The sequence below is a fragment of the Saccharicrinis sp. 156 genome (assembly GCF_050589685.1).
Classification (GTDB): Bacteria; Bacteroidota; Bacteroidia; order Bacteroidales; family Marinilabiliaceae; genus Saccharicrinis.
Window position 1 is genome coordinate 1 of sequence record NZ_JBNGOS010000041.1, and the last position, 57,671, is coordinate 57,671.

Annotated in this window: 41 protein-coding genes; 18 read left to right on the plus strand and 23 right to left on the minus strand. The window is 40.1% G+C overall.

From position 1 onward, the window contains the following. Positions 1 to 137 precede the first annotated feature (137 nt). The gene (locus tag ACRD64_RS20800; protein WP_430935673.1) at positions 138 to 2,042 is read right to left on the minus strand and encodes a RecQ family ATP-dependent DNA helicase; all 1,905 of its coding nucleotides are present in this window, start codon (positions 2,040 to 2,042) and stop codon (positions 138 to 140) included. A 495-nt stretch (positions 2,043 to 2,537) separates the two neighbouring features. Between ACRD64_RS20800 and ACRD64_RS20805 the strand changes: the two genes are divergently transcribed. Then, the gene (locus ACRD64_RS20805) at positions 2,538 to 3,452 is read left to right on the plus strand and encodes a glutaminase (RefSeq protein WP_430935675.1); all 915 of its coding nucleotides are present in this window, start codon (positions 2,538 to 2,540) and stop codon (positions 3,450 to 3,452) included. 63 nt (positions 3,453 to 3,515) lie between these two features. Here the strand turns inward: ACRD64_RS20805 and ACRD64_RS20810 are convergent, their stop codons facing one another. The 5 genes from ACRD64_RS20810 to ACRD64_RS20830 all read right to left on the minus strand — a co-directional run bounded on the left by ACRD64_RS20810 (position 3,516) and on the right by ACRD64_RS20830 (position 7,476). Beyond that, complete coding sequence (locus ACRD64_RS20810) at positions 3,516 to 3,737, minus strand: DUF2795 domain-containing protein (RefSeq protein WP_430935677.1); 222 nt, start codon at positions 3,735 to 3,737, stop codon at positions 3,516 to 3,518. A 73-nt stretch (positions 3,738 to 3,810) separates the two neighbouring features. Continuing rightward, positions 3,811 to 4,371, minus strand: a complete 561-nt coding sequence (locus ACRD64_RS20815) for a cob(I)yrinic acid a,c-diamide adenosyltransferase (RefSeq protein ID WP_430935679.1) — start codon at positions 4,369 to 4,371, stop codon at positions 3,811 to 3,813. A 219-nt stretch (positions 4,372 to 4,590) separates the two neighbouring features. Then, entirely contained in the window at positions 4,591 to 5,304 is a 714-nt protein-coding gene (locus ACRD64_RS20820; protein WP_430935681.1) for an ABC transporter ATP-binding protein, read from the minus strand. A gap of 229 nt (positions 5,305 to 5,533) precedes the next feature. Beyond that, complete coding sequence (locus ACRD64_RS20825) at positions 5,534 to 6,325, minus strand: O-methyltransferase (RefSeq protein WP_430935683.1); 792 nt, start codon at positions 6,323 to 6,325, stop codon at positions 5,534 to 5,536. A gap of 203 nt (positions 6,326 to 6,528) precedes the next feature. Next, a complete protein-coding gene (locus tag ACRD64_RS20830) occupies positions 6,529 to 7,476 on the minus strand; it encodes a hydrogen peroxide-inducible genes activator (RefSeq protein WP_430935685.1) in 948 nt (315 codons plus the stop codon). A gap of 178 nt (positions 7,477 to 7,654) precedes the next feature. On the opposite strand from ACRD64_RS20830, the gene ACRD64_RS20835 reads away from it, so the two are divergent. Beyond that, complete coding sequence (locus ACRD64_RS20835) at positions 7,655 to 8,122, plus strand: Dps family protein (RefSeq protein WP_430935687.1); 468 nt, start codon at positions 7,655 to 7,657, stop codon at positions 8,120 to 8,122. Between the two features lie 389 nt (positions 8,123 to 8,511). Here ACRD64_RS20835 and sprA read toward each other — a convergent pair whose 3' ends face one another. The 5 genes from sprA to ACRD64_RS20860 all read right to left on the minus strand — a co-directional run bounded on the left by sprA (position 8,512) and on the right by ACRD64_RS20860 (position 19,257). Further along, positions 8,512 to 15,948 (minus strand): cell surface protein SprA, encoded by a 7,437-nt coding sequence (gene sprA, locus ACRD64_RS20840; protein WP_430935689.1) that lies wholly within the window; start codon positions 15,946 to 15,948, stop codon positions 8,512 to 8,514. Between the two features lie 47 nt (positions 15,949 to 15,995). After that, positions 15,996 to 16,577, minus strand: a complete 582-nt coding sequence (ruvA, locus tag ACRD64_RS20845; RefSeq protein ID WP_430935691.1) for a Holliday junction branch migration protein RuvA — start codon at positions 16,575 to 16,577, stop codon at positions 15,996 to 15,998. 100 nt (positions 16,578 to 16,677) lie between these two features. Beyond that, positions 16,678 to 17,721 carry a thiamine-phosphate kinase gene (thiL, locus tag ACRD64_RS20850; protein WP_430935693.1) on the minus strand — a complete coding sequence of 348 codons (1,044 nt, stop codon included), beginning with the start codon at positions 17,719 to 17,721 and terminating at the stop codon, positions 16,678 to 16,680. A 435-nt stretch (positions 17,722 to 18,156) separates the two neighbouring features. Further along, a complete protein-coding gene (locus ACRD64_RS20855) occupies positions 18,157 to 18,465 on the minus strand; it encodes a thiamine-binding protein (RefSeq protein WP_430935695.1) in 309 nt (102 codons plus the stop codon). Positions 18,466 to 18,471: 6 nt separating this feature from the next. Then, on the minus strand, positions 18,472 to 19,257 hold the full coding sequence (locus ACRD64_RS20860; RefSeq protein WP_430935697.1) for a hypothetical protein: 786 nt from the start codon (positions 19,255 to 19,257) through the stop codon (positions 18,472 to 18,474). Positions 19,258 to 19,568: 311 nt separating this feature from the next. On the opposite strand from ACRD64_RS20860, the gene feoB reads away from it, so the two are divergent. The 5 genes from feoB (at position 19,569) to ACRD64_RS20885 (ending at position 25,446) form a co-directional block, all read left to right on the plus strand. After that, positions 19,569 to 22,073 (plus strand): ferrous iron transport protein B, encoded by a 2,505-nt coding sequence (gene feoB / locus ACRD64_RS20865; protein ID WP_430935699.1) that lies wholly within the window; start codon positions 19,569 to 19,571, stop codon positions 22,071 to 22,073. Between the two features lie 6 nt (positions 22,074 to 22,079). Continuing rightward, positions 22,080 to 22,289, plus strand: a complete 210-nt coding sequence (locus ACRD64_RS20870) for a FeoB-associated Cys-rich membrane protein (RefSeq protein WP_430935701.1) — start codon at positions 22,080 to 22,082, stop codon at positions 22,287 to 22,289. A gap of 47 nt (positions 22,290 to 22,336) precedes the next feature. Continuing rightward, positions 22,337 to 22,828 carry a hypothetical protein gene (locus ACRD64_RS20875; protein ID WP_430935703.1) on the plus strand — a complete coding sequence of 164 codons (492 nt, stop codon included), beginning with the start codon at positions 22,337 to 22,339 and terminating at the stop codon, positions 22,826 to 22,828. Between the two features lie 68 nt (positions 22,829 to 22,896). Then, a complete protein-coding gene (locus tag ACRD64_RS20880) occupies positions 22,897 to 25,113 on the plus strand; it encodes a TonB-dependent receptor (RefSeq protein WP_430935705.1) in 2,217 nt (738 codons plus the stop codon). 30 nt (positions 25,114 to 25,143) lie between these two features. After that, positions 25,144 to 25,446, plus strand: a complete 303-nt coding sequence (locus ACRD64_RS20885) for a heavy-metal-associated domain-containing protein (RefSeq protein ID WP_430935707.1) — start codon at positions 25,144 to 25,146, stop codon at positions 25,444 to 25,446. A 104-nt stretch (positions 25,447 to 25,550) separates the two neighbouring features. Here ACRD64_RS20885 and glyA read toward each other — a convergent pair whose 3' ends face one another. Further along, positions 25,551 to 26,831: a serine hydroxymethyltransferase gene (glyA, locus tag ACRD64_RS20890; RefSeq protein ID WP_430935709.1), complete on the minus strand. Its 1,281-nt coding sequence runs from the start codon at positions 26,829 to 26,831 to the stop codon at positions 25,551 to 25,553. A 127-nt stretch (positions 26,832 to 26,958) separates the two neighbouring features. Next, positions 26,959 to 28,737, minus strand: coding sequence for a chloride channel protein (locus ACRD64_RS20895; RefSeq protein WP_430935711.1), 1,779 nt, complete (start codon positions 28,735 to 28,737; stop codon positions 26,959 to 26,961). Positions 28,738 to 29,150: 413 nt separating this feature from the next. Between ACRD64_RS20895 and ACRD64_RS20900 the strand changes: the two genes are divergently transcribed. Then, positions 29,151 to 30,878 (plus strand): DEAD/DEAH box helicase, encoded by a 1,728-nt coding sequence (locus ACRD64_RS20900; protein ID WP_430935713.1) that lies wholly within the window; start codon positions 29,151 to 29,153, stop codon positions 30,876 to 30,878. A 177-nt stretch (positions 30,879 to 31,055) separates the two neighbouring features. Here the strand turns inward: ACRD64_RS20900 and ACRD64_RS20905 are convergent, their stop codons facing one another. Beyond that, the gene (locus tag ACRD64_RS20905) at positions 31,056 to 31,616 is read right to left on the minus strand and encodes an NUMOD4 domain-containing protein (RefSeq protein WP_430935715.1); all 561 of its coding nucleotides are present in this window, start codon (positions 31,614 to 31,616) and stop codon (positions 31,056 to 31,058) included. 384 nt (positions 31,617 to 32,000) lie between these two features. On the opposite strand from ACRD64_RS20905, the gene ACRD64_RS20910 reads away from it, so the two are divergent. After that, entirely contained in the window at positions 32,001 to 33,011 is a 1,011-nt protein-coding gene (locus tag ACRD64_RS20910; protein ID WP_430935717.1) for a tRNA dihydrouridine synthase, read from the plus strand. On the opposite strand, the gene ACRD64_RS20915 is transcribed toward ACRD64_RS20910, so the two are convergent. Continuing rightward, on the minus strand, positions 33,012 to 34,073 hold the full coding sequence (locus tag ACRD64_RS20915) for a hypothetical protein (protein ID WP_430935719.1): 1,062 nt from the start codon (positions 34,071 to 34,073) through the stop codon (positions 33,012 to 33,014). Positions 34,074 to 34,077: 4 nt separating this feature from the next. Beyond that, positions 34,078 to 35,856: a chloride channel protein gene (locus ACRD64_RS20920; RefSeq protein WP_430935721.1), complete on the minus strand. Its 1,779-nt coding sequence runs from the start codon at positions 35,854 to 35,856 to the stop codon at positions 34,078 to 34,080. A 161-nt stretch (positions 35,857 to 36,017) separates the two neighbouring features. Between ACRD64_RS20920 and ACRD64_RS20925 the strand changes: the two genes are divergently transcribed. Next, positions 36,018 to 38,411, plus strand: coding sequence for a TonB-dependent receptor (locus ACRD64_RS20925; RefSeq protein WP_430935723.1), 2,394 nt, complete (start codon positions 36,018 to 36,020; stop codon positions 38,409 to 38,411). Positions 38,412 to 38,459: 48 nt separating this feature from the next. Here ACRD64_RS20925 and ACRD64_RS20930 read toward each other — a convergent pair whose 3' ends face one another. Beyond that, on the minus strand, positions 38,460 to 38,663 hold the full coding sequence (locus ACRD64_RS20930) for a hypothetical protein (RefSeq protein WP_430935725.1): 204 nt from the start codon (positions 38,661 to 38,663) through the stop codon (positions 38,460 to 38,462). A gap of 343 nt (positions 38,664 to 39,006) precedes the next feature. On the opposite strand from ACRD64_RS20930, the gene ACRD64_RS20935 reads away from it, so the two are divergent. The 6 genes from ACRD64_RS20935 (at position 39,007) to ACRD64_RS20960 (ending at position 47,010) form a co-directional block, all read left to right on the plus strand. Beyond that, positions 39,007 to 39,960 (plus strand): NAD(P)H-dependent flavin oxidoreductase, encoded by a 954-nt coding sequence (locus ACRD64_RS20935; protein WP_430935727.1) that lies wholly within the window; start codon positions 39,007 to 39,009, stop codon positions 39,958 to 39,960. A 3-nt stretch (positions 39,961 to 39,963) separates the two neighbouring features. Continuing rightward, positions 39,964 to 41,220 (plus strand): M16 family metallopeptidase, encoded by a 1,257-nt coding sequence (locus ACRD64_RS20940; RefSeq protein ID WP_430935729.1) that lies wholly within the window; start codon positions 39,964 to 39,966, stop codon positions 41,218 to 41,220. Then, the gene (locus ACRD64_RS20945; RefSeq protein WP_430935731.1) at positions 41,214 to 42,491 is read left to right on the plus strand and encodes a M16 family metallopeptidase; all 1,278 of its coding nucleotides are present in this window, start codon (positions 41,214 to 41,216) and stop codon (positions 42,489 to 42,491) included. The genes ACRD64_RS20940 and ACRD64_RS20945 overlap by 7 nt, the downstream gene beginning before the upstream one ends. A gap of 67 nt (positions 42,492 to 42,558) precedes the next feature. After that, entirely contained in the window at positions 42,559 to 44,778 is a 2,220-nt protein-coding gene (locus ACRD64_RS20950; RefSeq protein ID WP_430935733.1) for a RelA/SpoT family protein, read from the plus strand. Between the two features lie 142 nt (positions 44,779 to 44,920). Then, positions 44,921 to 45,370 (plus strand): Fur family transcriptional regulator, encoded by a 450-nt coding sequence (locus ACRD64_RS20955; RefSeq protein ID WP_430935735.1) that lies wholly within the window; start codon positions 44,921 to 44,923, stop codon positions 45,368 to 45,370. 371 nt (positions 45,371 to 45,741) lie between these two features. After that, positions 45,742 to 47,010 carry an adenylosuccinate synthase gene (locus tag ACRD64_RS20960; RefSeq protein WP_430935737.1) on the plus strand — a complete coding sequence of 423 codons (1,269 nt, stop codon included), beginning with the start codon at positions 45,742 to 45,744 and terminating at the stop codon, positions 47,008 to 47,010. Positions 47,011 to 47,773: 763 nt separating this feature from the next. On the opposite strand, the gene ACRD64_RS20965 is transcribed toward ACRD64_RS20960, so the two are convergent. The 4 genes from ACRD64_RS20965 to ACRD64_RS20980 form a co-directional block, all read right to left on the minus strand. Further along, a complete protein-coding gene (locus tag ACRD64_RS20965; RefSeq protein ID WP_430935739.1) occupies positions 47,774 to 49,093 on the minus strand; it encodes a cysteate synthase in 1,320 nt (439 codons plus the stop codon). A 905-nt stretch (positions 49,094 to 49,998) separates the two neighbouring features. Beyond that, positions 49,999 to 51,705, minus strand: coding sequence for an acyl-CoA dehydrogenase family protein (locus ACRD64_RS20970; protein WP_430935741.1), 1,707 nt, complete (start codon positions 51,703 to 51,705; stop codon positions 49,999 to 50,001). 95 nt (positions 51,706 to 51,800) lie between these two features. Beyond that, the gene (locus ACRD64_RS20975) at positions 51,801 to 52,820 is read right to left on the minus strand and encodes an electron transfer flavoprotein subunit alpha/FixB family protein (RefSeq protein WP_430935743.1); all 1,020 of its coding nucleotides are present in this window, start codon (positions 52,818 to 52,820) and stop codon (positions 51,801 to 51,803) included. 108 nt (positions 52,821 to 52,928) lie between these two features. Continuing rightward, positions 52,929 to 53,801 carry an electron transfer flavoprotein subunit beta/FixA family protein gene (locus ACRD64_RS20980; protein ID WP_430935745.1) on the minus strand — a complete coding sequence of 291 codons (873 nt, stop codon included), beginning with the start codon at positions 53,799 to 53,801 and terminating at the stop codon, positions 52,929 to 52,931. 311 nt (positions 53,802 to 54,112) lie between these two features. Here ACRD64_RS20980 and ACRD64_RS20985 point away from each other — a divergent pair, with 311 nt between their 5' ends. Together ACRD64_RS20985 and ACRD64_RS20990 are read left to right on the plus strand one after the other, a co-directional pair. Next, on the plus strand, positions 54,113 to 54,565 hold the full coding sequence (locus ACRD64_RS20985) for a methionine-R-sulfoxide reductase (RefSeq protein ID WP_430935747.1): 453 nt from the start codon (positions 54,113 to 54,115) through the stop codon (positions 54,563 to 54,565). Positions 54,566 to 54,716: 151 nt separating this feature from the next. Then, positions 54,717 to 56,123 (plus strand): DUF3078 domain-containing protein, encoded by a 1,407-nt coding sequence (locus tag ACRD64_RS20990; protein ID WP_430935749.1) that lies wholly within the window; start codon positions 54,717 to 54,719, stop codon positions 56,121 to 56,123. Between the two features lie 226 nt (positions 56,124 to 56,349). Here the strand turns inward: ACRD64_RS20990 and ACRD64_RS20995 are convergent, their stop codons facing one another. Then, positions 56,350 to 56,703, minus strand: coding sequence for an SDR family NAD(P)-dependent oxidoreductase (locus tag ACRD64_RS20995; RefSeq protein ID WP_430935751.1), 354 nt, complete (start codon positions 56,701 to 56,703; stop codon positions 56,350 to 56,352). A gap of 70 nt (positions 56,704 to 56,773) precedes the next feature. Then, complete coding sequence (locus tag ACRD64_RS21000) at positions 56,774 to 57,472, minus strand: aspartate/glutamate racemase family protein (protein ID WP_430935753.1); 699 nt, start codon at positions 57,470 to 57,472, stop codon at positions 56,774 to 56,776. Positions 57,473 to 57,671: the final 199 nt, after the last annotated feature.

A 57,671-nucleotide genomic window follows, 5' to 3' on the forward strand; every position in this document is an offset into this window, starting at 1 on the left:
GAAGTCCGTCTGTGTATGTGTTTTTGTACCAATAGGTTCCCTTAAGTTAACGGCTATGGAAAGTAATCGGGACAAGTTATGCCTTGTTTCATTGTTCTTGCAATGCTCATGACGAACCTCCAATACATAATCCGGGTTTAACTTTTCTTCAGTTGCCATTTTTCATGATCATCGGGATATATTATCTCATTATCTGCTAACCAATTAAAAATATCCAGCCATTTTTTTTCGGGGATCTTAATTATATTCTCAATTTCATGATAGGATTTTGGGCTGGATAAAATTTCTTTTAGTTTGGTTTCAATTTCGTCGGCCTGCTTGCTATCCAATCCTCTTTTCTTCTTTTCGATGCACACGTCACATTGGCCACAGTCCCTGGTGTTTATCTGGCCAAAATAATGAAGCAAAAAGCGACTTCGGCATATATGGGAAAATTCAGAATAGTCGATAACAGCTTTCACCCGTTCCTCATATTGTTTTTTACGGTCACGATACACTTCATGGGGCAACTTCAGATATCGGATTTCCTCGCGGGGGCGAATATATTGAATCAGTGGTGTCTTTTTTTGGGGGATATAATGAATAATTTTAAGGTGATTTAACTTGTTTAAATACTGATAAACCAAATCGACGGAAACGTTGGCACGCTGAGCCAGCAACTGTTCGTTAATGACCACGTACTCTGTAAAGAATCCTGTATAAGAGCGCAACAGCAGTTTAATAAAGGAATTAAACTGTTCATTTTTCACCTGAAAATTATACAATTCCATCTTCTGAACCAAAAAATGCGCCCGCGATGGCAGGTTTACCTCTTCGCTATATTCAATATAACCGGCACGTTGCAATATTTTAAGGCTATTAAAAACGGTGAGCAAATTAAAATGGTAGGCTTTACAAAACTGTACCATATCAAAGTCGTACACCATCTCCTCACCATGTCCGGTCGCCAGTTGAAAAAAATTACCCAAGGCATTGTACACCCTAAAAACAACATCTTTCTCAGGGAACGACACGGTAACATTTTTCTTTAACCTGGTTTTATCCCCCGCTGACCATAGCTGAACCGCATAAGCTTTTTGACCATCCCTTCCTGCCCTTCCTGCTTCCTGAAAGTAAGCCTCTATAGAATCCGGTGCATCCATATGAACTACCAGACGAACATCCGGTTTGTCAATCCCCATTCCAAAAGCATTGGTACAAACCATCACCTGCACCTCATCGTTCATCCATTCTTTCTGCCGCCTGTCCTTTGATTCATGCGTTAATCCTGCATGAAAGTTATGGGCTCTGATACCATTCTCCCTTAACCACAAGGCATATTCCTTGGTCTTTTTTCTGTTACGAACAAAAACAATCGTACATCCGTCAATAGACTTTACTATTTTGACTAATTGATTTAATTTATCATCTGTTTGACGGACAATGTAGGCCAGATTCTCCCGCTCAAAGCTTTTCTGAACAACATTCTTCTTAGCGAACAATAGGCGTTCCTGAATATCTTCAACTATTTGAGGTGTTGCGGTAGCTGTCAATGCCAATACCGGAACACCGGGGACTTCCTTTCGTAGTTCTGCTATTTTAAGATAAGAAGGTCTAAAGTCGTATCCCCACTGACTGATACAATGAGCCTCATCCACCACAATCATGCTCACATTAAAATGCACCAACTTTTCCAGGAACAAAGGAGTTAACAAGCGCTCGGGTGATAGGTATAAAAATTTATAATCCCCAAAGATACAATTATCATAGGCAATATTAATTTCACGCCTGCTTAAACCCGAATAAACAGCCACTGCCTTAATATTCTTTTTTCGCAAATTAGTTACCTGGTCTTTCATCAGTGCCACCAACGGAGTCACCACCAAACAAATACCTTCTTTGGTCATTGCCGGAACCTGAAAAGTGATAGACTTTCCACCTCCTGTTGGCAATAATCCCAAGGTATCTTTACCATCACCTATAGCCTGCACTATCTGATCCTGCATGGCTCTAAAACCATCGTAGCCCCAGTATTTTTTTAATATTTGAAGGTATTTTTCCAATGCGAATAGTTTGAAAAAACGAAGATACAGAAATATCAGGAATCCATAGTTACATAACATATACTCATATGTTACAATTAGAAAAGCGCGCTATTTTCAAAATTATTTAACTGACGATAAGAAGCAACCAATTCTGACTTATTGCATTTGGTAAGAGACTGTCCAAACTCTATTAGACAAAGCGAAGCTTTTTGATGAAGCCTTAACTAACCAGATCCATTTTACCCGCAATATGCATTAGAAATCCTGTTACGCAATTAAACTACTTCCAAACAAGGCGTTTCACGGAGTTGCTTCAACTCACCAGAGCGGTGCTATGCCTCGTTTCAGCAACTCCTTGTTTTATCGTATTTTAAATACTCATTACGTACCTTTAATACATAATCCAGGTTTTAATGCATGGAAACAAAATCCATCTTTCATGCTTTTTTCCCACATTCGTCATTTTTTTTATTGCTGATATTGGTGTAATTAGTCCATACATATTTATTCGCTATGCCCTATCAGCAAATCATTAACGATACCTACCACCAAATTAAGTCTGGAAAAGACGAGGGAGAGGCAGCTTCCTATATTCCTGAACTGGCCAAGGTAGATCCGGAAAACTTTGGAATTCACCTTATTACCATCGACCAACAGGAATTTGGCATTGGCGACCGGTATACCCAATTTTCTATCCAGAGTATTGCCAAGGTACTTTCCTTAAGTTTGGCCTTTAAACTCTGGGGGTCAAAAATATGGGAGCGGGTAGGTGTCGAACCCTCAGGAACGGCCTTCAATTCCCTGGTACAACTGGAGCTGAACAAAGGTATACCACGTAATCCCTTTAACAACGGGGGCGCCCTGGTTATTGCCGATATGCTCGTGGGTGAGTTTAAAAATCCTGAAGCAGAATTCCTGCGCTTTATACGAGAGATTAACAACGATAACAAAATCGACTATAACCTCTCCATTGCCAAATCGGAAAAATCGGTGGGTTACAGAAACATAGCTATCTGCAACTTTATAAAATCGTTTGGCAACGTGCTAAACGAACCCGAAAGAGTGCTGGATTTTTACTTTACCATGTGCTCTTTAGAAATGACCTGCCAAGAGCTGGCACAAACGTTTTTATTTTTGGCGGATGACCATTTCCGTAATACAAAAGGCGAACGAATCCTAAATATGAGCAAAGCAAAAAGAGTGAATGCCTTGTTGCAAACTTGCGGTTTTTATGACGAATCGGGTGAGTTTTCCTTCACGGTAGGACTTCCGGGCAAGAGTGGCGTAGGAGGAGGAATTATCGCTGTCTTTCCTGATAAATACAGCATAGCCGTGTGGAGTCCTAAGTTAAATGCCAAAGGCAATTCGTACCGAGGCATGAAATTTCTGGAAGCGTATACCACAAAAACAGAGTCTTCTATCTTTTAAAAAACAAAAAACGCCTTAGATAATTAATCCAAGACGTTTTTAATCTCATAAGTCCCTGATGTGTTAATACTCATCTTCGTTAAAGAAAAAATCATCCTTGCTAGGATAGTCAGGCCAAATATCTTCAATAGTTTCGTATAGATCACCTTCATCCTCTATCTCCTGAAGATTTTCAATAACTTCTAATGGTGCCCCCGAACGAATTGCGAAATCGATTAACTCGTCCTTAGATGCCGGCCAGGGTGCATCCTCTAATTTTGATGCTAATTCTAGTGTCCAATACATACCCTGAATTTTTATTTATTATTTGTTAAATATATTTTTATATTTTCTGCGAATATAAAAAAAAAGTAATAACCTACAACTCGGGAACCCAAGGAATTTCATTTACACCGCAATGTTTTGACAAATGACGCGATAAAACAAACAAATAGTCCGAAAGTCTATTTACGTACCTAATTACCCAAGGGTTCACTTCGGATTGATCTGCCATGTCAAGAATTCTTCTTTCAGCCCTTCGGCAAATCGTTCTTGAAATATGGCAATAACTGACGCCGGGATGACCTCCCGGCAGAACAAAGTACTTCATAGGAGGTAAATCACTTTCCATCCTGTCCATTTCCTTCTCCAGGGCTTCAATAATGCTCTCGTCGTAATTCAACTTGTCCCTCAAGTCTGTAACATTGGAATCTGTTGCCAAATAGGCCCCTATCACAAACAATTTTTTCTGAATATCGATAATTTGATTTTCTGTCGCCTTATCCACTTCATAGGAACGAATCATCCCAATAAAAGTATTCAACTCATCAACCGTTCCATAAGCTTCGAGCCTGTAGTGATTTTTTGCAACTCGCGTGCCACCTATCAAACTGGTTTTTCCTTTGTCACCTGTTTTTGTATAAACTAAACTTTTACTCATGTCATATATATTATCCATTACCGGAACCTACCACCTATTAACGACGGAAAGCAAGATCAATTATTATATCTCGAACATTAAATGGATCATTGGGCTTTAGATCAAAAACAATAAACTTATTTACAAGGCACCTGCAATCAATTTATTTGCAAATCGCGCCCTGTTGCACAAATAGCTCCAACTGACACCACTATAATTTAATGGTTTATTTCAAGATTTCTATAACATTTCGGATACCGAAATGTTTTCATTTTTAGTATCTGATTCAATTACACCGTCACGTAATCGAATAACCCTGTGTGCATATTGGGCTATTTCCTCTTCGTGCGTTACTAAAATGATGGTGTTACCCATGGAATGGATATCCCCAAACAAGCGCATAATATCAACCGATGTTTTCGAATCCAGGTTACCGGTTGGCTCATCGGCCAATATGATGGAGGGATTGTTTATCAATGCTCTGGCAACGGCAACCCTCTGGCGCTGCCCGCCCGAAAGCTCATTGGGTTTGTGAGCGGCTCGGTCTTCCAATCCAACTTTCCTGACAACATCCTCTCCTTTTTTTAATCGCTCTTGTTTTGAGATGCCTGCATAAATCAGCGGAAGCATCACATTTTCAAGCGCAGAATATCTTGGCAACAAATTAAACGTTTGAAACACAAAACCTATTTCTTTGTTCCTGATTTCGGCCAATTTATCGTCGTTCAAATGGCTCACATCGGTTCCGTTTAACACGTATGTCCCTCCCGTAGGTGTATCCAAAGCACCAATAACGTTCATTAACGTGGATTTACCGGAACCTGACGGCCCCATAATAGCGACGTATTCACCTTTTTTAATCTCCAGGTCGATACCCTGTAAAGCCTTAACAACTTGTGTTCCTACCTGGTAATGTTTGGTGATTCTACTGATTTCGATGATATTCTCATTCATAGGTAATATGCTCCTTTTGGTTATAACAAAGATAATTTTTTATGGTTGATGTGGAGAATGATTTGAATATTTATTGTTCGGGTTGAACCATACATATACATCAGGAAATACCAGCTTGCCTGCTGGCTGGTATCACATATCGAAATAACCACAAAACAAGACACTTCGTTGCTTCAGCCGAATGATAATCCGGGTTAAAAGATTATAACCAATAGGCACAAATGACCGCTCAAATACTTTTTATTACACAATGCTCTTCGACGTGAGGTACGTTCAATACCAGAACACCAAACCTGAAAAAATCAAAAGAGAGTGAAACTGAAGGATGAGCACTGATTTCATTCCATGCCTTGGCCATTTCCCTGGACCAATATATATCGTCGAAAATAAATACTGACGCTTCTGTTGCTTTGGGCAAGCATAAATGAAAATAATCCAGGGTAGGCTGATAAGCGTGGTGCCCATCGAAGTACACCATTCCTACCTGATCAACCGAGGCTAACACCTTAGGCAATTCCTCCCGGAAGGGGCCTACATGTTGAATTACATTATTGGCCCCAGCGCAGCCCAAAAGCCGATTAGCTATATTGGAAACTTTAGGACAGCCTTCAATGGTATATACTTTGGTTTGAGAATTAGGCAAGGCAAGGTACATTGTTCCCAATCCCAGCGAGGTTCCTAACTCAATTATATTATTGGGCTTGAAATAACTTGCAAAGCGAAAAATAAGTTCTCCTTGTTTTTGTGGCGATGCATTATATTTAACCAAATGACGAAGGGCGCGGTGGTTACTCCTGAACTTTTTTGAACCAGCTCCAAAATCCCTTACTTCAACCTTTTGCTTCGATTGCAGTACATCATTTCTAATGTCGTTGATATCCTCAAAACGGTAAAAAGGGTAATTGTTGTAGATAATGAAATGAGCAATATCCCTGGCAACAGAGGATATAAAATCGCCTTCTCTCCAATGTTTTTTCTTAAAAATATATTTTAAGTATGCTTTAGCTTGAAACCAGTTCACAGGATAAAATTTGGATGCGAAGATAGTTGAAATGACATGGGCACAAAGTATTAAACATTAAAAAAACATAAGTACCTGTCGGGTACTTCGTCATAGGTTGAATTTTTCGGAGAAAGCCAATGATCCCTAAAATAATATTTAAACCCCTAAATCTTCACTATCTGTTAAATATCTTTATGTAGCGGTAGGTGTCCTGAAACGGCTTAATTTCGCCATTCCACTATATGACCGTCGGTTTGGTTGAGCAGATGCTCCGGGATAGACATTTTGATGTGTTCGTACAATAAGTTCAACAGTTTTTGCTTGGCAAAAGTACGCGAATATACCATACTCACTTCACGCAACGGATCACTCTCCCCAATATTTTTCACCTGCGCATATCGGTTGTTTAATACGTTATCATCAATAGACAATTCAGGCAGCAAGGTATATCCTCCCTCTTTCTCCACCAGTTTTTTGATGGTTTCCAACGAACCGCTTTCGTAATTAATAGATATTTCATTTTTTATTTTGTCGTGAAAAGAACAAAGATTTACCACCTGGCTCCTGAAACAGTGTCCTTGACTCAGCAACCACAAGCCCTCTCCTGCTATTTCGGCCGGCTCTACCTTTGACTTTGGGGCCAACTGATGCTTATTATTAACATATAAAAACATACGCTCATAAAAAATGGTTTTTTCTTGGATTCCATTTTCATGTAGTGGAGTTACCAGCAACCCTACATCCAACAAATCCTTATTTAACTGGCCGATAATATCTTCCGAGAGCAATTCCATTATCTTAAGCTTGACATTCGGGTATTCCCGGGAGAAAGACCCCGCAAACAACGGCAATAGATAAGGTGCCAGCGAAGGAATAATGCCAATCACCAACTCACCTTCCACCACATCTTTATGCTCCTTGACCAATTCATAAATTCGCTTGTTTTCGGCAAGCGACTTTCTGGCCTGCTCAATAATTACCTCACCAATCTGAGTAGGGACAACCGGTTGTTTGGAACGGTCAAAAATCATCACATCCAATTCATCTTCCAGCTTTTTTATCTGCATGCTTAGCGTGGGTTGCGAAACAAAACATTTTTCACTGGCTTTAACAAAGTGCCGGTAGGTATCCACTGCTACAACGTATTCTAACTGCGTAATCGTAATCATACTTTTTTTGATCTCTTAAGGTTATGTATGTCAATCATAATCAATACATATAAACTTTATCTATAAATACATACATACAATCAATTTGATTGATATATGTATTTGTTTCATCTTTGAGGTGTAATATAAAGAGAATTCAAAATAACAATCAATATTAATAACTAAAATTTATAATATCATGAAAAATTTAATTGGTTTAGACAAAGTAAAAGCAGCAGTTTTAGCAGACAGATTAAACGAGTTATTAGCCAACTATCAGATATTTTACCAAAACCTAAGAGGGTTTCATTGGAACATTAAAGGAAAAGCATTTTTTGAGTTACATGCCAAGTTTGAAGAGTACTATAATGATGCCGTAGAAAAGATAGATGAGATTGCAGAACGAATACTAACTCTTGAAGGAGAACCGCTACATACATTCAGCACCTATATTCAAACTTCAACGCTGGAAGAGGCCAAAGGGATAAGCGAAGGAGTTCAGGCCGTTCAGGTGGTGGTTCGAAACTTCTCAACATTGGTAGGACTAGAGCGTGAGATACTGGCACTTGCCGGCGATGCTGATGACGAAGGAACAATTTCGTTGATGAGCGATTATATTTCGGAAACGGAAAAAACGCTTTGGATGCTTAACTCTTATTTGAAATAATAACTTCCTGCTAAAGGAAGTAAAAACCAATATTAAACCTGATACCTGTCGACCTAAACCAGTCAATCGCTAATGGACAGAAGTCATTGTCAATTAAGGACTAAGTTTCTATGAGTTGACTTTTCTGATCAAAACATTATTAAACCCGGATTATGCATTAGAACTTCGTCGTGAACATTGAAAGTGCAATAAAACCAGGCTTTACTGAAACGAGGCAAAGCATCGTTATGGTGAGTTGAAGTGAAGCAGCGGAGTGTCTTGTTTTGAAACAATTTCAATGTGTAATAGATTTTCTAATGCATAGTGCGGGTTAAAAGTCTACTCGTATCGACAAAAACTAGCGTAAACAAAAACACGTTGTTCTTGTGACAAGAACAACGTGTTTTTGTTTATTGAGTTAATGAGAATCTAAAACTAACTCCGAAGTTACTGTTAGTTGTAGGGTAAGAGCTCGAAATATAAGGTGAGGTAACTGCTCTATCGTAAAACACCTGCATATTAAATCGGTCGCTAAGCACATAATCCGCAGTCAATTTTAAGGTATTAATTTTTCTTCCCGAAGTAAGCTGGTTTACCCCATCCTCTATTCTTCTGAAAATTGCAATATTGTCCTTAATGGAGAAATCCAATCTTAAATCCAGGTCGCTCGACAACTTTTTGGCGCCCCTCCTGCTTCCCAGAATCATGTCCATCTTGTCGAAACGATAACCTACTCCAATAATTAAATCGTTGTTGTGATTTTCGATAATTTGATTGTTACTTAAGCTAAGGTTTATGGTACGCGTACGCTTACTCTCAAATTTGGTTGTGATATTGTTTTTCCACGTGATATTAAAACCAATAAGCGGAGTAAACATCTCGCTAAGCGATACTGAATTCACCTGGTACTGCGAAACAAAATCATCCTGAATATTCCTAACCCAACTAATGCCCGAAGCATCCTCGCTATAGTCGCTATTGGTAACATACGATCCAACATTATAGGTAGATCGGTAACTGTGTGATATATCAAACGATTTAACATATTTTTTGAGGACCTTTATTTTTGACAAACCATTATAAGACACCCTCCAATTGGGGTGCATTTTCAATAGATTAGGGAATAAATCGGTGAACATGTTGTTCGCATCCTTTCCACTGTAGGCAGCTAAAAAAGCAGGAATCAAAACATCCTGTGAATTTAAATCATAACCGTTGACCCCACTTCTGTCTTCCTCTTCCCAAGCTGCGGAATATGTATCATTTTGCCCCACATATTTAAACGAACCATCTTCAAACGTGGCTCCCTGAATATCCGTTGCTCCTACACGTGTGCTTGCCAACCTTTCTGCAATAATTTGTCGGTTCTCCAAAAACTTATTGTACGTCTCCGATTCGTAGGTTCCTGTTTTACTTACTTTTTCAAAAGCAGTATTAATGATATTAAAAGTCATGGTAAAACTACCATTCTCGCGCATGTTGGACGCATTAAACCCTCCACCATCCGCCATATAATACTCGTTCATATTGTTGGAGTACCTGCGGTTGGCACTAAGATCTATCCTCAAACCGGGAATGGGTTCAATGGTGGACTTAACGGTAAAATCCTCTTGATGCGTCATCACATAGGCTTGATTAATGGTGTCGGTGGTAAGCCAACCCTTTTCCGCCGCATCCTTTGCAAAGTCTCTATCTTGCCATCCTGCTATAAAGCCATACCCTGGTGCACTATACCCATTGAAAGAAGAGGTACCCATAAATTTAGATGATGGCAGGTAACCTGGCAATATAGTACCATTGGTTTCGGTATAATTCAAATTTATATTTTTAATACCTGTGGCAAGCAGTGCCGAATAATCAACTATGGTTCCCAATACCGTTGATTTATCCTCTTTTGTTCCCGTAACCATTACCCTGGCATTCTTATAATCCGCATCAGGAATAAATTCGGTTTTGTTTTGGTCGATTTTATTGGATTTCCCCCTGGCTGTTCTTCCGTTGGCATCGTACACTCTAAGCCTCGTTTCCTCTGTCTTCAACTTGTGGTTAACGATATAAGGCACTCCTTTTTTGAGGTCGATTCTGTCATTGTTGTACCTAACCGTTTTCTTGCTAGTCTTTTTCTGATTCCTGCTGCTGCCCCCATATTTTCTGGAGAGATCTTTTAAATACTTTGACCGGTTATAAAGTGTTTTTAAATTCAACTGCACCGATCCCTGAACATTGTTGGAGTTGCTAATTGTGTTACCCCACTCAATAGATCCATCGGTGGTTTGTGGTTCCGTTTCCCAACGATACATGCCGCTATATCGAATAGTTGAACTAGTCCAATTTAAATATGGTAGTTTATTGACCGGCAATTTGTAGCTTACATTAAAATTGTGCTGGTAATTCGTCACCCGTCCCCCATTCATAATATTGGACATCACCGAGTCTTTCCAATGTTCATATTCATCCTTTAAATCCTTATCAACTACCAACACACTCAGCGGTTCATCTATTCGGGCATTGGTCGTTGAATTAAAATCGAATTTCAACGACTTGGTCAGGTTGTACCTCAGGTCGAAATACCGGTTCCAGTTAAAGTCCCTGCTGATTGATATTGGGATTTTAAAAGTTGGGTTATTCACATTTCGGAGTTGTTGCTGTGTATAATTCCTAATTATTTCGTTACGGTACGAAATCTGCGTAGGCATCAAATAAAAGTTAAAGTCCTTTATGATTTTTAATGCTTCTCCATTTAAGGCCTTACTCTTTTTAAAGGGTTCGAACACCTTAGGTCGATTGTTAAAATTATACGATAGCACGCCCCTGTAATCCTTGTCAATTTTTTCTTCGGTATTAACATCGCGCGACGTGGTAATATTATAGGCGTATGTAGCCGTTAAGTTGGACACATCGTATATTTTTGATTTGTTGCCCTTGGGTTTGAGGCGTACATTGGTGAAGTTGATACTCTTCCGCGTCACCACATCCTGCGACAGCCTTTTAATACTGTCCCTTTCCGCTTCATCTTCGGCATTGTCTAGAACATCATCTAACTTAATATCCGGATCCAGCGGATAATATTCGGGAGTGGCTACTTCCTTGGAGTGCCCGTAATAGAAAGGAATTGACAAACGCGACTTGGCTCCAGTAAACTTACCCAGCTCAAGGTTAGTGGCTATATCGTATTGATAGAAATCTTCCTGGCTTCGTTCCGACACCGTTTTATCGATACTTCCAAAACCCGTGGTATAAGTATTACCAGCCAACGACAGGTTACCCAGGTCCGATAATTTAATATTCATCCGCGCATTGGCTGCCCATCCTCCTTCTTCGTTAAAATCGGTTAGGCGCAATTCGTTAAACCAGGTTTCAAAGGAAACCAGTTTATCGTCCTCCACGCTTCTTACTCCGATCATAATGGTGCGGATATTGCTTAGGTTAGGATTACCTTTCACCTTAACCCAGTTTCTGTTGTTATCTTGGTCTTTTGTTATATATACTTCGTTCACACTTGTTACCGTTTGGCTGTTACGTTTTATCTTGGCGTCTGTAAGTTCACTGAGCGCAAAATCGAAACGGTTGTTCTCTGGCCAGACCTCCTCATCATCTGTAGCTCCGTGAGCCGTCATTTCCAAGGGCACCTCATACTCATAGTAGTTGTTTTTACTATCGGTACCCATCCGGATAAACGCCCTTACGTTATTGTCGCCCACGCTTCCCTCTTCTCCTTCAAACTCCTCGGCATGTACCTCCATTTTTAATCGACCATACTGCAGCATATCCAAATTCAGGGTTTTATATACGGCACGTCGATCATTCTTGGCAATATCAGTCACCTTTAAAGTGATTGACTGCTCGTTTAACTCCCTTAACTGGGGGTTTGCAGGATCTATGATTCTATCTATCCCCGGCGGCAAAACATAGTTGACAGGTGACCTGCTTGCATTTTCCTCTATGTTAACCGCTCCCGTTTCAAACGTCGTCAGATCACTTGCTAAAACCGTTTCATTTGTTTCAGCCAAATCATTAGAGTATTTGCGCCATTCGCTCCTCACTAAATCCAAAGTTGCAAACCGAAGAATTGTGGTATCCTGGAAACCATGCAAGAACATTCTCATAAATCTGACCGAACGTAAATCTTCTATGCTACCCACCGTTGTATCCGGTATGGATATCGGAATTCTAAACTGATACCATTTAACGGTTTCGGTGGTGCTGTTTGCTAATTCAACGTCTGCCTCTCTAATATCTGCAATATAGTTATTGCCCACGGTCATATCATTTGGGTCGAGGTGTACCTTATACTGAAAATAGCTTTCGTTTTCGCTCAGCGTGTTATCGCTGTTGATATCTTCCTGGTTAGGTGATGAGATGGCAGCTGTAGAATACGACTCGGGAGAATATTCAGAAGGTACAGAGTTACCCTCAGGGCCATTAAAGTTTTTATATCTATCGAGGATATTTACTTCATCAGTATCAAAATCGCTACCTCTGTAATAATGGTAGTTATCCGCCGATGGGTCATTTATAATGTTGTTGTACGCTTCTTCGGTAATAGAACCTGTGGCCCTCAGGTTCTCAATCTCATTGATATAACTTTCGTAAAAAGTCCTTTCTTGTTCACTGGTCAAACCGTCCAAACCAATATCTTGTTTTATCCTGGAATCCGCCTCATTACTAAATGCGCTGATCAAACTTTGTACCGTAGGAACAAGTCCCCAGGCCGTGGTATCAACGTCTGTGCCTCCATCCACTCCCGGCATACCTTGTTCAAAGAACTTCCTGGAATCGCTCAATACGTCCTCCGAAATATTACCCAGGTTAAAATATAAATCACCGGCCTTTTCCGGATTTTGATTATATACAAATGGGTCCATCATCCAGAATTCGATAAACTCAATGTTCGCCGCTTCAAAGTCACTTGTTTCTACCCTGCGCTGAATGCCTCCCCAACGCGTTTCCGGCTCGGCCAAATCGCCATTTTCCTCTAAATTAGTATCGAAATTATATGGCCCTCTTTCTTTTGGATAGTAGGCCAGGTTCAAAACCGAGATATTTGTGGGAGTCCCATAGGCCACATCCTGATCGGGAAACAATTCCTCAATATACACCTCTCTGGAGAAATGATTCGATTGCAGTTCCAGATCGTTTCGGATATGACTTGGTGTGTATGTGTTTTCCCGTGAAAAAAGAGGGTCGATTATATACCAAGCTGTTTTGGCCCGATGATAACCTGCACTTAAATCATTTATTAGTCCGGCATTCGGGAACACATCTTGTCCTTGCGGGGTACTCGCCAAACTCCAGGCTGTCCAGTTGCGCATATCAATGGAAATCTTGGTTCCCTCGAAATCATCGATGTATGCCTCCCCTTCATCTTCAATCACATCGGGATGGCCAGGTATTAACTGCGCAAACTCGCCTTCAAACGAAATACTGGAAGGTTCTTTAACCTGCAGTAAAGGTATGGCATTTAACACGTTGGTCAGCCATTGTGACTCGCTAAAATAAGAGGTATTAAATCCGTAAATGGTATTGGCGATAGGTTCGTCGCCGATACTTACTTTTTGGGTCAGAGGCCTTTCTCTTAGATGCATGATAGTACCTCCCACGTTGAAATCCTCGTTGAACTGATAGTTCATGTGGGTTCCCATCAGGGTTTTGGTCTGAAGGTTAAACAAACTCTGGCTTTCCAAGGATACCTGAATAGGCGAGCCACTACTTAACAATCCCTGGTTAATGATTTTAACCGTACCAAAGGAGTAATCAACCGTATAATCTACATTTTCGACCAGTTTAATACCTCCTGAAGTTACAATAACCGAACCTTGCGGAATATTTTGTGCGTTCAAAGAAATCTCACTTCCGCTACTTGATTTGTACGAACCCGCTAATCGGAATTTATTTTTTTCGGCTTCCTGGGTGGCCAGTGTTTGTGTAGAATCGTAGAGTGACTGATACACATATTTCTCCTGTAGGTCGGGATACCCCTGTAACAGATCGTTCAAATGCGTACCAAACGGCTCCAAAACCGGGAATATTACCCTACCGTTTTGAGCATATATGGTTTGGCTTTCAATATAATCAAAGGTACCATCGGCAATAGGGTCGTAAACGGAGTTTAACTTATCCAATTCCATGATATCCAAAAACAGTTTTAGCTCATCCCCAGTTCCAAAAGGCCCTTCTTCAGGAAAATAATTAATGTATGCACCAGTTGAATCATCTACATAAACCACATCAAAAAGGAAGTCCTCCTTATTCACCTGATAAGCTCCAATGGCATAAATATTTTTCATCATCAAATCCCAGGTTGGCTTAACAGATGGTGTAAGGTTGGTACTTTTCAGCATCTTTAAGAACAGCGTTTGGTCAGATTCGACACCATCACCGGCAAATTCACCTACCTGGAAAGTTTCCCCGTTAAAATCGAACTCATAAGCCACGGCTAACACTTCATCCGCATTTAGTGACATATTCAGCGAGATAAATCCTAATTTACTGTTAATCGTATATTCCGAGGAAGAAAGCAATCTCGCATTCTCTATTTTTTCGTAGTCTCTTCCGCTGACCAGGTTTGCACTGTTGAACACCTGGGTAACCTGATTCACATCCCTAACCGCACTGTACGTACTTGTTACTTTACTGTACAATCCGTTGGCATCATTATCCGGGGCGTTAGAAGCTGCAGTTCCCCATTCTGTGGTGTTATATAAATTTCCTCCTGTTTCCCCAATATCCATGAAAGCAAGAATATCCCTTGCTTCATCATAATCTCCTGCACGATTTGTAATCCATACTTCCACACGGCTCACGTTTATTTTTGAAACCATAGGGTAGTACTTTTGGGCATCGTTATACAAATCCCTAAAATAGTTAGATAGGAAGAAGTGCCTGTTTTTGTCGTACTCATTAATGGCAAGTTCAAACTCCTGCTGCTGGGCACCTCCCTCAATATCCATGACCGAAGTTTCCCCTTTTTGTTGCGAAAAAATGGAGGTTACGTTCAGTTTGCCAAATTGCAAGTCTGTTTTCACTCCAAACAGACTTTGGCTACCCGTAATAAGCGTACCAGGCAAAGGCAAGGAAACATTACCGGCCTCGATAGATTGAATGATATCATCTTCCTTACCCTCATACTCCAGTTTCATCTCGTTTTCGAACTCAAAGGTAGCCTCGGTATTATAATTGATTCCAAGCTTAAGCTTGTCGCCAATACTACCTTGAATATTCATCTGAATTTTCTCCTGAAAATCAAAAGTCGTTGTGTTCCTGAGGTTTTCTTGTAATGTTGGGTTTTCGGTTTTATTATTGGATATACCAATTGTTAGTTCGGCTGTACCTTGTGGCTTAATGTTTATCAGGTTACTACCAAAAAGATTATCCAGTTCAGCACCAAGGACTGCATCAGGATTAAAAATACTAAACTTACCATTTTCGTCCACTGCGCTTGCCCTGGTCTCCCAATACGATATCATAGACTTCCGTGTTTCCTCGTCCAAATATTCTTCCAGAGTCATGGAGTATGGCAACCTAACGTTCATATTACCAATCCTTCGGTACAAATAAACCTTACCTGTATTGGGATCATACTCCGTAATATATTGCAGATTTTCGGGATCGGGGAGATCTATGGCTTTTTGTTGGGACAGATCCAAAAAGGGATTGTTGCTTTCTTTTTGGATGGGTTCAAAACGGGTACCTTTTTTTAGCGTGTCCGGCTGTTGAATGAAAGCATTGACACCTTCCCCGTTCAAATCATTGGTACGGGCATCAGTAAAACCTGTGCCAACCATTAATATGAGTGCTAATACACCGGCTAAAATATATGGAAAAACTTTGTTAAAGTTTTTTTGCATCGTACTGGTTACTATTGGTTTGAGCAGCTTTTTCGCCTAGGCTAATCCTATAACATTTTTAGTGATTTTTTAATCACGTCCTCCACTTTACTATTAGGTTGTGCCGCTAATATTTTATCAATTACTTTTTGTGCGCTTCCTTTCACAAAACCTAACATCACTAAAGCAGATAACGCCTCATCTTTTATTGTATTGTTTGCTTCGGTAAATATTTTTTGGTCAACAGGTTCTTTGCCTAACTTGTCGGTCAAGTCCACAATAATCCTTTGTGCTGTTTTGGCTCCGATTCCCTTGATACCTTTTAGCACATTTACATTACCGGTAAGAATGGCTTCCTGAATTTCTCCCGGAGACATGGACGAAAGCATCATGCGGGCTGTATTAGCACCAATACCACTTACCGAAATCAAATGGATGAAAATGTTACGCTCAGAAGTTTCGTAGAACCCATAAAGATTATGTGCATCTTCTCGAATCTGCTCGTACACGTATAGTTGAATCTCCTTTTGGTTCTGAAGCTTGGTATATGTATTGACAGAGATATTAATGAAATATCCCAATCCATTATTTTCCACCACACAATGTGCCGGACTTGATTCTACAATATGGCCTTTTATGTATTCGTACATTTCAGTTATCGGTTAACGGTTATTGGTTAGTTATGGCTTAGCACTCTTGCAGCGATCAATGATGAGCATATCGGATATCATATATACTGAATACTGTTGACTAGTGTCTGCCCATGTTCCACCCTTGTGCCTGCAATTCCACTTCCTGGTCTCCATTGGTTACCAAAAATCTCCCTTTGCTTTCTTCGGTGATATGGCCGACAGTATATATTTTCAAGTCGGTTTCTTTCGAGAATTTTTCGTAATCCTCCATGGAGATAGTAAACAACAATTCATAATCCTCACCACCGTTTAATGCAGCAACTGTCGGATTCATATTTATTTCCTCAGCCATTAAAGATGTCGCATGGTCGATAGGAATTTTATTTTCGTAAATACGGCATCCGGTATTTGATTGCTTGCAAATATGCAGGATCTCAGACGACAGTCCGTCCGAAATATCTATCATAGCTGTCGGTTTAACCCCTATGGCTCTTAAAAACTCAACCGCATCTTTACGTGCCTCCGGCTTCAGCTGACGTTCCAGTATATAATCGTACCCCGACAAATCGGGTTGAACCGCTGCATTTCCTTCGTGCACCCGCTTCTCTCTTTCCAGTAACTGCAAGCCCATATAGGCGCCACCCAGATCGCCAGTAACACAAATCAAGTCGTTGGGTTTTGCTCCGCTACGGTATACAATATCGTCTTTATCAGCTTCTCCAACCGCTGTTACACTGATAGTTAAACCTGTTAGCGAAGTAGAAGTGTCCCCTCCTACCAAGTCGACATGGTGTTTTTCGCAAGCCAATTTAATGCCTTCGTACAACTGTTCTAAAAAGGGTAATGTAACCTTTGAGCTTACACCTATTGAAACTGTAATCTGCTTTGGGGTGGCGTTCATGGCGTATACATCGCTCAGGTTCACCATTACCGCCTTGTAACCAAGATGTTTTAACGGAGTATACACTAAATCAAAATGAATTCCCTGAAGCAGCAGATCCGTGGTGACCACCGTTTGTTTACCCTGATAATCCAAGACAGCGGCATCATCACCCACACCTTTTACGGTACTCTCATTTTTGATTTCTATCTGACTGGTCAGGTGGTCTATCAAACCAAATTCGCCCAAACTCGCCAGGCTCAGCTCTTTATTGTCGCTCATATAATAATGTCGTTAACTAATAGTTATGGGAACGTATAAGCATTCTACTACCTTATTGTTCTTGAGCGTGCAAAATTAATAAAAAAAGTGGGCGACAAAGAATTTTGTTAATAGGTATTACAATGAGGATTATGGAGACTGAGCTTTTTTAGGCGGTGTTATTTTTTGGATGAGTCATGCAAAAACACATTTAACCCGCAATATGCATTAGAAATTCTATGACACATTGAAATTACTTTAAAACAAGACACTTCGTTGCATCATTTCAACTCACCAGAACGATACTCCCGAAAGTAATCAGGACAAGTGATGCCTCGTTTCAGTAATGCCTTGTTTTATTGTACTTGCCATGCTCATGACGAACCTACAATACATCATCCGGGTTAAAAACTATTTATCCCTCCAAGGCCCCCTAATCAGTGAGGGTCGCGCATACTAATCCGAATATTTACCTATTTTATCATCAATGGTGACATCCGTTTGGGCCACCGATTGAATTTTAACGTAACACATCACTTTTTCCGCACCTGCCGAATAGCAAATATTCTGCACATCTTTAACCACCTTCATCAAATCATCATATTGACCTTCCATTACCGTTTCAAAAGGGGTTACCACATACTTAGCGCCTGACTTTTGAATTACCTCTATGGCGCTATCCACTATATCGTACGATTCCTTATTTTTGGAAACAGGCAATACCTGCACCGCCACATTTACCTTATTTTGATTTAAATAATCCATTGTTTATTATATGTTTTCCAGTTCGTCATCATTGACATTTCCAATACCCTCTTCTTCAATTGGTTTAGATTCGGCAATCATAACTCTGATTTCATCGAGTTCCAACTTTTTAACATTCGTAACTATAAACGAGTCCCTTAAGAAATTCCCTATCTCATTGCACTCCTTTACAACCACAGACAGAATATCCTTAATGTTTTTTTCGATTGGCAGTAGCGCTGAAATTACAAACAAATCGGGTTCGGTTTGAACTTCCTCAACAAGTCCATGATTCTTTCCAACAGTAAAGTCGAGTTCTTTTTTCACCAACTCCATCTGCCAATCCTTCAATACGACCCCTTCGTTGGCCACCAGGACTATAAAATAACGTAAGTTACTTCCTTGACCACCCAATCCTGTTGATATAAAAATAGGCGCTTCCCCCAACAAGGATGTTTCCAATACCATCTTTGATTCCTGATAAGCAAGCTTCGACCATTGCACCAACCCCTCGTCAGGATTCGCTTTGTAAGCTTCCAGAACCCTATATGCCTCCGGGTTATCTAATTTGGCTAATGACGACAACAATTCCTTTTTCCGTTCTATACTTACATTCTCATCAAGCAAGTCATCCTTTTCAACAATAACCGATTCTTTGTCTAAGTCTTTATACAACCTTTTGGATATTTCAAAATATTCCATTTGCAGCTCTACGTCTACCTGCTCTTCCAGCACTGAAATATTGTTTTTACCACTTTTTATCAGTTCCTGGATTTTGTTATAAACCTGATTGAATTCTATATCCTGTCCCATCCTTTTAGTATTAGAAATCCCTAACTTGGAAAAGTCAAAACCAATTCGGATTTTGCCTTCCTTTAATTCTTGCAATCTAGGGGTATTGCTTTTAATATTTGCTTTTTTAAATGGCCTATCAACATACTATGTTCATACCGGCTTCCTGCTTTTTGGAATTACGAAGCTACAAAAATAGTAAACGAATCCTAATTCTCTTTGTTATTCTTAACACGTATTAATAAAAATCCCTAATTATAGGGATTGGGCATACTATATATTACCTATACATTTGCTAACATCAAATTCACGAAGTTTGAGTTAAACATTACATGAATTTATCGGAACTACATACAAGCCAGGAAGCAGTCATTGTAAAAGTTAAGGGTTTTGGCGCTTTTAGAAAACGCATTATTGAAATGGGTTTTGTGAAGGGCAAAAAAGTTAAAGTGGTAAAAAACGCTCCTTTAAAAGACCCTATTGAATATGAGATAATGGACTATAAGGTTTCGCTGCGCAGAAGCGAAGCGTCACTGGTGGAAGTAATCTCGAAAGAGGAAGCCAAAAAAATTACTGCTACACCATTCGAAGGCACCATCAGCGACGAGGTTCTTAGAGAATCGGCTATGAAGCGCAGAAAATCAATTAACGTTGCGCTTGTCGGTAATCCTAACTGCGGAAAGACAACCTTATTCAACTATGTAAGCGGTGGCAAAGAGCACGTTGGCAATTACAGCGGCGTTACCATTGATTCAAAGGAAGGCAAGTTCGAGCACAATGGATACACCTTTAACATTGTGGATTTACCGGGAACCTATTCCCTTTCGGCCTATTCGCCCGAGGAACTGTTTGTTCGAAAACATATTATGGAACAAACGCCCGACATTATAATCAATGTAATTGATTCTTCCAATCTTGAGCGAAATCTTCTTTTGACCACCCAATTAATAGATATGGATGTAAAGGTGGTGGCTGCTTTAAACATGTATGATGAGCTCAATAAGAAAGGCGACACCTTTAAACATGATGAATTAGGCGAGATGCTGGGTATCCAATTCATACCAACCGTCAGTTCCAAACGCCAGGGAATAGAAGATTTGTTTGATAAGGCTATTGAAATTTATGAAGATACCCGCGTTAGCCAGCGAAGGGTTTCTATCCATTATGGCCAGACGTTGGAAAAAGCCTTATGGAAACTTCAGTCTGAAGTTTTCCCAGACTTTGATCTGCCCAAAAACATCTCGCCTAGATACATAGCCCTCAAGATGCTCGAGCAGGACAAGTATTTTTGCTCTAATCTATTGAGCAATGGCGAGTTCGAGAAACTGAAAACTAAAAACAAAGCCATCATAAATAAAGTTGAAACAGAACTTGGCGACGACTGCGAAACGCTGATTACGGACGCTAAATATGGTTTTATTGCTGGTGCATTAAGGGAGACGTACCAAGAATCACCGAAAGTAAGGGTTCGTAAATCGGAAGTTGTAGATACCTTTATCACGCATAAATTGTTCGGGTTTCCAATCTTTTTCTTTTTTATGTGGCTGATGTTCCAAAGCACATTTTCTTTGGGACAATACCCAATGGATTGGATTGAGAAAGGCGTTGGGGCACTGATGGAGCTATTGGATAAAACTATAGCCGCAGGGCCATTCAAAGACCTGCTTATTGATGGAATCATCAGTGGCATGGGAGGTGTGGTTGTTTTTTTGCCAAACATTCTTATCCTTTTCTTTTTTATTTCCTTTATGGAAGATACAGGCTATATGGCCCGTGCCGCTTTTATTATGGACAAGCTAATGCACAAAATGGGACTGCACGGTAAATCATTTATCCCGTTAATCATGGGATTTGGCTGTAATGTCCCTGCTATAATGGCCACCCGAACCATCGAGGACAAGAATAACCGGCTAATTACCATGCTGGTTAACCCGTTTATGTCGTGCAGTGCCCGACTTCCAGTGTATATATTATTTATTGGCGCATTCTTCCCCGAGCATTCAGGAACCATATTATTTGGCATTTACGGTTTGGGTATCGTACTAGCCATTATTGTTGCCAAACTTTTCCGTAAGTTTTTGTTTCGCGAGAAGGATGTGCCGTTTGTCATGGAACTTCCACCTTACCGGATGCCGACCTTACGTTCTACCATAAGACATATGTGGAACAAGGGAGTCCAATATTTAAAAAAGGTAGGCGGTATCATAATGATGGCGTCCATCATTATATGGTTTTTACAGAATTTCCCCAGAGACGTGGAATATTCGCAAAACTACGATCAAAAAATTAGCGAACTACAGCTTAAACAAGAACAACTTCCATCCCAAGCAGAACTTAACGCCACTCAATTACGTTTACATAAAGAGATAACAACTAATATCAACAACCTGCAAACCCTGAAGCATAAGGAAAAGCAAAAGGCTTCGTATATAGGAAGGATAGGCAAGTTTATTGAACCTACAATTGAACCGTTGGGTTTTGACTGGAAAATGGGTGTAAGCATATTAAGTGGCGTTGCCGCCAAGGAAGTAGTTGTTAGCACCATGGCGGTAATATATCATTCCGGATCTTATTCCCCGGAAGGAGAACAATCGGGATTAATAAAAAACATTCAAAACGCCTCCGATGAAGAGGGGAATGCTTCGTTTACACCTTTGGTTGTATTTAGCTTCTTGATATTTATTTTGGTGTATTTCCCATGTATTGGAGTTATAGCCACCATACGACGTGAATCAGGTTCGTGGAAATGGGCGGTATTTACCATATTTTACACCACCGGTTTAGCGTGGCTCTTATCGTTTATAGTTTATCAGGGAGGGTCATTATTATTTAATTAAAAAATTATGGTACAGGAAATATTAATGTGGATAAGTGTTGCAGGAGCTTTTGGCTATACCGCCTTTTCTCTTGGAAAATCCATTTGGAGTGCATACCAGGATAAACCATCTGATTGCGCCGGGACATGCGGGGGATGTAGTGCTAAAACAGATTTACTTAAACAAGTTCAACAAAATAAAATTAAACCCATACACTTGTATCGTCCAAACCATTAACAGCTTATTAACACAATTGCTCATAGGAAAGCACTTACTTTGTATTCATGATATTAAAAGAGACAAATACACGGATTGTTGCCATTATCACACTGTGCCTTTTTCTGTTAAGCACAAGTGGAATGGTTCTCTTTTATCACTATTGTCAGTATGCTAACAAGGTAGTATACTCCATGTACCTGGATTCAACGCAAGAGCTCTGCGCAGAAAATGCACAAGCCCTAAACCATACCCATCAGCATACAGACAGCTGTTGTAACCATTCGGAAAATACCGAAGATGGTTGTTGTAAAAATCACCGGAGCGACCAAAAGACGGTTAAAATAAAAAGTGAATACAATTTTCCGGATAGACAATCAACACCGCGTCCCATAGCCCTATTGTTGTTTAATACCGATGCACCCATACAGGTAGATTACATTCGTACTTCGTTCATATACACTGGCTTATTAAAGGAGCTCCCTGCTGAGATCCCTATCGCCTTTGCTTCCGGAAAAAAACTGGTTACCTTGCTTCACTCCTTAAAAATCGCTTGCTAATATTTTTATTAGACGAAAGTCTTTATTGGACTTGAACTGCAGACGTATTTAATAAAAATATTACGGTTATGAAAAAATTACATATTATTGTTTTTTCAGTACTCATATCCTTATCGGCACATGCCGGAAATATCAAAGGGAAAGTACTGGAAAAAAAAGACAATAAATCCGTTCCGCTATTTGGCGTGAACGTGTACTGGGCTGGAACCACCTATGGCACTATTACAAACGAAAAAGGTTTGTTTGCAATAAACCAACCCGACAGCCAACACCTGCAATTGGTTTTTAGCTATGTGGGATATCAAAACGACACGATTTCGGTAGAGGATAGTTTCAGGCCACTTACTGTATTCTTAAATCAAGGCGAAGCTTTGGGAGAAGTAACGGTGACATATCGACGAGCCAATACAACTATCTCCAAATTAAGCCCTCTATACGTTCAAAACGTAAGTCAAAAAGAACTGGAGAGGTGCGCGTGCTGCAACCTTTCAGAGAGTTTCGAAACCAATGCCTCTGTTGATGTGGCTTATGCCGATGCGGTTTCTGGCGTAAAGCAAATTCAACTACTTGGCCTCTCGGGAAGATATTCGCAGTTGACCCTAGGCAACATCCCTATTCTGCGCGGTGCGGAATCAGCCTTTGGCATGGAATATATTCCGGGTACCTGGATGGATGGTTTGCAGGTTTCTAAAGGTTCTGCTGCTGTTAAAAACGGTTACGAGTCGATGACCGGCCAAATAAACATACAGCTAAAAGAACCCTCAGGTGACGAAAAATTTCATTTTTACACCTACGGAAACCAAGATGGGAAAGTAGAAACCACCTTTGGATACGCTTTTGATTTAAGTGACAAATGGAGCACATCGATTATGGCGCAAGGTAGCGGCAATTTTAGGGAAATGGACTTGAACGATGACGGTTTCCTGGACAAACCCAAGACTAAAATGGGAACTTTTATGAATCAATGGAATTATGATTCTGAATCTTTGTCATCAAAATTTGGGTTTTCGTATATCAATGAAAATAGAGAAGGGGGGCAAAAGAATTATAATCACGAAATACCTCAGGCTGCCCAATCGTCGTATGGAATTGGAATAGATGTTGAAAGATTCAATGCGTATGCAAAAAACGGATTTATTTTTCAACGCGAAGGAACAAGTTTCGGGACAATCCTATCGTACAATTACTTTGACAGAACATCGTTTTATGGCCACAATACATTTGATGTAACCCAGCAAAACGTTTATGCCAACTTTATTTATCAGTCGTATGTAGGTGATACCAGACATACATACAACACCGGAGTAAGCCTGGTATATGATGATAACGATGCTATTTTTAACGGCAGTAAAAATAACGTGGGTTATCAGGAAACCACACCAGGAATATTTGCGGAATACAATTTCATCCCGCATGAAAAATTTTCATTGATGGCTGGACTAAGGTACGATCACAGTAGTATACATGAAGGTTTCTTTACACCTCGCATACACACAAAATACAACATATCCGAATCAATAACTTTGCGAGCCAGTGCGGGAAAAGGATACAGAACCGCAGATGCCATTAGCGAAAACTCCAACTTTTTGGCCAGTTCAAAGGTCTTTTCTTTTGATGAAGAAATAAAGCAAGAGGAAGCGTGGAACTATGGCATCAGCTTGGTAAACGAGATTCCCTTAGGCGAAAGAAAATTAAATCTCAACCTAGAGTTTTATCGTACCGACTTTAATAATCAATTGGTAGTTGACCTTGACCAGAACAGCAACGAAGTTCATTTCTACAACCTGGATGGAGAATCATACTCCAACATATTTCAGGTAGAAGCGGCCTATGAGTTGTTTCCCCGTTTCGACCTAACAGCTGCCTATCGTCAGAATGATGTTCAAAGCACTTTCAACGGAAAGAAAGACGATGTTCCTTTTGTGAACAAATACAAAGGGCTATTGAGTGGTTCGTACAGAACCAATCTGGACAAGTGGCAATTTGATCTGACGGCTCAGTTTAATGGCAACCAACGCTTACCTTCAACGGCAACCAACTCCGAAGCCAACAGCCGTCCGAACCGTTCAGAAAACTACGTGGTATTATTGGCACAGATAACCAAGAACTATCGGAACTGGAGTTTTTATGTGGGTGGCGAAAACATTGGGGATTATACGCAGAACGATGCGATTATTGCACCCGAGAACCCTTTTGGCAATGAGTTTGATGCCAGTAGGATATGGGGACCTCTTTATGGAGGAATGGTGTATGTTGGCATAAAGTATAACTTGAGTAAAGAATAATAATCGACTAAAAAAAATAAAATGAAAAAAATGAAATTAGTAATTGCAACCCTTGTCTTATTAATTGGTGCAACAACAGCCTTTGCCAAAGAAAAACCTAAAACCAAGCAAATCGTATTTGAGTGCAGCGTGGATTGCCACAGCTGCGAGGAGAAGATCATGAAGAATATCCCTTACGAAAAAGGCGTTAAAAAGGTTGAGGTAGATATCCCAGGTAAGCTTGTTACTGTTTCTTTTAGGGAGGACAAAAACACCAGCGATGGAGTAAAAAAGGCGTTGGAGAAGTTGGGCTATGAGGTTCGCGTAAAGAAAGAAATAGCCAGGAAAAAGTAGAAAATCGCAATAACTCATCAAATAAGCCGGTCAGAACTTAATCAGACCGGCTTTTTTTTTGTTAATTTTGTCCGAACCACAGAATGTTCAGCTCCATTATACTGTTAATAGGCGAACAGCGGGAAATCCTTCATCATTTCGTTTACTTTACCTCTTACCTCTGTTAAAACAGCTTCGTTTTCTACGTCGGAAAGTACCTGATCTATTAAATCAACAATAGGAGCCATATGCGCTTCCTTCAAACCACGTGTTGTAAGTGCTGCCGTTCCCACTCTAATCCCCGAAGTTTTGAAAGGACCGCGACTATCATATGGAACCATATTCTTATTGATCGTAATATCAGCTTTCACCAAGGTGTTTTCCGCCACCTTACCTGTCAATTCAGGAAACTTGGTTCTTAAGTCAATCAACATGGAATGGTTATCGGTACCACCAGAAATTACTTTATAACCTTTAGCTATAAAGGCCTCAGCCATTACCCTTGCGTTCTTTTGAACCTGAGTTTGGTACTCCACATATTCAGGTTGCAACGCTTCAAGAAAAGAAACCGCCTTAGAAGCGATCACATGCTCCAATGGTCCACCCTGAACACCAGGGAATACCGCAGAATTCAACAAAGAGGACATCTTGCGAACAACGCCTTTAGGTGATTTTTTGCCCCAAGGGTTATCAAAATCTTTTCCCATTAAAATGATACCACCTCGCGGACCCCGCAATGTTTTATGTGTTGTAGAAGTAACGATATGCGCATGTTTAACCGGGTTTTCCAATAAACCGGCGGCAATAAGTCCCGCAGGGTGAGCCATATCCACCATGAGAATAGCGCCAATTTCATCAGCCAACCTTCTCATACGGGCATAATCCCACTCGCGCGAATAAGCAGAAGCTCCGCCAATAATCAATTTTGGCTTATGCTCGCGTGCTTTTTCTTCCATCATATCGTAATCTACCAATCCGGTTTCCTCTTTAACACCGTAGGCAATTGGCTCATATAATAAACCGGAACTATTCACTGGCGAACCATGAGAAAGGTGACCGCCATGAGAAAGATCCAAACCTAAAAATTTGTCGCCTGGATTAAGAACCGTCATCAACACAGCCATGTTAGCCTGCGCGCCGCTGTGTGGTTGCACGTTGGCATACGCTGCATCATAAATCTTGCATAAACGCTCGATAGCCAGTGCTTCACTCTGATCAACCACTTCGCACCCACCATAATACCTTGCCCCCGGATAACCTTCGGCATATTTGTTGGTCATGTACGAACCCATCGCTTCCATTACCTGCTCACTTACAAAGTTCTCCGAAGCTATTAACTCAATACCATTTAACTGGCGTTGATGTTCTTTTTCAATTAATTCAAATATTTTATCGTCGCGTTTCATAAAGAATTTAGTTTATGGATGGTGCCCGATCGGTAATTGGCCATACTCATCCCATATGTGTAACAAATTGATTTAAATCTCATTTTAATGCTTTGCAAATTTAATTTATAGCATCAGCATATGAAAATTATTCATCCGAAAAGTGGATCAGAACCCTACGGTATACAGAGAATATTTTCGATTTGGAAACAAAGCCCATATATTTATCATTCTCAATAACAGGTAGATTCCAAGCTCCGGTTTCTTCAAATTTCTTCATCACCGAATCCATATTCTCGTTGATCTCGATAAATGCCGGCGGGACTTGCATAAAATCCTCTACCACTGTATCGTTATACCTTTCGTGATTAAACATGATTTCCCTGATATCATCTAAAAGCACAATACCTTTCAATTGGCCCCTGGAGCCAACCACTGGAAAAAGGTTACGTTTTGCCTTTGCAATTGTCTTGACCAAAGTACCTAAAGTATCTGTGGATTTTACTGTTAAAAAGTCAGTTTCCAACACTTTATTTAAACGCATCAGAGTTAACACCGCTTTGTCCTTATGGTGCGTCAACAATTCGCCGCGTCTAGCTAACTGTTTGGTGTATATTGAATGCGGTTCAAAATACATGATGGTTAAATACGATATGGTAGAGGTCATCATCAGTGGCACAAAAAGCTCGTAACCGTGAGTGATTTCGGCAATCAGGAAAATAGCTGTTAGCGGGGCATGCAACACCCCGGCCATGATAGCGGCCATTCCCACCAAGGTAAAATGACTTTCGGGCAAAACATACAATCCGGTATAGTTTATCAACCTGGCAAAAAAATATCCCATCACTCCTCCGGTAAACAACGAAGGGGCAAATACTCCACCTACCCCACCACTACCAGTAGTGGCAGCGGATGCAAACACTTTAAAAACAATCAATAGCCCCAACAGTATTAACAACGCCCATTCATATTCTCTTAGTTGGTAGAATAAACTGTTATCGAACACAATATCCTTGTTTCCGTTTAGAAAAGCCGTAATAGTGGTATAACCCTCACCATATAATTGAGGCAGGATAAAAATCAACACACTTAATATCACCCCCCCCAGCAACAGTCGCAAATATGGGCTCTTAATTTTATGAAGTTGATTCTCGCTCCAAATCAACATTCTACTAAAATAAAGGGATATCAATCCACCTAATATTCCCAATACAATATAAAAAGGAATGTTATTTAGAATAAAGGGATTTTCGAGATGCCAATAAAATTCAGCGCCATCTCCCATAAAAAAGAAGGCAACTGTTGCAGCACTAAAGGCGGATATAATCAATGGAACCAAAGAGGCCATGCTCAATCCCAGCATGAGCACTTCCAGCGTAAACATCAAACCTGCCATTGGTGCCTTAAAAATTCCGGCTACTGCTCCTGCCGCACCGCACCCAATCAGCAACGAAATTGTTTTGTAGTTTTGATGAAAAACGCGCCCTAAGGTAGAACCAATTGAGGCACCCGTTAACACAATAGGCGCCTCCGCCCCCACCGATCCCCCAAAACCGATTGTAAACGTACTGGCCACTATGGAAGAAAAATTGTTGTGTGATTTTATCTTACCGCCATCCTTACTTAAGGCATATAGGATTTTAGAAACGCCGTGCCCCAAATTATCTTTAATAATTTTTCGGGCAAAAAATACGGTAATTAAAATACCAACCACAGGGTAAGCCAGGTACAATACATTTTGATTTTCGATATGAAAGTGGCCCGTAAGCAGGTGATGTGTGGCATGGATGGTATTCTTTAGCAACACCGCTGCCAAACCACTTAAAACCCCGGTTACCAAACTTAAAATGAGTATAAAGTTACGCTGGCTGATGTGCTTCACCCGCCAAACCAGTAACCTCCTGAAAATGATTGCTGCCTTCTCCATAAGGGGTACAAAAGTATAAGAAATACATGAGCTCTCATGTGAAATTTTATTAAAAGTTTAAATCAAGGATGGAAAACAAGATTACTATTTAATAAATACAAATTACACGATAATTTTATCTGTCCATTGTATAAAAAGTAATTACTATTAAATATTTTCATACAGGAAACGTAAAATGTTAAAAAAAACAACCTCCCTCTACCTATATAACTAGTGTACTGCCTGTTACATCTATTTTAATGTTAAATAATACTGCATACCATTTTCTGTAACAAATTTCACTACCTTTGCATTCGATTTTAGCAAAGGCTTAAATCATTCATTTTCAAAACGATTATTCAGTAGGCTTCTCTTTTCCAGGTGAAATTGTGGACAAAATAGCGGGGCGGACTGGAAAAAAGAGGACAAATTTTATGATTACATTTGAAGAAACCGGCTTATCGTCGGAAGTTCTAAAGGCTATTGGTGAGATGGGCTTTGTAAATCCAACACCAATTCAGGAAAAGACCATTCCAGGTCTAAGGGAAACGAACCAAGACTTAGTGGCATTAGCGCAAACAGGAACAGGTAAAACTGCTGCATTCGGTTTGCCAATCATCGAAAAACTCGATATTGACAATAAAAGCGTTCAAGCTTTAATTTTATGTCCAACAAGAGAACTTGCACTACAAATTACGAAAGACCTTAAAAACTTTAGTAAGTACATCTCCGATTTATACGTTACCCCGGTTTATGGGGGTGCAGATATCTCGAAACAGATTAAAGATTTGCGGCGCGGAACTCACATTGTAGTGGGAACACCTGGTAGGGTAAATGACCTAACCAAACGCGGCATCCTCAAAATGGACAAACTGCAATGGTTGGTATTGGACGAAGCCGATGAGATGTTAAACATGGGTTTTAAGGAGGAGTTAGACGCCATTATTGAAACCACGCCGGACACCAGGCAGTCGCTATTATTTTCTGCTACCATGCCTCGCGAGATAGAGAGCATGGCCAAGAGGTACCTGACCGATCCTATGCAAATTAAGATTGGCAAGCAAAATGCCGGTGCCTCTACCGTGGAACACATTTATTATATGGTTCATGCGCGCGATAGATATTTGGCACTGAAAAGAGTGGCAGATATCAATCCGGATATTTATGGTATAGTTTTTTGCCGTACCCGTCACGAAACCAAAGAGGTGGCTGAAAAGTTAATGGCAGATGGTTACAATGCGGACGCTTTGCACGGTGATTTATCTCAAGCCCAACGCGACCAGGTGATGCACCGTTTCAGAAACCGTCACCTACAAATTTTGGTGGCTACCGATGTGGCTGCCAGAGGTATTGATGTAAACGACCTTACTCACGTTATCAACTATAATTTACCTGATGATATTGAAGCCTATACCCACAGAAGTGGTAGAACGGGCAGGGCAGGCAAAACAGGTACCAGCATTGCCATTATCCACACCAAGGAATCGGGCAAGATACGACAAATTGAACGTATCTCGGGGATCAAATTCGAACGCAAGATGATTCCCTCGGGTAACGAAATTTGCGGCAGACAGTTGTTACACCTTGTTGACAGGGTTGAAAACGTAGAGATGAACCACGATGAGATTGAAGAGTTTTTACCTAAGATTTACGAGAAATTTGAAGAACTTGATAAAGAAGAGTTGATCAAGCGCTTTGTTTCTGTCGAATTCAACCGCTTTATTGCATATTATCAAGGTGCCAAAGACCTTAACGTTTACAAAAAAGACACAGAAAGAGGTAGCAGAGGAGAGAGAGGAGAGAGAGGAGAGAGATCAAGAAGGAGAAACGACGACAACTACATACGTTTATATATGAACGTTGGTAAAGCCCATGAACTTTCGGCTCAAAGATTAATGGGATTGGTAAACGAAAATACCGGTAAACAAAAAATCGGGTTCGGAAAAATAGAAGTACTCAGAAACTTCTCGTTTTTTGAAGTTGAAGATGGCACCCAAAAAGATGTGATCAGCGCTGTTAAAGGAAAAACTTTTGAGGGTGAAACAGTTCATGTGGAAATAGCAACTGCGAAACCTCCAAAAAACAACAACCGCCGCAGAAGCGAAAGCGGTGGAGGAAATTACGGTGGCAATGGCGGAAGTAGACGCCGGAGAAAATCATAAATAAATTTGAACAAAACATTAAAAGGCTGCTTCGTGATACATGAAGCAGCCTTTTTTTAGGTTATGAATGAATAACCTCCACTTTAGGGCACAAAAAAAAGACTGTCTTCGTTTGGAAGGGCGACAGTCTTTTTAATGATAGTATAGGATGATTTGTTAGGGAGGTATATTTTTGTTCTATTTAACTTCTGACCAACTAATTTTATTTTTTATTCTTGATATTTGCATTTCGCTTACACAAAATAATTTTGCTATTACTTTTTGTTTTCTGCCTTTTTCCAGCATTCCTTTAATGGCAACAACGTCATTCCTGGTTAACTTTGAATGCGTTATTACTTTTCCTTTTTTCTTGCGGGCCTCTATCAATTTCTTTTGAGATCTACTAAAACTCTCTTCTCTCGACAACCATTGCAAGTTGTTTACATGGTTGTTTAACTTATTCCAATCCCTATGAATCACAACCGTTCTTGTTGCATCATCTATTGGGATAAAAAGCTCGGCAACCAATTTATGAACCAAAAGTGTCTTTTTCTGCCCATCCACTCTTAAGTTGATGCTTTTATAACCTTTAATATTACCCGATTTTACAATCTTCCCCTCTACACTATTGTAACAGAAACTTTTGATTCTTCCGTAATTGCTCACCTGATACCTGTCGTCAGTATTTGGAATAACTCTCCATTCTTCATCCTCCAGCTTTCTCAGGTTGGATTTCTTTTGGTTGGAAATTGAGCCCACTTACTTATAGTTTTGATTTTCCCAATGGTTTTAAAGTTAGTCAAAACCAACCTCATTGTCCCTTTGTTGTTTTGGTTTGTTTGCACTTCAAAAATAGTAGATATACCCGTATTCACCAAAACCACTATTCGGCGCCATCCCTTAATCATCCTTGTTTCATAGGTATTTCATACAGGTTTCTGTGTGAAATACCATCCTTTTTAAACGAAGCCCCCTATTTTTCAAATGAATGGAAAATGCGATTTTTTCATATATTTTTTTCTGACAAACGACCTGTGCAATCGTTTGCATTATAAACTTTGCGATCTATCTTCCCCAAACCACTGTAATTAAGATAATTGCTAGCATCTCAAACATTTTATGCGAATATGTGTTGTAAATTCGATGAACAAAAAAGAAAATTTTTGGGACATGCCCGCGCAAATATTTGCACTGGCGCCAATGGAAGATGTAACAGATACCGTATTTAGAGAGTTAATTATCAAGGAATCGAAAAACAACAACTTACAAATAGTATTCTCTGAATTTCTGTCAACCGATGGTTTTTGCCATCCCATTGGAAAAGATAAGGTGCTGCACCGCTTTAAAGTAAACGATACAGAATTAGCCTTGAAGAAAAAGAAGGATATTAAACTAGTGGCTCAAATATGGGGCACCGATCCTGACAAGTTTTATCAAACCGCTAAATATATTAAGGACAATACACCATTCGACGGAATCGATATCAACATGGGCTGTCCTCAAAAAAACATTATTAAAAAAGGAGCCTGCAGTGCTTTAATCAACAATCCCGGTTTAGCCAGGGAAATTGTACATGCTACTATTGAGGCAACAAACCTGCCTGTTAGCGTTAAAACACGCATCGGTTTTAAAAAGGCAGAAACAGAAACCTGGATCCCGCAATTATTGCAGACTGCTATTAAAGCGTTGACGATTCATGGCAGAACACAAAAACAAATGTCGGAAGGAGAAGCCGACTGGAACGAAATTGGCAAAGTTGTTCAAATCAGGGATGAAATAAATCCTGATATAAAAGTACTGGGAAATGGGGATGTACTTTCGGTGGATGATGGCAAAGCTAAAATAGATAAATATGGCGTAGACGGCATCATGGTGGGTCGCGGGATATTCAATAATTTTTGGATGTTCAGTGGCAAAGAAAACTTAGAAATAGAGGACAAACTGAACGCTATGTGGAATCACGCCCTCCTCTTTGACCGTACATGGAAAAAGGACAAACCATGGATGGTATTGCGTAGGTTCTTTAAAATTTACACCCACCATTTACCCATGGCTGCTCAATTGAGAGATGCCGTAATGAGAACCCGCAACATCGACGAGCTGCAAATTGCACTCAACGAATACCGATGCAAATTGCTGAATATAGAATCTTAATTAAAAAGCCTTGTTTAAAATTTGATTTTCCAAAATCAACGCATAATTAAAAGCAGGACAAACAAATCGAAAGTGAAACAATGAATTGGATGCTATTCGTTGTATGAGAGGATTTGAATATACAGAAAGTAACCCGGCTGTGAACCACCAATAATCTTCTACATATTTCGAAAATATCCTCGTTTTAGTATCCCGTTTCACACCAAGTTTTAATAACGAGCTTTGCAACAACATCTGCCCAAAAGGATGCCATGTTTTAAGGTAGACCGTTTGTATGTCTTCCGTTAGCTTTGGCTTGACTTTATGTAAGAATGGTGTATTTGAAGCTGTTCTTGCCAAATGATATAAAATGACTTCCGTCTTGGGGTATTCCGGTGCCGATTTAAAACCTGATTTGAAATACAATGCATTTTCCACGGTCTCGCAAAGTAGTCCAATACAATCCTGATCATTCTTATTCAACTCAAACCCAAAGTGATTCACCCATAGCAAATAGTTACTCAAAACACAAACATCAAATTCAATAGGCATGTTTTCTCCAAACCAGGTAGAATAGGCCTTATATCTATCCAGCTGTTTGTGGCCGTTCAGTATGCGGTAACGATGGAGGTTGGCATGATCAGGTAAAACTTTTTTTGTTTTTAAGGCTTCCTGGTATTCGGTTCCGGCAACCATCTGTGCCAAGGATGTAGTATCTATATCGTCTGGTAATTTAAATTTTCCGAATCTGTTTAACAGACGACCGTTGGGGAAGTGTTTATTCTTATCTTTTTGCCAAAAATTAAACGAATTACGATCCGGATTATTGGTATAATACGGCAGGTTTGGCAACAGTTCCTTTTCTATCTCTTGAAAAATGTTCTTTTCTTCTTCCGTAAATTTGTCCATCAAACTATGTAACAAGTACACCACCGATAGTGAAAAAAAAATATTATCATCACATCGGGTTAAACCCAGAAGGGTATTTCTCCGGAACGATGGGAAAAGACCTTTATTAAAAAAATCATTCCGGGACTTAATTTGCAAATCCCTAATCTTTGTCAACAATTCGATATGCGGCATGTGTTTAGTAACCCGATGAGAACATTTTAAGATGATTACGATAAGCGGTAAAGGCATTTGCTCTCGAGATAAAACCACGGTATTTGCCTTTGTCGATAACTGCAACATTGAACCGTGCCGACTTCCTGAAAATCTCGACCAGATCTTCCATGCTATCGTCAGGACTAATGAAATACTCGGGCATATACATAAGGTCTTTCACTTTTACCTCTTCATACTTTTCCGGTTTAAATATAATCTCCCTGATATCATCCATTTTCACCATGCCTTTCAACATACCCTCATCATCCACAACCGGAAACAGGTTACGATGCGCCTTGGAAACCACTTTCACCAAATCACCCAAATTAGCATCCGGCGAAATGATAGCAAAGTCGGTTTCAATCAACTTATTGACCTCCATCAAGGTCATTATATTATGATCCTTATCGTGGGTCAGCAACTCTTTACGCTTTGCCAGCTGATGGGTATAAACCGAATGTTCCTCAAACGATTTGGCTGTGACATAACTAATGGTTGCCGTTATCATTAGTGGTAAAAACATACTATAACCACCCGAAAGGTCGGCTATTAAAAACAAGCCGGTAAGCGGTGCGTGCAATACACCAGCAATCAAACCGGCCATGCCTATTAAGGCAAAATTTTTAATGGGCAACTCTACCCAGTTAAAACGATTGATCAAGGATGCAAAAAGAACGCCCGTATTGGCACCCATAAACAAGGTTGGCGCAAAAATTCCTCCTACCCCACCACTGCCAAACGTAACGGAAGTAGCTATCACCTTTACGCCTATCGTCAGAGTCATTATAATTACAAAATTGATGAATGTATCATTCATATGCGCAAAAATACCTACATCGTGCAAATAAAACAGCTCTCCCTTTAACGCGCCGTTTATCACTTCGTACCCTTCCCCAAATAAATGAGGAAAAAATATCATTAAAATACCCAGGGATATAGCTCCAAAAATAAGTCGGTTCCAATCACTTTGTATTTTTTCGAAAAGTCTTTCGATGTATTTGTACATTCGCGTAAAATAGGTAGCTACCAATCCACAGCCTAACCCTAGCAGCACATAAAAAAACAGCTCTTTTAAGGTATAGGTATGTTCAATATTAAAAGGATACACCACCTCTTGACCCAAAAACAAATAAGAAACAACTACAGCCGAGGCCGAGCATAATAGCAAGGGCACCAGAGACGTCAACGTAAGGTCAAGCATGATGACTTCCAGCGCAAACACAATTGCTGCAATAGGCGCCTTAAAAATAGCCGACATGGCACCTGCACAAGCGCATCCCAGCAATAAAGTAATCTGTCGGTAGTTAAGGTGCAAAGCTTGTCCCAGGTTGGCACCAATAGCCGCCCCTGTTGAAACCGTTGGCCCCTCAAGCCCCACGGAACCCCCAAAACCAACCGTAAAAGAACTGGCTATCACCGACGATATCATGTTATGCCGATTCATTTGTCCCTGGTTTTTAGAGATAGCATACAAAACATTGGGAATACCATGACGTACCGGCCTGCGAACAATATATTTTATAAACAACACTGCCAATAAAATACCAACACCGGGAGCAACCAGATAAAGCCATTCAAAGCCCTTAATTGAAGTCACCCCATGAACCAGGTGATGAATTAAACCTACGGATTGTTTAATAATAACAGCTGCAAGTCCGGCCGCTATCCCAATCACTACGCTTAGAATTATCATGAACTGTCTGTTGCTCACATACCTAAGTCGCCAAATAAAGAATTTTTTCAGTAGAGTTTCCTTTGCCATCGAATTTGCTGAGGGTTTATGTTGCTCAATTTATGAATTATTTGTGTGCCTAGGAAACCCTTAGGCATCATAGTCTGTAATTTTTTCAATTATCCATTTGAACCCCTGAACTTTTATTTAAAATTATTGTTTAATTTTTATTATCAATAAATAAACATTTGATGTATCGTTTTTATATTTCATTTTTCTTATTGAGTATTTATTTTGTTGTTTCGGGTCAGTCCACAAGCTTGAAGGGCCTTGTTAAGGATGTATACTCAAACGAACCCTTAGCATTTGTAAACGTGGTAATCTACAACAGCACCACAGGTACTACAACGGATATGTCAGGTGAGTTTGAACTGGAAATAAAAGACAGGGAATTTGTACAATTAGAGCTCTCGTTTTTGGGTTATAAGAGTTTTATTACTGAAGAAATTATGACATCAAGCATACGTTCAAATTTTGTTGAAATATATTTAGAACCCACCACAAAAGAACTGTCCGAAATTACTGTCAAAGCATCCCCTTTTGCACAAAAAACAGAAAGTCCCGTATCATTGAGACGAATTGGTATTGATCAGATAGAGAAGAGTGCAGGTGCAAACCGGGACATTTCCAAAGTAATTCAGTCTTTTCCCGGGGTTGGAAGTACTGTTTCTTTTAGAAACGATATTATTGTTAGAGGTGGTGGCCCATCTGAAAACAAATTTTATATCGATGGAATTGAAATACCCACCATCAACCATTTTTCTACCCAAGGTGCTTCCGGTGGTCCCGTCGGAATGCTGAATGTAGATTTCATTCGGGAGGTAGACTTCTATTCCGGTGCATTCCCGGTTGCTCGCGGCAACGCGCTAAGTTCGGTGCTCGATTTTAAACAAAAAGACGGCAGTAAGGAACAGGCTGACTATAAAGCCGTATTAGGCGCCAGCGAAATGGGATTTTCCGTATCGGCTCCATTATCGAGAAAAACAACAGGGTTTGCTTCGATTCGTCGTTCCTATTTACAATTTCTCTTCAAAGCCCTGGATCTCCCTTTTTTACCAACGTTTACCGATTTTCAGTTTAAAACCAAAACCAGGATCAACACGAAAAACGAAATTTCATTCTTAGGTTTTGGAGCTATCGATGATTTTGAACTGAACGAAAACGCCAGCGATACCCCCGACAATCAATATATCTTATCGTACATACCTGTTAACAAGCAATGGAATTACACGATTGGCGCCAACTATAAGCACTTCTATGGAAAAAGTTATTTGTCCGTTATAACCAGCAGAAGTCATTTAAACAACGAAGCCATTAAATATCGGGATAATATTAAAGACGCACAGAACCTGATATACGATTATCAATCACAAGAAATTGAAAACAAATTTAGGACCGAACTCCATTCTAAATTTTTGAATATCAACTTTAACACTGGCCTTTCTTTTGATGACGTGCATTATAAGAACAACACTTACCGCCAAGATTACCAAAACGCTTCACTCTTGCAAATCTCTTATAATTCAGAATTGCGTTTTTTAAAATATGGAGTATTTGCATCTGCCGCCATTCCTGTTTTAAATGACAGGGTTAATTTATCCATGAGTTTTAGGATGGATGCCAACTCATACTCTAACAACATGAGCAACTTGCTGAAACAATTTAGCCCGCGTTTTTCCGCTTCGGTACAATTGGACACCCCCATCTTTTTTAATTTTAACCTGGGCAGATACTACCAACCGCCCTCGCTCACAACTTTGGGATTCAGGGACAACAATGAATCCCTAACCAACAAAAGCAATGGTATTAAATACATTTATGCCGATCATCTGGTTGCCGGATTTGAGTATCGGCCCAACAGCTATTCAAAAATTACGCTGGAAGGATTTTTTAAGAAATATAATGATTATCCGGTTTCAGTCACCGATTCTGTTTCTCTGGCAAGCAAAGGGGGCGATTTTGGTGTTGTGGGAGACGAAGAAGTTATCTCCATCGGAAAAGGGAAGGCTTATGGTTTTGAATTGATGGCACGCCAACGTTCCGCAAAAGGACTACATTTTATAGCGGCCTACACTTTTGTCAGAAGTAAATTCACCAATATACAGGGACAATATGTTCCCAGCTCATGGGATAGCAAACACCTGTTCACAACCACCATTAACAAAACTTTAAAAAAGAACTGGGACATTGGTGTAAAGTGGCGTTTTGTGGGTGGTTTGCCATACACGCAAGTAGATGAAAACACCACCAAACTAAAAAAAGCCTGGGATGCAACAGGGCGCGAATACTTGGATTATAGTGCGTACAACCAGAAACGTTTGGCTGATTTTCACCAGCTCGATATTAGAGTGGATAAAAAATATGTGTTTAAAAATTGGTCTCTTGGCATTTATCTGGATATCCAAAATTTATATAACTACAAAACCAAAGAGCCTGTGAAGTATGTGCAACAACTGGATGCCAGCGGATTACCGATCATTGAAAACCCCGATGCTGACCCAAACGAGCAACGATACATATTTGACAAAATAATTACAGAGAATGGAACTGTTTTGCCTACTTTAGGTATTATTGTTGAATTCTAAGAAAAAATCCTGTCTGTAAAAATGAAACAGACAGGATTTAAAAGCTGATTAAGGGATGGGATAACCCAATTCTTCTTCTATTAATTTAAAAACCTCCAAGTGTGTTTTCTTCTCAAGACTTCCATTAGCGCATTGTCGTCTTAAAAATTCTTTTACTTCTTCGTTCTTGTTGTAGAGATGGGTAAAATAATTTAGTTGATGGGGTTGTTTGCAGGAAAAAACCTGCTTGTCATTTGATTTACTTCTTGCCATAATTTATTGGGATTTTAAAATTGTTGTTTTGGTTGTATTGTTAAATTCAATATACCAAAAAACCAACTAAAAGCCATCATTTTAAGCGTGACAAATACGTGACATACCTCTATTTTTCTGAATATCAGGCAAATAAATTTTATAAGATTCTCTATCACAGCACTAACACCAACCATCCAACAATATAACTTTAAACATACGAGTATAATATTCTATTTAATCCGTCCGCTCCTTAATAGCTTAAAATCAATTTTGAGCACTAAAAATTTCTATCTTTGCACACTATCAAATTCGGAACAACCCATTTCGCAGAAATGGGTGCGGTACTTATCTATTTTTTACTATGGAAAACAGGATTACATCTTTATTCAATATAAAATATCCAATTGTACAAGCAGGCATGGTTTGGTGTAGCGGTTGGAAACTAGCATCGGCCGTGAGCAACAACGGTGGACTGGGTTTAATTGGTGCCGGCTCCATGTATCCGGCGGTACTCAGAGAACACATCTCCAAAATAAAACAGGCCACAAATAAACCCTGGGGCGTAAATATACCCTTGCTTTATCCTGAAGTGGACAAATTAGTTGATATAGTTATTGAGGAAGGTGTTAAAATAGTATTCACCAGCGCCGGCAATCCAGCCAAGTTTACTTCAAAACTAAAACAACATGGTATAACAGTTGTACATGTAATTGCCAATAGCCGTTTCGCCAAAAAGTGCGAGGACAATGGAGTTGACGCAGTAGTTGCCGAAGGTTTTGAAGCGGGCGGGCATAACAGTCGCGAAGAGACCACCACCATGGTTCTAATCCCTCTGATTAAAAAGGCCACAAATTTACCCATCATTGCGGCAGGAGGAATCGGAACAGGAAGAGGTATGGCAGCAGCTATGGCCTTAGGGGCCGATGGTGTCCAGGTTGGTTCCAGATTTGCTGCCAGCAAGGAATCGTCGGCACACCCCAACTTTTTAAAAAAGGTGGTTGAAGCAGGTGAAGGAGGAACTATTCTAACGCTTAAAAAGCTGGCCCCGGTTCGACTGATCCATAATAAGTTTTCGGGCCAAGTGGCCGATTTACAGAGCAAAGGAGCTACGATGGAAGAATTACAAAAATTGCTGGGGAAAGGAAGAGCTAAAAAAGGAATGTTTCTGGGTGACCTGGATGAAGGAGAACTGGAAATTGGCCAAATATCTTCATTGATCAACGAAATTAAACCCGTTAAAGAAATTATAGAAGATATGCTTTCGGAATACAGGGAAACACTTGAATCCTTCAGGGATAACGCATTTCAATTTTAATAGATGATAGAAATACAAAAATATAAACTAGACAATGGTCTGCGCCTTGTGGTACACCAGGATAAAACCACTCCTTTGGCAGCCATCAACGTATTGTACAACGTAGGGGCTAAGGACGAGGATGAATCTAAAACCGGGTTTGCACATTTATTTGAGCATCTGATGTTTGGTGGGAGCAAGAACATTCCATCCTACGATAACCCGTTGCAAAATGCAGGTGGCGACAACAATGCATGGACCAACAATGACCTAACCAATTATTACTTAACCTTGCCGGCCTCCAACCTTGAAACCGGTTTATGGCTGGAATCCGATAGAATGCTGGAACTTGACTTTTCGCAAGAATCTTTGGATGTTCAGAAAAAAGTTGTGGTGGAAGAATTCAAACAACGCTATTTAAATCAGCCATATGGCGACATTCCTTTACTGCTTAGGCCTTTGGCCTATAAGGTTCACCCCTATAAGTGGCCGACCATTGGTGCCGATATCAAGCATATCGAGGAAGCTTCCCTAAAAGAGGTAAAAAGTTTTTTTTATTCCCACTATGCGCCCAACAATGCCGTTTTAACCGTTACCGGAAATGTGGAGCCGGAAGATGTGTTCGCCAAGGTAAAAAAATGGTTCGGCAACATCCCTGCGCGAGACGTGGTAAAAAGAAATTTACCTGTAGAACCTGAGCAAACCGAAATGCGCGAGCTCACCGTGGAAGAGGATGTACCTTCAGATTTGTTACAATTGGTTTTTCATATGTGCGCCAGGACCGATCAGGAATACTATGCGACAGATTTGCTCTCAGATGTGCTGTCGAACGGAACCAGTGCAAGAATTTTTCAGCGATTGGTAAAGGAACGAAAGCTTTTTACTGATTTGCACGCTTATGTTTCGGGTGATATTGAAAAGGGCCTTTTCACCTTTGCCGGAAATATATCCGACGATGTGAATATTTACGAGGCAGAAAAAGCAATATGGGAAGAAATTGAAGTGATTAAAAACACTTTGGTCAGTGATTACGAACTGCAAAAAGTAAAGAACAAAGTAGAATCGTCTATGATGTTTTCTGAAATCAACTTCCTAAACAAGGCCATGAACCTGGCTCAGTTCGAATTGTTAGGTAAAGCAGAGGATGTCAACGATGAGGTTGAGAAGTACAACAAAGTTACAGCCGAGGAAATTCAACGCTGTGCCCAAACCATTTTCAAAAAGAATAATTGTTCCATACTATATTATTTATCAAAGGATAAAAAGGAGAAAGGATGCTAAAAAGAAAAGAAGTGCCGGCGTTTGCTTTGCCAACCGGCCTAAATATATTGGAACAAAAAGAGCTAAGACTGAACAACGGCATTCCGGTGCATTTTATTCAGGGTGGTACGCAAGATGTGGCCAAACTCGATTTTGTTTTTTCAGCCGGAGTTGTTCAGTCTGATAAGCCATTGGTAGCCTCGGTTACCAATTCCCTTCTTCAAGAAGGTACCCGTTCGATGTCGGCTTTTGAAATTGCTGAAAAAATCGATTTTTTTGGCGCTTACCTGGGACAATCGACGAACTACCATCATGCGCAAGTTACCCTTTATACCTTGTCGAAGTATTTGCCCCAAGTGCTTCCCATTGTTGAAGATATCATAAAAAACCCTGCTTTAAACCAGCACGAATTTGATGTTCATCTGGCCAAGAAACGACAGGACTATTTGGTAGATTCTGAAAAAGTCAGGACATTGGCTCATCGTAAATCGCAGGAAATCCTTTTTGGTGCGGAACATCCCTACGGTCGCGTAGCCAAACTCCCTCATTTCGAGGAATTAACTTTAGCGAATGTAAAAAACTTTCATAAAGAACAATATGCATCTAATCTTTGTACCGTTATTGTATCGGGTCAACCAGGAGACCATCTATTAGACCTGTTGAATAAATATTTGGGCGGAGATGATTGGTCGAACAGCACCGCCGACGAACATGATGTAGCGTTGCCTAATCCCCATGCCGAAAAATTTCATATCGAGAAAAAAGAAAATGCCATGCAGTCGGCTATTAAAATAGTACGGCCTTGCATCACCAAAGAACATCCCGATTACCTTTCATTGTTTATTCTGAATACATTGTATGGCGGATATTTTGGCTCCAGACTTATGAATAATCTTCGCGAAGAAAAAGGATTAACCTATGGCATCTCCTCGTACATGCTGTCCTTTCTAAAAGCAGGAGTTTTAGGTATCTCCACCGAGGTAGTGGCAGATAAGAGAGAGTTAGCCGTGGAAGAAATATTCCATGAGATGGACAAATTGAGAAACCTAGCCGTTGAAGAACAGGAATTAACCCGTGTAAAAAACTACATGTTAGGAGACCTAATGCGCAACTTAGACGGGCCATTTGCAGTGTCTGACGCTTTTAGAGGTTTGCTTGGGTTTGACCTGGATTTTACATATTTTACCAGGCTGGAGCAAACGATTAAAGACATGACTCCCGGTAAAATACAAGACCTTGCCAACAAATATTTGGCAAGAGATGATTTTTATGTAGTAATTGCAGGTAAATAGCATTTTTTTACTATTATTGCTTATGTTGGTTTTTAAAAATTATTGATTGATTACTGAAATATCCTTAATGAACGAATCAGTATCCGAAATAGAGGAGAAAGAGCTTATTCGACAGGAGTTTGAATACTTGGTAAGCATTTGTCCCAAGTGTCAAACAGAAGCAGGATTTAAGCTTGTCAAAAAAGCATTTGAGTTAGCTCGGGAAGCTCACAAAGGTGTGCGCAGAAAATCGGGAGAGCCCTATATTTTGCACCCGTTGGCCGTTGCCCGAATTGCTGCCGAAGAAATAGGACTGGGCAGCACCGGGGTTGCTGCAGCCCTTTTGCACGATGTAATTGAAGATACCGACTATACCTATGAAGACCTGGAAGCCATATTCGGAAACAAGGTAGCCTCCATAGTGGACGGACTTACCAAACTTTCGGGTGTATTCGATAAAAACCAATCTTCCCAGGCCGAAAACTTCAGGAAACTTTTACTTACCATGGTAGAAGATATCCGTGTTATCATCATCAAACTGGCCGATAGGTTACACAACATGCGTACCCTGGATTCCATGCCCGAGCATAAAAGGTTGAAAATTGCAGGCGAAACATTGTTTATGTATGCACCCCTGGCACACCGGCTTGGGTTATATGCGCTTAAAACCGAACTTGAAGATCTAAGCCTTAAATACGAGCACCCCTCAATTTATCTGGACATATCCAATAAAATAGAAACCAAAGAGCTTAAGAACAAAGAAATTCTGGACAAATTTACAGCTCCTATTTATACCTCACTGAACAACGCCGGAATTAAATTCGAGCTCATGTCCCGTCCTAAATCGGTTTATTCTACCTGGAACAAAATGCAGAAAAAGAATATTCCGGTAGATGAGATTTATGATGTTTTAGCTATTCGTATCGTTTTTAAGAGTAGCAAATTGATACCCGAAAAATCCCAGTGCTGGAATATTTATTCTTTAATAACTGACATCTACAAACCAAAACCAGATAGGTTACGCGACTGGGTTAGCACGCCAAAAGCCAACGGGTATGAAGCCCTGCATGCCACGGTAATGGGGCCTGCAGGCAAATGGGTGGAGATTCAGATAAGAAGCGAAAGGATGGACGAGATCGCAGAACGCGGCTTTGCGGCTCATTACAAATACAAGGGAGCGCACGAAAAGGAATCGGAGCTTGACATTTGGCTACAGCGCATTCGCGACATGCTGGCCAATCCGGTATCGGATTCGTTGGAATTTCTGGATGACTTTAAGCTCAACCTCTTCGCCTCCGAAATAATGATATTCACACCTAAGGGTCAGGTAAAAATCTTACCTAAAGGCGCCACAGCCCTGGACTTTGCTTTTGAAATACATACCCACCTGGGCTATAAATGTATTGGTGCAAAGGTAAACTATAAGTTGGTACCCATTAGTTACGAATTAAAAAGTGGCGATCAGGTTGAAATTTTAACCTCAGAAAAACAAGAACCCAAATACGATTGGTTAAATACTGCGACCACCGCAAAGGCTAAAACAGCCATCAAGGACACGTTTAAAAAGGAGCGAAAAGAATCCATTGCCAAGGGCGAAAAAATTGTAGAAGACGCCCTTAACCGCAGAAAACTAACCACTAATAACCGAATTTTAAGTAAAATTCTCCGTCATTATCAGATCGAGAAAAAGGAAGAGCTTTATTTTAAATTGGGTAACGGCTCCATTGTTCTTAAGAATGTAGATAAAATTTTAAGGGAAAAAACAAGCAATAAATGGATTAAGTATTGGGGATTATCGTTTGGCGGCAAAAAAGAGAAACCGGAACAGGACAAAAAAATAGATAAGCGCAAACCTATTGTACTAAATGATGACACCGATAAGGCCTCCTATATTATAGCCAGTTGTTGTAACCCTATTCCCGGTGACGATGTGGTTGGATATGTTGATGAAGAGGAAAAAGTTATCCTCCACAGCCGAAAATGCCCGATTGCGATTAAACTGATGTCGAGCCAGGGAAACCGGCTCGTTTCAGCCAAATGGACAACGCAAAAATTACTCTCGTTTTTAGCCATTATTAACCTAACGGGTATCGATCAAATTGGCATTGTCAGTAAAATGACCAAGGTAATCTCCGATGACCAGAATGTAAATATGCGCTCGATACATGTTGAAAGTCACGACGGCATTTTTGAAGGCTCCATTTACCTGTACATTCACAATGTGGAGGATTTGAACAATCTCATTTTCCGATTGATGAAAATCAAGGGCATTCATACCGTAACACGACAAGAAAGAATCCAGAAATAGCGAAAAATCAGATAACAGGTTTCAAGCTACAAATACTCCCTCGAGCACTTTTTTTCTCCTTGTTTTAATTTAGTCTAAACAATCGTTTCGTTTCTTTGCCAAATTCTTTATCTTTAAACCGTTATTCTTAATTAGTTTATATATGGATAAGGTGAAGGCCAAGGAGGAGGTGAAAAAAATATTCACCGAATTTCTTCAAAATAACGGACACCGAAAAACGCCTGAACGTTTTGCGATATTAGAAGAGATTTATTCGCGCGACGGGCATTTTGATATTGAATCGCTTTATATTTTTATGAAGAATAAGAATTATAGAGTGAGCAGGGCGACTTTATATAATACGATTGATTTATTGCTGGAATGTAAGCTTGTTATCAAACACCAGTTTGGTAAAAATATTGCGCAATTCGAAAAAGCCTACGAGTCGAAACAGCATGACCATTTGATATGTGTTAACTGTGGCAGTGTAACCGAGTTTTGTGATCCGGGCATACAATCTGTACTGAACAATGCCAGGGAGACCATGAATTTCCAGGTTTCCCATCATTCGCTTTATATTTACGGTATTTGCAAAGATTGCGCCGGAAAATAAGTTTGATCGCATCGCCTTTCACTAACCTTATCTTCTTTTTTCCTTGCGCTAATGCACGGTTTCACGCGTTGTGTAAAAATATATCCCAAACCATGACATTTTACCAGTTTTAATAACTATTTTTGCTAGTCGTAATTTTGCGCTGTGTGCTACTCTGCTTAAAAATACGATATTAACAAACGAAAACCGTTAATTACAATTTGCTTAACACATATCCGATTAACGGTTAATCGTGCGAGATAGAAAATTTTAAACACTTAAAACATTCATGATTCAACCTATTAACACACATGAAAAACTCAGTGTCTTTGCGTCTCTGCGTTCGATTTCTTGTGTCTTGACAGTTGTATCCTGATACTAATTTTAATTAAATGAAAGTAGATGTTCTTCTTGGTCTTCAGTGGGGAGACGAGGGTAAAGGAAAAGTTGTGGACGTACTTACCCCTAAATATGATGTTATAACCCGTTTTCAAGGAGGCCCCAACGCTGGCCACACACTTGAGTTCAACAATATCAAGCACGTATTGCACAACATTCCCTCAGGCATTTTCCACACCGACAAGATGAATATTATTGGCAACGGTGTGGTATTGGATCCCATCAGCTTTAAGCAAGAAATTGATGAGCTTGAAGCCAAAGGAATGGACTTAAATAAAAACCTGCTGATTTCGAAAAAAGCCCATTTGATTTTACCTACGCACCGCATTCTGGACGCAGCCTCTGAGGCTTCCAAAGGAAAAACAAAGATCGGTTCTACACTAAAAGGAATCGGCCCCACCTACATGGACAAGACGGGTAGAAATGGTTTACGGGTGGGTGATATCCTGAACAATTTCGAGAAAAAATATAACGATCTTAAAAAGAAACATCAGCAGTTGCTTTCGATGTATGACTTTGAGTACAATATTGAAGAGTTTGAAGCTGGCTTAATGGAAGGGATAGCGTGTTTGAAGAAATTTACCATTATTGACAGCGAACACAGGATCAACAATTTCCTTAAAGAAGGTAAGTCGGTATTGGCCGAAGGTGCTCAGGGAACTTTGTTGGATATTGACTTTGGTTCGTATCCTTTTGTGACTTCTTCCAATACTATTTGCGCCGGAGCATGCACAGGTATGGGCGTTGCTCCTAACAAAATTGGCGAGGTTTACGGTATATTTAAAGCCTATTGCACCCGGGTGGGTAGCGGCCCGTTCCCAACAGAACTGGCATGCGAAACTGGCGAAGAACTGCGTAAAGCAGGGCATGAGTTTGGCGCTACTACCGGTCGCCCGCGCAGGTGCGGCTGGCTGGATCTGGTTGCTTTAAAATATTCAGTGATGATTAACGGGGTCACCCAACTGATCATGACCAAAAGCGATGTATTAAGCTCGTTCAAAACCATTAAGGTAGCTACTGCCTACAAAATTAATGGCGTAGAAACGGTTGAATTCCCGTTCGAGCTGCCCGAAAACCTTGAGGTTGTTTATACAGAACTTCCGGGTTGGGCAGAAGATTTAACCGGAATGAAATCAGAAGATGAGTTCCCGGAAGAGTTAAACAACTACATCAACTATTTGGAGGCCGAACTTGAAGTACCCATTAAAATCATTTCGGTAGGTCCGGACAGAGAGCAGACCATTGTTAGAGAAGATAAGTAAGAAACTATAAAAAGTGACGGGGTGAATATTTGCATATGGCAAATATTCACCCCGTCACTTTTTAACTCGCCCTGTTCACCTACCATTTTTCCTCCGATCACTTTTTAAGAAAACTTGATAAGGGTATTCCCCAACTTTGGTATCATGCTATCCAACAAGCGTCCCATTTCTGTGCCTAAAGCTTCGATAGCCTACAAACAATAAGGTAAGGTAATATAAACTCATTGACGGTTTATTTCCTTCGCAATTGGCATCCTGACAATAAAAGTCATCGCCTCAGCAGGCTTTGTGATGATACTTGCATCATCGTAAAAATCGGTGGCCCTATGGCTACAATATTATATATGTGGGCAGGCGTTTCGATTCTTCTGTTTTGTTGCCTTCATCATCTTCAACAATGCATCGTATATATCCCAATAATGCTGTCAGAAGATAAAAAAGAATAATGGCTTAACCCGGATTATGCATTAGAACTTCGTTGTGAACATTGAAAGTGCAATAAAACAAGGCTTTACTGAAACGAGGCATAGCATCGTTATGGTGAGTTGAAGTGAAGCAGCGGAGTGTCTTGTTTTGAAACAATTTCAATGTGTAATAGATTTTCTAATGCTATTGCGGGTTTAAAAGAATGCATAATAAAGGGAGCAAAGTAAACCCTGCTCCCTTTATTATGCTTTATACAATAATTCGATAGGTAGTATCCTTCTTCGAATACCTTCAATATTTGAATTCCTTCTGAAAAATCAAGAATAAAAAATTTAGTTTAGATATACATGGCATAGTACTCAGACTCAAATACCGTGACAAGCACCTCCTCTACCTCACGGACTGAAGGATTAATGTCGAACACATAATCCGGTTCAAGATAAATGATATCTTTTTCGTTTTTAAAACGCTCTTCACCTCCACCAGTAATGTTCAGCATAATACAATCATCTTTTTTCACAACCCCATCCTTAACTGCATTCATCAACGTTGCCGTTGCTACGGCTGCTGCCGGATGAATATCGTTGCCTTCCGTATCTTTAAAGATGCGGGCTGCTTCCAGTGCCTCTTGATTGGTTGCACACAACACATCACCACCGGCTTCCTTCATCGCATCGTATAGGCCGCCACATATAGGATAAGGAGGTTTACGATTCGACAACACTTTGGCGTCAATTTCTTCCACTTGCCTGCGAGCCACATTATCATCTAACGGAAGCATCGCTCTCGAATCTGCTTTCCATGCATCGTGAATCGGTACGAAAGGGGTATTTTGGGAAACCATCAATTTCATAAAGTTGGTGCCAAAACGCCCATCTTCCAACAATCGCAAATTGGCTTCCCAAGCTGCAATTGCACCTGTTCCACTACCTACAGCCTGAAAATAATAATCAGGAATACGTCCTATTGTGGTAACAGCGGATAACGTAGTTGTACCCATACCATCTCTTCGGGCAACATTCTTTGCACCTCCCTCGGCAATGTATCCATCTATTTCACAGGCCAGGTTAGATAAGTGAATCGCGTCAAAATAATCACTTCCTGATCGGGTAACCACTAGCTTAACATGACTCTTTATAGGCTCATCGAACCATAGTGCATTGATATTATCCTCGGGCACACAAAGCAGTAATGGAATATTATTGTCGGAACAAACACGGGCAAAAGCACGGGCGGTATTACCCGCCGAAGCTACAACCAAAACGTCTCCATTATCGGAACTCAAACGTCCGCCAACAGCATAAGCTTCGGTTTCCTTGAATGAGCAGGTCCTGAAGTTGGCACCTCTTTCGGGCCAGTAACCGCTAAATGTAATATAAAGATTGCTTAGACCAAGATGTTTGGCCAATCCTTCACTCTTATAGGTGATGGGGGCGGAAGACCCTTCCAGCATTTTATGAACAGGCAACCAGTCTGCAAAACGAAAGATGCCATATGATGCATCTTTAACATCAATTTGCTTTTTCTCATAAATTGCCCTAATTAAAGTAGGCTCCTTCTCACATGCCGACTCCAGAGTCCAGCCCTTATCCTTAAATTGCTTACCGGTTTTAACTGACTCCAACACATATGAAGTAGGCTCTATTTGCTTTGTCATAAACTAATGATATTTGTATTGCAAAAGTATATGTTTTCTGCGGCTTGGTAAAGTTTTATTTAAAAAAGTTGCTTAATTATGTAGGATTTTTTTAACAAATTTTATGCCTTTCCGAAAAGTTTGGCATGCACATTTGTTACCAATACTATTACGACAAATTGGAGAGCGGGGTTACAAAGAAAGAAAATAAATAGGAACACCATTCTATTTTTCCATGGCTTGCATATTTTATCATTAGGAAGAATTGTTAGTGTATAAATTATAACTCTATCCCCTTTGGGGAAATTTTGAATGACCCCTGGCTCTATAGCCCGATGCCCTGGGTTGTTTCTACAACACTCCTTCGTGTCGTTTTGCGGTGGACGACCCGCACAAATTAAAGTGTTAATGGAATTAGTTGATTCTGAAACAACAAGTTCATCGGAGTTATAACATTAAGAAAGTTGAATTATTTCCTTACCCTTAATATCCTGCCCAAAAATAATAATCCCAAAATTGCCAATAGGTTGCACCTAAATGCCAATTCGATCAGGAATATTTGCATATTGTTTCATCAAAGCAAGGTAAGATTTTCGATCACAATAGCCATCGGCTAAGCTTTCGTTTTCTGACCTTAAGGAATTTGAAGAATTCCTAATAACAGATCTCGGATAATATTCGGGGAAAGTCACTGTTTAACCCGGATTATGCATTAGAACTTCGTCGTGAACATTGAAAGTGCAATAAAACAAGGCTTTACTGAAACGAGGCATAGCATCGTTATGGTGAGTTGAAGTGAAGCAGCGGAGTGTCTTGTTTTGAAACAATTTCAATGTGTAATAGAATTTCTAATGCATATTGCGGGTTTAATCAAATAAGGCCGGATCAAACGATCCAGCCTTATTTTATAACAAGAATTTTATATCCTACATATGCTTGTAAGCACCTAAATCATCCAAAGCGAAGCTATGAATAAACTCTGCCCTGGCTTGGTTTTCGGACTTACCCATTTTTATATAAATCTCGGTGGATGACTTAAACTTCTCATCACGTTGAGTATCCAATAACAACAGGTAACCCATTACAATATGCCCGGCCATTTCAACCAAACGGCGCGCATGGAAATCGATATACTCATTATCTTTCACCTCAACCACCGTTTTTACTGCATGCACATATTCCTCTGTCATGCCAATTAATGTACGACGGTATCCATGCAATTCGGGGCGAAGCTCCATGGCCTCATATTCCCGGATCCTATCTAAATAACCACCCGTTGTTACTCCACGTATTGCAGCAACCACCTGTAACTGAGTAGTCCCCTCGTAGATTGAAGTAATACGGGCATCACGATAGATACGTTCGATGGGGTAATCCTTCATAAAACCGGAACCTCCATGTATTTGAAGTGAATCGTAAGCCAATTGGTTGCTATACTCACTGGTCATACCTTTTAACAGTGGCGTAAAGAAGTCGGCCATCTTCTGGTATCGCTTCATTTCTTTACGTTCCTCGGGCTCTAACTTACGCTCCTCGCTAATGTGCATATACGTTTTGTACATGTCCACCATGCGCGATGTCTCATACAACAATGTACGTGAAGCATCCAATTTGGCTTTCATGGTAGAAAGCATTTCGTATACTGCCGGAAATTGGATGATAGACTTGCCAAACTGTTTACGCTCATTAGCATACTCCAATCCTTCGCGGTAAGCGGCTTCGGAAATCCCTATAGACTGTGCTCCAATACCTAACCGGGCCCCGTTCATCAGGGCCATCACGTACTTGATGAGTCCCATTTTTCGGGAACCCACCAGCTCTGCCGGCGCATTCTTAAACACCAGTTCACAAGTTGGCGATCCTTTGATACCCATCTTGTTTTCGATACGACGAACGATGACCGCTTTTTCGTTTCTATCGTAAATAAACATGGACAACCCGCGGCCATCTTGCGTAGCGTCCTCTGAACGTGCCAGCACCAGGGATACATGTCCGTCTCCATTGGTGATAAAACGTTTTACACCGTTCAGGTACCATCTCCCATCTTCTTCGTTAAAAGTGGCTTTTAACTGAACCGCTTGCAAATCGGAACCTGCATCAGGTTCGGTTAAGTCCATGGCTGCGGTTTCGCCATTTGAAATACGCGGCAAATATTTTTGCTTTTGCTCTTCACTGGCAAATTCGTTGATGGTCTCCGCACAATCCTGCAGTCCCCATATGTTCACAAAACCGGCATCGGCCCGCGAAACAATATCGGCAGCCATGATATAAGGCACAATCGGGAAATTCAATCCTTCGTATTTACGGGGAAGCGTAATTCCCATTAAACCTGCCTCAACCAAAGCTTCCAGGTTTTCCTGCGTTCCTTTGGCATATATCACTTCGTTATTCACAATCTTTGGACCTTCCTGGTCTACACTTTCAGCGTTAGGAGCTACGATGTCACCACAAATCTCACCAACAATCTCCAACACCTTTTCGTAGCTGTCCATGGCATCTTCAAAATCCATAGGTGCGTAATCAAACTTATCTTTGTCGGCAAAATTACGCTCCTTCAATGCCACAATTTTTTCCATTAACGGGTGTGTCAGATGGAATTTCAAATCGGGGTTATCTGTAAAAAAATTAGCCATTACTTAATATTTTTATAGTATCAAGATGTAAGACTGATTTACACGATGTAACAAAAACATCTATCATTCATGCACAAACACCTATATCCTAATTTCTACTTAGTATTCTTTTTATATAATTTAATCAATTTGGGAACGATTTCGTTCACATCGCCATTAATCACATAATCGGCAATTTTGTTGATTGGTGCATTAGAATCGTTATTGATGGCAATCACCATCGACGACTCTTCCATACCCGCTGTGTGCTGAATCTGTCCTGAGATACCGCAGGCGATATACAGTTTAGGACGTACGGTGACTCCTGTTTGCCCGATCTGACGCTCATGGTCGGCATATCCCGCATCTACTGCCGCCCTGGATGCACCTACTTCAGCACTCAACACTTCTGCCAATTGAAATAACTGATCAAACCCTTCTTTAGAACCCATTCCGTAACCACCGGCGATTATAATGGACGAGTTCTTAATATTAACTTTTGATTTCTCCATATGACGCTCAATTACCTTCACCACCAATTCTTCCGGCTTAAGGATTTTATCAACGTCAATATTTTTTACTTTGCCCTTGTGTGCTTCATTGTACACTTCCATTTTCATCACACCCTCACGCACCGTAGCCATTTGTGGACGGCAGTCGGGGTTGATGATAGTTGCTACAATATTTCCCCCAAAAGCAGGACGAATCTGGTATAACAGATTCTTATAATCCTTACCCGCTTTTTTATCGGTATGATCTCCAATCTCCAAAGCTGTACAGTCGGCAGTCAATCCACTTTGCAGTGCGGATGAAACACGAGGACCTAAATCACGACCCAAGGTGGATGCACCCAACAAGCAAATCTCTGGTTTTTCCTGCTTAAAAAGGTCTACTATAATTGATGTAAATGGCAGTGTGGTATAAATTTCAAGTCGTTTATCATCACCTACATGCAACACATCTACACCAAAAGGATAAACCTTTTTTTCGATTCCTTTTAAATTGTGACCCAACACAACTGCTTCCAGCTTGCAGTCCAGGTCGTTGGCAAGTGAACGGCCTTTAGTTAGCAGCTCGAGACTAACATCAGCTATCTTACCTTCTTCTATTTCGCAAATTACAAATACGTTACCCATTATTAATTGATCAAGATCAATTTGAGACAATCGGTAGAGACAATTAGATTATTAGACAATCTTATCTCCATCCCATCAAAATTGATTTTTGTTAAACAAAGATTTTACTTATCCGATCGTATGATTTTCAATAAGTTCCACAATCAGCTCTTCCAATTCCTCCTCGTTATTAGAAATACGTTTTGATTCCTTGGCCTGGAACACTACGTTTTCAATTTTCTTTACTTTGGTAGGAGAACCGGTAAGACCTAACCATTTGGTGTCGGTTTCGATATCGTTCACGCTCCACTCCTCAATAACCAGGTATGGACGATCATTTGTTAAATCGATGTAGTCTTCGCTTTGATCTTGTGTTTCGGTAACCGTTTTGGCATGTTTATACTTCATTACCCTTTTTGCGTTTCGCGGACGACAATCGGGAGCCGAAGCATTTACTGTAATAACACAAGGCAGGGGAGCTTCTACTGTTTCTACTCCTCTTTCCAACCTTCGCAACACGGATATTTTTCCATTTTCTGCGGAGTTCACGTGCTCGGCATAAGTAATTTGCGGCAAGTGTAGTTTTTCTGCCACTTGAGGTCCAACCTGGGCGGTATCTCCGTCAATGGCCTGACGACCAGCTATAATAATATCGAAGCCCTTCATTTTTTTGATAGCGCAAGAAATTGCGTAAGAAGTGGCTAATGTATCTGAACCGGCAAATGCCCTGTCGGTTAGCAAATAGCCTTTATCGGCGCCACGGTACAATCCTTCGCGGATTACGTCGGCTGCTCGCCCCGGCCCCATCGTCAAAATAGTAACCTCCGATCCTTCGTAACGATCTTTCAACCGCAGGGCTTGTTCCAACGCATTTAAATCTTCAGGGTTGAAAATAGCCGGCAATGCGGCACGGTTTACCGTTCCATCTGCCTTCATAGCATCTTTCCCAACGTTTCTGGTGTCGGGGACCTGCTTGGCAAGGACAATAATCTTTAATCCCATTTTTATACTGATTTTATAGGTGATAAATTTTTTTTCTTCAGTCCAAATTATTCCAAAAGTTAAGTCTGTACCCCCTAATAGTTAGCGGGACGACAGAAATTCCGTAAAAATCTTTTCCAACGCTATTCACTTCATCTATGTCGGGACAGAACCTGAACTCCATTTAAATATAAATTACGAATGGTTCAGGTTGGAATAGCAAACAAATTTAGAAAAAGCAATGGAAATCGCAACCAAATCACATTTATTTAAACAAAATCTAAGAAACTGCTGTTTTACAGGTAGAAAAAACACGCCAAAACGCCATCGACATGAGAAAATTGTTATTCATTATACTAACCAGCTCAGTATTACTCAATATGGAAGGACAGAAAAAAGTCTACAACAAACTCTCGCCGGAAGAAAAAAGCGTCATATTAAACAAGGGCACAGAAATGCCCTACACAGGAAAGTACACCGATAACAAAAAAAAGGGAACCTATATTTGTAAACAATGTGAAGCTCCACTTTATTATTCCGACGATAAATTTGATTCGAATTGCGGCTGGCCCAGTTTTGATGACGAAATAAAAGGAGCTGTAAAAAGAGTTCCGGATGCTGACGGTAGAAGAACAGAGATAATTTGCAACCATTGCAAAGGGCACCTGGGCCACGTTTTTTTAAACGAAGGGTTTACGCCCAAAAACACCCGCCATTGCGTTAACTCAATATCGTTAATTTTTATGCCGGATGAAGATAAGTCAAACCCAAAGCACAAAAAGTAGAAATTAATCCGCCTTACTTTTTCAAATAAGTAAAAAAACAGTTTATTTTTGCACTCATTGGCACGATTTTTCGTAAACAAGTTTTGGATTTCATATTCATTTAATCCAAACTTGTCAACGATTTACTAATAAATAACGCTGTATTTTCACAATGAAGTTTTCCCGTCATCTCCAGTCAAACTTAATCATATCCATAACTGTCGTTTTATTTTCAATTGGCTCCCAGCATAATAGAGCTCAAACACTTGAACAAGGCTTCTGCATTGCCATCGAGAACATCAAAAATGTTGGGAACTTAAGCGATACCATTAAAAAGCAAAGCGAATATTGGAGTTCGTTAAATTTAAACCATAAATTTTTTATTGTTGATTCTGCTCGTTTTGCCAAGAATCAGATTTTAACCATTAATCCCGACTACAGGGAATACAAGGATTATGTGATGAGCCTAAAATTCTATCCAAATACAGATATGAATATTAAATATAAGCCCACTCTGGTAAAAGAACAATTATTATATTCCCATAAAGGTTATTTAAGTATTTTGGAGGATGGAAACAATTGCAATATTGCATTAGGGCCGATTTTCAGTACCCAAAAAAAGAACGAGGAAATTTTTATCGAACACCCGAAACTGGTTAAGCACGTTTGGAAAACCATACCTGAACCACATAGGCTGATTACCGACCGAAAACAACTTAGCAGACGTTCGGCCAGGGAAGGTATAGCTGGGTTACTGACAGAAAAAATAAATTCGCCGGATAAATTAGATAAGCGAACTAAGAATAACGGCCCCTGGACACTAAGCGGTACGGAGAGCATCCAATTTTCCCAGGCGTATTTGGAAAACTGGGCCAAGGGTGGGGAAAACTCTATAGCCTTACAAAGCGACTTATTGCTCAAGGCCAACTATGAGAAAGGTAAAATAGAGTGGGAGAATTATGGGCGTCATAAAATAGGTGTGATTGGTACCGAGAGTTACGAAACCCAGATCAATACCGATCAGATAACTGCCAACAGTAAATATGGAATCAGGGCTTCAAAGAAATGGTACTATAGTGGGGTATTCGATTTCAAGACGCAGTTTTTCAATGGTTTTAAGACTAAAAACCGCGAAACCATTATCTCCGGATTTATGTCTCCAGCCTACTTTACCTTTGCTATCGGTATGGATTATAAGCCCAATAAAAATTTTACACTGCTGTTGTCTCCGATAACTTCTAAAATCACTTACGTGAAGGACAATAAAAAGGTTGACCCAACAACGTACAACGTTAATGAAGACAAACATGCAGCATACAATACCGGAGCATCTTTAGTGAACAACCTCAACTGGAAAATATCAACTGAATTAAACCTGAAGTCGCAGCTGGAAGCATTTGTGGGTTATGCCGGAGAGGACGCACTAACACAAGTTGACTGGGAGTTGACATTTGATATGAGAATAAACAGGTTTTTATCGACCAGAATAAATACGCAGCTAAGGTATTTTACGAATGAAGCAGATAAAAAAGTTCAGTTCAAAGAGAACTTCTCAATCAACTTTAACTACAAATTCTAGGCGTTTATCAATTTTATCAGGCAATTAATAATTTTTAACAATTATTTTTAGCTTTTCCTTTGCAAATAAAAAAATGCCATATATATTTGTAAGCATCATCAAAAGATATTAACAGAGCAATGCTCGACAAAATATTGAAGAACTTAAATTTTCTCATAGTTTAGGGTTAGGTTTGGTTAAAGATTGAAAGCCGCTGTCAAGAATGTTTGATAGCGGCTTTCTAATTCTATCTATTCCATATGAAAGGTTGCAGGCCAATCTTATCTACTACGGTTCGCATGGGTTTTTCACCGTAGGGCAATTCCAGCAGGTTGGCTATGGCATCTGCCACAAGTTGAGGTTTCTGTTCGGGGTTGCTCTCCAAAGCTTTTCCAATTCCCTTGTTTACACTGACCTCATCGGTAACGTCCATATCAACCAATTGTACCCCGATTGATTTAAGATCATTGGCAACTGTTTCATTTTTGCCTGAGGTAGATCGCATTGTACCCACTACTTCATGTCCTTTATCCACAAGCGCCTTGCTTGTCAAAAACCCAAATCCTCCGCTTGCTCCGGTAATAATTATTTTTTGTTTCATGATAGTACGAAATATTGTTAAAACAAAGATTTTTATTCCGGCTAACATAATCTACAACAGGTAGGGAGAATTATTGTTCTTTAAGAATAAAATCTACGCCTGCTTTTGCGTGAATTTCAGTTGTATTAAAAACAGGAATTTTCAAATCAGCCTTTCTAATCATTAATGGGAATTCAGTGCATCCCAAAACGACCCCTTCAACACCCATATCAATAAATGACTGAATAACTTTGGTCACATAATCTTTAGATTCAGGAAGAATTTTACCAAAAGTTAATTCTTTTTGAATTATTCGATGCAATTCATCCACAACAAAATTCTTTTGGGGAGTATAAACCTGAATATTATTTTTTGCTATTCTATTGGTTATAAATGTTTCAAGCATAGAATACCTGGTCCCTAAAAAACAGACCCTATTAATTCCTTTCGATTTTATTTCTTTGGCAGTTGCATCAGCAATGTGTATGATGGAAGTATGAATTTTGGGTTCCACCATATGATATACCTTATGTGGCGTATTGGCACAAAACATTAGTTTCTCGGCTCCTGCATTTTCCAGTTTTCTTGCTGCTTCTATCAACAGTTCTGCAATCCCTTCCCAATTGGATGCTATTTGATATTTGTGTATCAGTGCCTGGTTTAAAGTGAACACCAACAAAGGGGGATTCGTATTATTTCCAAAATAGTTATTAACACGTTGATTAATATACCTGTAATATTCAATGGTGGAATGCCATGATGTTCCTCCTATTAGGCCAAGCGTTCTCATTATCTCATTCTTTTAATTAACCTGAATATCATTAAACGTAAAGCATTAATATAACAGGCCAAAGTATTCTAACAAAAATACTATTTATTTTCTTCCGAATAGGTTTATTACATAACCTATCAAAGAGGCAGCAAAACTCCCCGACTTATTGGAGTTAATCCCTCATCCAATCCGGTGGTTTTAATCATCCCTTGTATCC

Coding starts and splice junctions, on each gene's coding strand:
- ACRD64_RS20805 (WP_430935675.1), top strand. CDS start 2,538: ATGCCCTATCAGCAAATCATTAACGATACCTACCACCAAATTAAGTCT.
- ACRD64_RS20810 (WP_430935677.1), bottom strand. CDS start 3,737: ATGTATTGGACACTAGAATTAGCATCAAAATTAGAGGATGCACCCTGG.
- ACRD64_RS20815 (WP_430935679.1), bottom strand. CDS start 4,371: ATGAGTAAAAGTTTAGTTTATACAAAAACAGGTGACAAAGGAAAAACC.
- ACRD64_RS20820 (WP_430935681.1), bottom strand. CDS start 5,304: ATGAATGAGAATATCATCGAAATCAGTAGAATCACCAAACATTACCAG.
- ACRD64_RS20830 (WP_430935685.1), bottom strand. CDS start 7,476: ATGATTACGATTACGCAGTTAGAATACGTTGTAGCAGTGGATACCTAC.
- ACRD64_RS20835 (WP_430935687.1), top strand. CDS start 7,655: ATGAAAAATTTAATTGGTTTAGACAAAGTAAAAGCAGCAGTTTTAGCA.
- sprA (WP_430935689.1), bottom strand. CDS start 15,948: ATGCAAAAAAACTTTAACAAAGTTTTTCCATATATTTTAGCCGGTGTA.
- ruvA (WP_430935691.1), bottom strand. CDS start 16,577: ATGTACGAATACATAAAAGGCCATATTGTAGAATCAAGTCCGGCACAT.
- thiL (WP_430935693.1), bottom strand. CDS start 17,721: ATGAGCGACAATAAAGAGCTGAGCCTGGCGAGTTTGGGCGAATTTGGT.
- ACRD64_RS20855 (WP_430935695.1), bottom strand. CDS start 18,465: ATGGATTATTTAAATCAAAATAAGGTAAATGTGGCGGTGCAGGTATTG.
- ACRD64_RS20860 (WP_430935697.1), bottom strand. CDS start 19,257: ATGGGACAGGATATAGAATTCAATCAGGTTTATAACAAAATCCAGGAA.
- feoB (WP_430935699.1), top strand. CDS start 19,569: ATGAATTTATCGGAACTACATACAAGCCAGGAAGCAGTCATTGTAAAA.
- ACRD64_RS20870 (WP_430935701.1), top strand. CDS start 22,080: ATGGTACAGGAAATATTAATGTGGATAAGTGTTGCAGGAGCTTTTGGC.
- ACRD64_RS20875 (WP_430935703.1), top strand. CDS start 22,337: ATGATATTAAAAGAGACAAATACACGGATTGTTGCCATTATCACACTG.
- ACRD64_RS20880 (WP_430935705.1), top strand. CDS start 22,897: ATGAAAAAATTACATATTATTGTTTTTTCAGTACTCATATCCTTATCG.
- ACRD64_RS20885 (WP_430935707.1), top strand. CDS start 25,144: ATGAAATTAGTAATTGCAACCCTTGTCTTATTAATTGGTGCAACAACA.
- glyA (WP_430935709.1), bottom strand. CDS start 26,831: ATGAAACGCGACGATAAAATATTTGAATTAATTGAAAAAGAACATCAA.
- ACRD64_RS20895 (WP_430935711.1), bottom strand. CDS start 28,737: ATGGAGAAGGCAGCAATCATTTTCAGGAGGTTACTGGTTTGGCGGGTG.
- ACRD64_RS20900 (WP_430935713.1), top strand. CDS start 29,151: ATGATTACATTTGAAGAAACCGGCTTATCGTCGGAAGTTCTAAAGGCT.
- ACRD64_RS20910 (WP_430935717.1), top strand. CDS start 32,001: ATGAACAAAAAAGAAAATTTTTGGGACATGCCCGCGCAAATATTTGCA.
- ACRD64_RS20915 (WP_430935719.1), bottom strand. CDS start 34,073: ATGCCGCATATCGAATTGTTGACAAAGATTAGGGATTTGCAAATTAAG.
- ACRD64_RS20920 (WP_430935721.1), bottom strand. CDS start 35,856: ATGGCAAAGGAAACTCTACTGAAAAAATTCTTTATTTGGCGACTTAGG.
- ACRD64_RS20925 (WP_430935723.1), top strand. CDS start 36,018: ATGTATCGTTTTTATATTTCATTTTTCTTATTGAGTATTTATTTTGTT.
- ACRD64_RS20930 (WP_430935725.1), bottom strand. CDS start 38,663: ATGGCAAGAAGTAAATCAAATGACAAGCAGGTTTTTTCCTGCAAACAA.
- ACRD64_RS20935 (WP_430935727.1), top strand. CDS start 39,007: ATGGAAAACAGGATTACATCTTTATTCAATATAAAATATCCAATTGTA.
- ACRD64_RS20940 (WP_430935729.1), top strand. CDS start 39,964: ATGATAGAAATACAAAAATATAAACTAGACAATGGTCTGCGCCTTGTG.
- ACRD64_RS20945 (WP_430935731.1), top strand. CDS start 41,214: ATGCTAAAAAGAAAAGAAGTGCCGGCGTTTGCTTTGCCAACCGGCCTA.
- ACRD64_RS20950 (WP_430935733.1), top strand. CDS start 42,559: ATGAACGAATCAGTATCCGAAATAGAGGAGAAAGAGCTTATTCGACAG.
- ACRD64_RS20955 (WP_430935735.1), top strand. CDS start 44,921: ATGGATAAGGTGAAGGCCAAGGAGGAGGTGAAAAAAATATTCACCGAA.
- ACRD64_RS20960 (WP_430935737.1), top strand. CDS start 45,742: ATGAAAGTAGATGTTCTTCTTGGTCTTCAGTGGGGAGACGAGGGTAAA.
- ACRD64_RS20965 (WP_430935739.1), bottom strand. CDS start 49,093: ATGACAAAGCAAATAGAGCCTACTTCATATGTGTTGGAGTCAGTTAAA.
- ACRD64_RS20970 (WP_430935741.1), bottom strand. CDS start 51,705: ATGGCTAATTTTTTTACAGATAACCCCGATTTGAAATTCCATCTGACA.
- ACRD64_RS20975 (WP_430935743.1), bottom strand. CDS start 52,820: ATGGGTAACGTATTTGTAATTTGCGAAATAGAAGAAGGTAAGATAGCT.
- ACRD64_RS20980 (WP_430935745.1), bottom strand. CDS start 53,801: ATGGGATTAAAGATTATTGTCCTTGCCAAGCAGGTCCCCGACACCAGA.
- ACRD64_RS20985 (WP_430935747.1), top strand. CDS start 54,113: ATGAGAAAATTGTTATTCATTATACTAACCAGCTCAGTATTACTCAAT.
- ACRD64_RS20990 (WP_430935749.1), top strand. CDS start 54,717: ATGAAGTTTTCCCGTCATCTCCAGTCAAACTTAATCATATCCATAACT.
- ACRD64_RS20995 (WP_430935751.1), bottom strand. CDS start 56,703: ATGAAACAAAAAATAATTATTACCGGAGCAAGCGGAGGATTTGGGTTT.
- ACRD64_RS21000 (WP_430935753.1), bottom strand. CDS start 57,472: ATGAGAACGCTTGGCCTAATAGGAGGAACATCATGGCATTCCACCATT.